Origin of the sequence: Streptomyces sp. NPDC007907 (genome assembly GCF_042959365.1) — a bacterium.
Lineage (GTDB): Bacteria > Actinomycetota > Actinomycetes > Streptomycetales > Streptomycetaceae > Streptomyces > Streptomyces indiaensis.
In genome coordinates this window covers 447,067-495,407 of sequence record NZ_JBIBKR010000008.1, presented here as the reverse complement: position 1 = coordinate 495,407, position 48,341 = coordinate 447,067, and the positions used below count along the sequence as shown (strand labels likewise).

Below are 48,341 nucleotides of genomic sequence, written 5' to 3'. Positions count from 1 at the left end.
CAGGGTGGTGGCGCCGGTGGCGTGGAGGGTGACGTGGTTCCAGGTGGAGGTGGTGCGTGCCTGCTCGTGGGGGGTGAGGGGCAGGGCGTGCAGGGCGGCGTCCAGGAGTGCGGGGTGCAGTCCGAAGCCGTCGGTGGAGGTGCCTTCGGGGAGGGCGACCTCGGCGTAGATGTCGTCACCGAGCCGCCAGGCGGCACGCAGGCCCTGGAAGACCGGGCCGTAGGACAGTTCGGCCTGGGCGAGACGCTCGTAGACCGCATCTGTATCGAGGGAGGCGGCGCCCTGCGGCGGCCACACCGACAGGTCGAAGTCGGCATCCTGGGCCACTCCGGTGACGCGGCCCGTGGCGTGGCACACCCACGGCTCGTCGATCGAGGCCTCTTCGGCGCGCGAGTAGATCGCGACGGCCCGGTGCCCGTCTTCGTCGGTGTTGTCCACGGTCACCCGGAGGGCGACGGCACCCTGTGCGGGCAGTACGAGCGGAGCCTGGAGCGTCAGCTCCGCCAGCGCACCGCAACCGGCTTCGTCACCCGCCTGGGTCGCCAGCTCCACCAGGACCGACGAGGGCACCATCGGGACGCCCATCACCACGTGCTCCGCGAGCCAGTCGTGGGATTGCAGCGAGAGACGGCCGGTCAGCAGGATGGTTCCCGTCGCGGGAAGCGCGACCGCCGCGCCGAGCAGCGGGTGCGTGACCGACGCCAGGCCGGCAGGGGCAAGGCTGCCGGTGGGGGCAGCCTGCTCCAGCCAGTAGTGCTGGTGCTGGAAGGCGTAGGTGGGCAGGTCGACGCGGCGCGCGCCCCGGCCTGCGAAGACGCCGTCCCAGTCGAGTTCGGCGCCGTGGATGTGGGCGGTGCCGATGGCCTGGGTGAGGGTTTCCGCTTCCGGGCGGTTCTTGCGGAGTACGGGACTGAAGGCCGCGGTGTCGGTGTCGGTGAGGGTCTCCTGGGCCAGGGCGGACAGGGTGCCGTCCGGGCCCAGCTCGATGAAGGACGTGACGCCTTGTTCGGCGAGGTGGGTGATGCCGTCGGCGAAGCGGACGGCTTGGCGGACGTGGCGGACCCAGTAGTCGGGTGAGCCGATGTCGTCGGGGGTGGCGAGCCGGCCGGTGAGGTTGGAGACGACCGGGATGTTCGGAGTGCTGTAGGTCAAGCCCGCCGCGATGGTGCGGAACTCGTCCAGCATGGGTTCCATGCGGGGGGAGTGGAAGGCGTGGCTGACGCGGAGCTGGTGGACCTTGCGGCCCTGCTCCCGCCAGTGCTCCAGCACCTCGCCTACGGCGGTCTCGTCGCCGGAGACCACGACCGAGGTGGGTCCGTTGATGGCGGCGATGGCGATCTCGTGCTCGCGGCCTTCGAGCGTCTCCAGAACCTCAGCTTCGGTGGCCTGGATCGCGGCCATGGCCCCACCGGCCGGGAGAGCCTGCATGAGGCGTCCACGAGCGGCGACGAGCTTCGCCGCGTCTTCCAGGGTGAAGACCCCGGCCACATGGGCGGCGGCCAGTTCACCCACGGAGTGCCCGACGAGGAAGTCAGGGGTCAGACCCCAGGCCTCCACCAGGCGGAACAGCGCGACCTCGATGGCGAAGAGCGCGGCCTGCGTGTACACGGTCTGGTCGATCAGACCGGCGTCCGTCCCGTCCGTACCGAAGACGACATCCTTCAGCGGACGCTCCAGCTGCCCATCGAAGCGGGCACACACCTCATCAAAGGCAGCAGCGAACACCGGATACGTGTCATAAAGTTCGCGGCCCATTCCGGCCCGCTGGCTGCCCTGCCCCGTGAACAGGAACGCCAGCTTGCCGCGCCGCACGCTCCCCGAGGCCACCGCACCCGACGCATCCCCGGCGGCCAACGCCTGCACACCTGTCAGGAGTTCGTCCACATCGGAGCCGGTGATGACGGCCCGGTGCTCGAAGCGGGCCCGCGTCACGGCGAGGGAGTACCCCACGTCCGCCGGACGCAGCTCGGGGTTCTCCCGTACGAAGGAGTGCAGCCGCTCGGCCTGCGCCCGCAGCGCCCCCTCCGTCTTACCGGACAGCACCCACGGCACGACCCCACCAGCAACAGGAGCCTCGGGGGCCGCTTCGGTGTCGGCGGCGTCGACGGCAGCCGGCGCCTGCTCCAGAATCACATGCGCATTGGTACCGCTGATACCGAAGGACGAGACGCCCACTCGGCGCGGACGCCCGGTGTCCGGCCACTCCCGCGCCTCGGTCAGCAGCCGGACGTCACCCGCCGACCAGTCGATCTCGGGCGACGGCTGGTCCACATGCAGGGTCTGCGGGAGGACACCCTCCCGCATCGCGACGACCATCTTGATGATGCCCGCGGCGCCGGCTGCCGCCTGGGTGTGACCGATGTTGGACTTGATGGAGCCGAGCCAGAGCGGTTCGGCGCCCTCGCGGCCCTGGCCGTACGTGGCCAGCAGCGCCTGCGCCTCGATCGGGTCACCCAGTCGCGTGCCCGTGCCGTGCGCCTCCACCGCGTCCACGTCCGCGGCGGTCAGGCCCGCGCCCGTGAGGGCCTGGCGGATGACGCGCTGCTGCGAGGGGCCGTTCGGAGCGGTCAGGCCGTTCGACGCACCGTCCTGGTTCACGGCCGTGCCGCGGACGACGGCGAGCACCTTGCGGCCGTTGCGCTCGGCGTCCGAGAGCCGCTCGACGAGCAGCATGCCCACGCCCTCGGCCCAGATCGTGCCGTCGGCGGCACCGGCGAAGGCCTTGCAACGGCCGTCGGGGGCGAGGCCGCGCTGGCGCGAGAAGTCCACGAAGGTGTCCGGCGTCGACATGACCGTGACACCACCGGCAAGCGCCAGCGAGCACTCTCCCCGGCGCAGCGACTGCACGGCCAGGTGCAGGGCGACGAGCGAGGACGAGCACGCGGTGTCCACGGAGACGGCCGGGCCTTCGAGGCCGAGCACGTACGAGACGCGGCCCGAGGCGACGCTGCCGGACGTGCCGGTGCTGAGGTAGCCCTCCAGGTCCTCGGGGACCGACTGGAGGCTTGGGAAGTAGTCGGTGTTCATGACGCCGGCGAAGACGCCGGTCTGGCTGCCGCGTACAGACGCCGGGTCGATCCCCGCGGCCTCCAGCGACTCCCAGGACGCTTCGAGGAGCAGCCGCTGCTGCGGGTCCATCGCCAGCGCCTCACGCGGCGAGATCCCGAAGAACTCGGCGTCGAATTCCGCCGCGGAGACGAATCCCCCCTGGCGGACGTACGTCGTGCCGACACGCGCCGGGTCCGGGTCGTACACGCCCTCGATGTCCCAGCCGCGGTCGGTGGGGAACGCGGAGAGACCTTCGCCCTTCCCGACCACCATGCGCCAGAGGTCGTCCGGCGAGGCGACGTCACCCGGGAAGCGGCAGGCCATGCCGACGATGGCGATCGGCTCGTCGTCGTGGCGCGGCCCGGCGGCCGGGGTCACGGGGCCGGCGATGGCGGACTGGTCGGCGAACGTCTCGGCGAGGAGGTGCTCCACCAGCGCCGACGGGGTCGGGTAGTCGAACGTGAGGGTCGCAGGGAGGCGGAGACCGGTGAGGGTGTTCAGGCGGTTGCGCAGCTCGACCGCGGTCAGCGAGTCGAACCCCACCTCCTTGAAGGCCCGCCCCGGCTCGATCGCCCGCCCGTCGCCGTGACCGAGCACGGACGCGACGTGACCGCGTACGAGTTCCAGCAAGGTACTCGTCCGCTCGGCGGGCGCGAGCCCGGCCAGCCTGCGGGCCAAGGCGGACGTTCCGCCCGCCGCCCCGCTCGCCGCGACCCGGCGCGCCGGCATGCCGACCAGCCCGCGCAACAGGGCGGGGACCGTGGCCGAAGGCGCACGGAACGCGGCGAGGTCCAGGCTCATGGGCGACGCGACAGCGGCGCCCGATGTGCGTGCTGTGTCGAGGAGTTGGAGGGCGTGGGTGGTGGGGAGGGGGGTCATGCCGGAGCGGTGGATGCGCTCGATGTCGGCGGTGGTGAGGTGTCCGGTGATGCCGCTGCGCTGTTCCCACAGGCCCCATTGGAGTGAGGTGGCGGGGAGGCCGAGTGCGTGGCGGTGGTGGGCGAGTGCGTCGAGGAAGGTGTTGGCGGCGGCGTAGTTGCCCTGGCCCGGGTCGCCGAAGAGGCCGGCGGAGGAGGAGAAGAGGACGAAGGCGGAGAGGTTCAGGTCCTTCGTCAGCTCGTGCAGATGGACGGCGGCGTCGGCCTTGGGGCGGAGAACCGCGTCGAGGCGCTCGGGGGTGAGGGCGTTGATGACGCCGTCGTCCAGGACACCGGCGGTGTGGATCACGGCGGTCAGCGGACGCCCGCTGTCGACCGAGTTGAGCAGCGTTTCGAGGGAGCCGCGGTCGGCGGCGTCGCAGGCGGCGATCTCCACGGTGTCGGCGCCGAGTTCGGCCAGTTCGGCGGCGAGCTGCGGGGCGCCTTCGGCGTCGAGTCCTCGGCGGCTGGTGAGGATGAGGTGGCGTACGCCGTGCTCGGTGACGAGGTGGCGGGCGACGAGGGAGCCCAGAGCGCCCGTGCCGCCGGTGACGAGGACGGTCCCGGCCGGGTCCAGGCGGAAGTCCGTCGGATCGCCGTCGGCGACAGGCACCCGGACCAGGCGCGGCACGCGCGCCGAACCGTCGCGGAGTGCGGCTTGGGGCTCGTCGGAGGCCAGGAGCGGCCAGAGAGTGGCGAGTTCGGGCGACTCGGTGTCGGTGTCGAGGAGGACGAACCGGTCGGGGTTCTCGGCCTGCGCGGAGCGTACGAGCCCCCAGACGGGCGCGTTGGCCAGATCGGCCACGTCTTCACCGGGCCGGGCGGCGACCGCACCACGGGTGACGAGGACCAGGCGGGAGTCGGCGAACCGGTCCTCGGCCAGCCATTCCTGAATGAGCGTCAGAGCATGCTGGGTGGCCTGGTGGGCTGCGGTGGCCGTGTCGGTGTCGTCGTAGGCGGTCAGCGGGGCGAATACGACCTGGGGGATGGTGTCGGCGGCGGCCAGTTCAGCCAGGCTGGGGAACGCCGGTCCCTCGGTGAGGAGACCCGGCTCGTCGCCCAGTACGGCCCACGTCTGGGGTTCGGCGGGTGCCGGGTTCAGTTCGGGCCAGTCCAGGCGGTACAGGGAGTTGTGGAATCCGCTGTGTCCGGTGGTGAGTTCGTCGGGGGTGGTGTGGCGCCAGGTGATGGTTTGTGCGGTGAGGACGGGTGCGCCGGTGTTGTCGGCGGCGGTGAGGGTGCCGTTGGTGGTGGAGAGTTTGACGCGCAGGGTGGTGGCGCCGGTGGCGTGGAGGGTGACGTGGTTCCAGGTGGAGGTGGTGCGTGCCTGCTCGTGGGGGGTGAGGGGCAGGGCGTGCAGGGCGGCGTCCAGGAGTGCGGGGTGCAGTCCGAAGCCGTCGGTGGAGGTGCCTTCGGGGAGGGCGACCTCGGCGTAGATGTCGTCACCGAGCCGCCAGGCGGCACGCAGGCCCTGGAAGACCGGGCCGTAGGACAGTTCGGCCTGGGCGAGACGCTCGTAGACCGCATCTGTATCGAGGGAGGCGGCGCCCTGCGGCGGCCACACCGACAAGTCGAACGCCGCGGGCTCCGCGGCCCCCGACAGCGTGCCGGTGGCATGCAGTGTCCACTGGCTCCCGGGCGCCGCCTCGTCCGAGCGGGAGAAGAAGCGGACCGGGCGGCGGCCCGCGGCGTCGGCGGCGTCCACGGCCAGCCGCAGCGCCACCGCGCCCTGCTCGGGCAGGACCAGCGGGGTCTGGAGCGTCAGCTCCTGCAGGGACCCGCAGTCGACCTGGTCACCGGCGTGGATGGCCAGCTCGACCAGGGTCGAGCCCGATACGACGGCCGAACCCAGCACCGCGTGATCCGCGAGCCACCCGTGCGACTGGAGAGACAGGCGTCCCGTCAGCAGTATCCCGTCCGACTCCGGCAGCGCGACCGCCGCGTTCAGGAGCGGATGTCCCGTCGCCGACTGCCCGAAGCCCGTGGCGTCCCCGGAGAGGGTGGGCGCCTCCAGCCAGTAGTGCCGGCGCTGGAAGGCGTACGTCGGCAGGTCCACGCGCTGTCCGCCGCGGCCCGCGAAGACCCCGTCCCAGTCCAGCTCCGCGCCGTTCACGTGCAGACGGACCATGGCGGAGGTGAAGGCCTGGGCCTCGGGGCGGCCCCTGCGCAGGGCCGGGGCGAAGACCACGCCCTCGGCATCGGGCAGGGACTCCTGGCCCATCGCCGAGAGGATGCCGTCGGGGCCCAGCTCCACGAAGGAGGTGACGCCCCGCTCGGCGAGGCAGGTGACGCCGTCCCGGAAACGCACGGCCTGACGCACGTGCCGCACCCAGTACTCCGGTGAGCACAGTTCTTCCGCGGTGGCCTGCTCACCGGTCACGTTGGAGACGATCGGGATCCGCGGTGCGGAGTAGGTCATCACCCGGGCGTGCCAGCGGAATTCCTCCAGCATGGGTTCCATGCGGGGGGAGTGGAAGGCGTGGCTGACGCGGAGCGGGTGGACCTTGCGGCCTTGCTCGCGCCAGTGCTCCAGCACTTCGGTCACGGCGGCCTCGTCGCCGGAAATCACCACGGAGGTGGGCCCGTTGATGGCGGCGATGGCGATCTCGTGCTCGCGGCCCTCGATCGTCTCCAGAACCTCGGCCTCGGTGGCCTGGATCGCGGCCATGGCCCCACCGGCCGGGAGCGCCTGCATGAGCCGGCCCCGCGCGGTAACCAAGATCGCCGCGTCCTCGAGATCGAAGACACCGGCTACGTGCGCGGCGGCCAGCTCACCCACCGAGTGGCCGATGAGGAAGTCAGGGGTCAGCCCCCACGCTTCGACCAGCCGGAACAGCGCGACCTCGATGGCGAAGAGCGCGGCCTGCGTGAACACCGTCTCATCGATCAGACCGGCAGCCGCCTCGTCCGTGCCGAAGACGATCTCCTTCAGCGGACGTTCCAGATGCAGGTCGAGGTAGGAGCACACCTCGTCGAAGGCCGCGGCGAACACCGGATACGTGTCATACAGCTCGCGGCCCATCCCGGCCCGCTGGCTCCCCTGCCCCGTGAACAGGAACGCGACCCGACCGCGGCGCGCGCTCCCCGAGATCACCGCACCGCCCGGTACCTCCCCGGCAGCGAGAGCCTCAAGGCCGGCCAGCAGCTCCTCGCGGCTCGCGCCCGCCACCACGGCCCGGTGTTCGAACCGGGCCCGCGTGACGGCGAGGGAGTAGCCCACGTCCTCCGGACGCAGGTCGGAGTTCTCCTGTACGAAGGAGTGCAGCCGCTCGGCCTGCGCCCGCAGCGCGTCCTCCGTCTTACCGGAGAGCACCCACGGCACGACCCCGTCGACGACCGGCGCCTCGGAGAGCGGGGTCTCGGAGACCGGCTCGGAAAGTTCGGCCGGCGCCTCCTCCAGCACCACGTGCGCGTTCGTGCCGCTCATGCCGAACGACGAGACACCGGCCCGGCGCGGACGCCCGGTCCGCGGCCACTCGCGCGCCTCGGTCAGCAGCGCCACGTTCCCCGCCGACCAGTCCACGTGCGGGGACGGCTCGTCGGCATGCAGCGTCCGCGGCAGCACACCCTCCCGCATCGCGAGGACCATCTTGATGACACCGGCGATACCGGCCGCGGCCTGCGTGTGGCCGACGTTCGACTTCAGCGAGCCGAGCCACAGCGGCTCCCCGCCCTCGCGCCCCTGCCCGTACGTGGCAAGCAGCGCCTGCGCCTCGATCGGATCGCCGAGACGCGTACCGGTGCCATGGCCCTCGACCGCGTCGACGTCCGTCGCGGCGAGGCCGGTGTCCGCGAGGGCGCGACGGATGACGCGCTGCTGGGCGAGACCGCTGGGGGCGGTCAGGCCGTTGGACGCGCCGTCGGAGTTGACGGCGGTGCCGCGCACCACCGCGAGGACCTGGTGGCCGTTGCGCCGGGCCTCCGAGAGCCTCTCCAGGACGACGATGCCGACGCCCTCGCCCCACCCGGTGCCGTCGGCGTCCGCGGAGTACGCCTTGCAGCGCCCGTCGGCGGAGAGGCCGCGCTGCCGGCTGAAGGCGAGGAACCCGCCGGGGCTCGACATGACCGCCGCGCCGCCCGCCACAGCGAGAGGGCAGTCGCCGCGCCGCAGGGCCTGCACGGCGAGGTGGAGCGCGACGAGCGAGCCGGAGCAGGCGGTGTCGACCGTGATGGTGGGACCCTCGAAGGCGAAGGTGTAGGCGAGACGGCCCGAGGCCACGCTGGCGGCGTTGCCGGTCAGCAAGTAGCCCTCGAAACCCTCGGCCGCATCCTGTAGACGCGGGCCGTACTCCTGGTTCTCGACGCCGACGAACACACCGGTCTGGCTGCCGCGGACGGACTTGGGATCGATGCCCGCGCGTTCGAGGGCCTCCCAGGTGCTCTCCAGCAGGAGCCGCTGCTGCGGGTCCATGCCGAGCGCCTCGCGCGGGCTGATGCCGAAGAAGTCCGCGTCGAACTCACCGGCGTCGTGCAGGAATCCGCCCCGGCGGGTGTAGCTCTTGCCCGCGTCGTCGGGGTCGGGAGAGTACAAGCCGTCGAGGTCCCAGCCGCGGCGGGTGGGGAAGTCGGAGATCGCGTCGCCGCCCTCGGAGAGGAACCGCCATAGCCCCTCGGGGGTGCTGACGCCGCCGGGCAGCCGCACCGCCATGCCGACGACGGCGATCGGCTCGTCGTCGGCCGCGGCGGAGCCCGGCTGCTCGCCCAGGGCGCCCGCGTCCGCGGCGGAGCCGTACAGGAGGCGCTGGAGTTCGCGCGCGAGCGCCCGCGGGGTGGGATGGTCGAAGGGCAGAGTCACGGGCAGGCGCAGCCCGGTGGCCGCGACGAGCCGGCTGTGGAAGTCGACGGCGGCGAGCGAGTGGAAGCCCAGTTCGAGGAAGGAACTCTCGGGGTCGATCCCGTTCGGTGCCTCTCGGTCCGCGCTCTTGAGCACGTCCTCGGTCAGACCGGTGACGAAGGCGAGCAGGTGGTGTTCCTGCTCCGGCCCGGTCAGTTCAGCCTGCGAACGGAATTCTCCGGACTGGCCTACCATCGCTCGCTCCACAACTCTGCCGACATGGCTGTTCAAAGAAACCGGACTTCACGCGAGAGTATGTGGACGCCGAGTGGCGTTCACACCCCTACGCACCCCTTGGTGCATTGCCGGTACGGGGATCGGTGATGCGGTGGCATTCGATGCCGCGAGGACGGCGGACAGGGAATTGAGCACCGCAGCGCATCAGTTTTTCGCGGGCCGCAGAGTGGACCGGAGAACACTTTTCGGATCGACGGCCACGACGTCGAAGTTCCGGGTGGTGCACTTCACCCGCCGGAACAGATTGTCGGGACCGGTGATGTAGAGCTTCCGCACACCGAGGCCGAGCAGTGAATCGACGACCTCGGGCCAGTTGATGGCCTTGTCGAACGTGTCGAGCAGCATGGTCCGCATGGCGTCCGCGGTGCGCACGACACTGCCGTCCTGGTCGGCGACGACGGTGAGCTTCGGGTCCCGGATCTCGTACCGGGACAAGACCTCCTCGTCGGCCTTGCGGCGCAGCCCGCCGAACGCCTCGGCGTGCACGGGCGGGCGCATCGTGTACATGGAGTAGCCGCCTACGGCGCCGACGGCCTTCTTCAGGCCGTCCAGGAGGTGCTCCCGCACCGACACCATGAGGAAGCCCTCGTCGAGCCGGCCGGAGATGTCGTACCAGTCGCCGTTCGCGGTGAGCCCGTCCAGATACTCCTGGAAGGGTTCCGCCGGGACCCGCACACAGGAGTGGGTCACCACGTCCTGGTGCTCGGAAGCGAAGAACTCCTGCTCGCATCGGGCCAGTTCAGCCGTCATGCGGACGGTGTCCGCGAAGTCGAGCGCCCCTGTCCAGGCGGCCGCGGCCTTCTGCCCGAAGCTCGGCCCGACACAGTAGTCGGGGCGCATCCCGAGGAGGTCCTCGGCGCGGTCGGCCAGCGCGAGGGAGTTCGCCAGGAAGGCCACCTGCGTGTACTCCGAGTAGTCGTCCTCGGCTCCGTGGAACCGGTCGAGGAGCGAGTACCCGAGCGCCTTGTCGGCGGCCGATATGCGGCGCCTCGCGTACCTGTCGAGAACCATGAATTTGCCGACCGCGGAAAAGCTTGACGGTCCCATCCCCGGAAATACGACAGCTGTCTTCTCTTCCATCAGATTTCACCCACAGTCAGCCAGCGGACAGCATGGCCGACGCTATGGGGGCGGGCAGGCCCCCGGCCACCCCATAGGCCCCCTAAGACAACCCCGTAGACACCCCTTGACGTTCACGGCACGGCCCGCGGTCACCGCGCCGACCCGTCCCGCATGTCACACAGGCAGGGGGGATAGGGGTTGCCTGTGCCGCCCGGCGAAAAATAGCGTGTGCCTGCCGGAGCAGGCGGTCCTCGGCCGGCAGTTCCCCATTTCGATCCGGCCGGGCCACACCGACGGCATCGACATGCGGCTCGCGCGGCGTGAGCGGGCGGAGCCTCCCGGAATTCCATTGATTCCCCGACCAGCATCGCCGAAACGGCCCGAAGGGTATTCCTGATGACGTCACCCAGCCCGGCTTCAATGAGCATGCTTGTTCCGGACTTCCCCTTCTCCTACGACGACTGGCTGCGCCACCCCGCCGGTCTCGGGGAATTGCCCCCCGATCGCGCCGGCACGCCGGTGGCCGTGATCGGTGGTGGCATCTCCGGGCTGACGGCCGCGTACGAACTGATGCGGCTCGGCCTGCGGCCCGTCGTGTACGAGGCCGGCGAGCTGGGCGGCCGCATGCGGGCCGTCCCCTTCGCGAGCCGCCCCGAATACGTCGCCGAACTCGGGGCGATGCGCTTCCCGAAGTCGGCGCGGGCCCTGTTCCACTACATCGACCTGCTCGGCCTGGACACCCGGCCGTTCCCCAACCCGCTGGCACCGGACACCCCCGGCACGCTCATCGACGTCAATGGCCGCCAGCACTGGGCCCGTTCGCAGGACGACCTGCCGCCGCTCTACCAAGAGGTCGCCGAGGCCTGGGAGAAGACGCTCCAGGAGCTGGCCGAACTGTCGACGGTGCGCGGCGCGATCCAGCAGCGCGACGTCGTGACCCTCAAGGCCGTCTGGAACCGCCTGGTCCGCGACCTCGACGACCAGTCCTTCTACGGCTTCCTGGCGTCCTCGTCCTCGTTCCACTCCTTCCGGCACCGTGAGGTCTTCGGCCAGGTCGGCTTCGGCACGGGCGGCTGGGACACCGACTTCCCCAACTCCGTCCTGGAGATCCTGCGGGTCGTCTTCACGGAGGCCGACGACGACCAGCTCTCCATCGTCGGCGGTGTGCAGCAATTGCCCCGTGGCCTGTGGGAGCGGCGGCCCGCGTCACCGGTCCACTGGCCCGAGGGCACCTCCCTCTCCACACTGCACGGCGGCGGCCCGCGACCCGGCGTCGTGGGACTGCGGCGCAAGGGATCCGACTACGTGGTCGAGGACGCGTCCGGGGACGTCAGCGCCTACCCGGCGGTGGTGTTCACGCCGCATCTGTGGACGTTGCTGAACCGGATCGACTGCGAACCGGGGCTGCTGCCGACCGAACACTGGACGGCGGTGGAGCGCACGCACTACATGAGCTCCTCCAAGGTCTTCGTCCTCACGGACCGCCCGTTCTGGCGCGACATCGACCCGCGCACCGGCCGGGAGACGATGGGCATGACCCTCACCGACCGGATCGCCCGCGGCGTGTACCTCTTCGACAACGGAGCGGACCGACCTGGCGTGATGTGCCTGTCGTACACCTGGAACGACGACTCGCTGAAGTTCTCCACCCTCTCCCCGGGCCGGCGCCTGGACGTACTCCTCGACCGGCTCGGCGAGATCTACCCGGGGGTGGACATCCGGTCGCACATCATCGATGAGCCGATCACCGTCACCTGGGAGAACGAGCCCCATTTCATGGGCGCGTTCAAGGCGAACCTGCCGGGCCAGTACCGGTACCAGCGGCGGCTGTTCACCCACTTCATGCAGGACCGGATGGACGCGTCGCACCGCGGGTTCTTCCTCAGCGGCGACGACGTCTCCTGGACCGCGGGCTTCGCCGAGGGCGCGGTGACCACCGCGCTGAACGCGGTGTGGGGCGTGGTCAACCATCTGGGCGGCCGCACCCCGGCGGCCAACCCCGGCCCCGGCGACCTCTTCGACCGGCTCGCCCCGGTGGAACTGCCCTACGCCTGAGCCGGTTGTGTTTGTCCATCAATCCCCATGCTCCTCGCGGAACGAGGTATCACCATCATGACCAGGACCGGACCGGATGTGCGGGCGGGCAACGTCTCGACTCTGCCTCGGGCGCTCCGTCTGCGCTGCGAGAAGCAGCCCGACGAAGCCGCCTACGTATTCCTGCGCGACGGTGAGGAGCCCGACGGGTCCCTCACCTACAGGCAGCTGGAGGCCGACGCGGGCTCCCGCGCCGCCGCCCTGGAGCGGGCCGGGCTGAGCGGCGGCAACGCCGTGCTGCTCTACCCCTCGGGTCTGGAGTTCGTACGAGCGCTGCTCGGCTGCATGTACGCGCGAGTGGCCGGCGCCCCGGCCCAGGTCCCCACCCGGCGGCGCGGCGTGGAGCGGCTGCGCCGCATCGCGGACGACGCGGGTACCAGCACCGTTCTGACCACCGGCGCCGTCAAGCGGGACCTGGAGGAACGGTTCGGCGATCTGCCCGAGCTGGCCGGGCTCACGCTCATCGACACCGAGGCGCTGCCGGACGCCCCGTGGACGGGCGAGGGCCCGGGCCCCGAGGACATCGCGCTGCTCCAGTACACCTCGGGCTCCACCGGCGACCCGAAGGGCGTGATGGTCACCCACGCCAACTTCCTGAGCAACGTCGCTGAGACCGAGGAGCTGTGGCCGGCCGGACCCGACGGCGTGGTCGTCTCCTGGCTGCCGCTCTTCCACGACATGGGCATGCTCTTCGGCGTGCTGATGCCGCTGTGCTCGGGCATCCCCGCCTATCTGATGGCGCCCGAGGCCTTCATCCGCAGGCCCGGCCGCTGGCTGGAGGCGATAGCGCGGTTCCGCGGCACGCACGCCGCCGCGCCGAGCTTCGCGTACGAACTCTGCGTACGGGCCCAGCAGGACGGCAAGGTCGCCGCGGACATCGACCTGTCGAGCTGGCGGGTGGCGGCCAACGGCGCCGAACCCGTGCGCTGGCGAGCCGTGCGCACGTTCGCGGAGACGTTCGCACCGGCCGGCTTCGACCCCGCCGCCATGAGCCCAGGCTACGGCCTCGCCGAGAACACCCTCAAGGCCACCGGCAGCCGCCTCGGCGAGGAGCCGACCGTCCTCTGGGTGGCCGCGGAGGCCCTGCTGGCCGGCCGGGCGGACTTGCGCGCCCCGGGCGCCGTGGGAGCACAGCCCCTGGTGGGGTCGGGCTTCCCCGTGTCCGGCACCCGGGTGCGGATCGTCGACCCCGTGGCGCTGACCGAGTGCCCCGAGGGCCGGGTCGGCGAGATCTGGGTGAACGGGCCCTGCGTCGCCGCCGGTTACCTCGGGCGGGAGCGCGAGAGCGAGGAGACCTTCCGAGCGGTCATCGCCGGGCAGGACGGCCCCGGCGACGCGACGTATCTGCGCACCGGCGACCTGGGCTTCCTGCTCGACGGGGAGCTGTATGTGACCGGCCGGTTCAAGGACGTCATCATCCGCAACGGCCGGAACTTCTACCCGCAGGACATCGAGCTGTCCGCCGAGAACGCGGCAGCGGGCCTGCACCCGAACGCCGCCGCGGCGTTCTCCGTGGACGACGGCGAGAGAGAGCGCCTGATCGTCGTCGTCGAGGCCGACGGCAGGGCCCTGCGCGGCACAGGACCGCAGGAACTGAAGGACCTGGTCCACCGGGCCGTCTACGAACGCCAACGGCTGGAGACGGACGAGGTCGTCGTCGTACGGCGCGGCCTCCTGCCCCGTACCACCAGCGGCAAGGTGCAGCGCCGAGCCTGCCGCGAGCGATACCTGAACAACGAACTGAAGCCTGCCGTGGCAGCGGAGCGGAGCGCCTGATGGCCTCGGAAGAGACGTCCGACAACCCTTCCCGCAACGGGACGGCCGCGCGCCTGGCGGAGTTGCGGCGCCGCCGCGACGAACTCGCCGCGCATGCCGACTCCGACGCGGTCAGGCGTCAGCACGACAAGGGCAAGATGACGGCCAGGGAGCGCATCGACGCGCTGCTCGACCCCGGGACGTTCGTCGAGCTGGACGCCTTCGCCCGCCACCGCAGCCACGACTTCGGCATGGAGCGCAACCGTCCGCTGGGCGACGGTGTGATCACCGGCTACGGCAAGGTGGACGGCCGCAAGGTGTGCGTGTTCGCCCAGGACTTCACGGTCTTCGGCGGCAGCCTCGGTGAGAAGTACGGCGAGAAGATCGTCAAGGTGATGGACCTGGCCCTCAGCACCGGCTGCCCCATCATCGGCATCAACGACTCCGGCGGCGCCCGCATCCAGGAGGGCGTGGTCTCGCTCGCGTACTACGCCGAGCTGGTCAAGCGGCACGTCGAGGGCTCGGGCGTCATCCCGCAGATCTCGCTGATGATGGGCCCCTGCGCGGGCGGCGCGGTGTACGCGCCGGCGATCACCGACTTCGTGGTGATGGTGGAGGAGACCTCACACATGTTCGTCACCGGTCCCGAGGTGCTGCGCACCGTCATGGGGCAGACGGTGCACCGGGAGGAACTGGGCGGGGCGCTCAGCCACAACACCGTCTCCGGAAACGCCCATTACCTGGCGCAGGACGAGAAGGACGCGTTCGAGTACGTCCGGCTGCTGCTCAGCCATCTGCCCTCCAACAACATGGAGGACCCGCCGGACTACGACGTGACCGAGCCCGAGGGCCTCACCGAGGCGGACCTGGCCCTGGACACGCTGATCCCCGACAGCCCCAACCAGCCGTACGACATGCGCAGGGTCATCCGTACCGTGCTCGACTCCGGTGAACTCCTGGAGGTGCAGCCGCTGTTCGCGCAGAACGTCGTCTGTGGCCTGGGGCGGGTCAACGGCCAGAGCGTGGGCATCGTCGCCAACCAGCCGATCGTCCAGGCGGGCGCCCTGGACATCGACGCCAGCGAGAAGGCGGCGCGCTTCATCCGCATGTGCGACTCCTTCCACGTGCCGATCCTCAGCTTCGTCGACGTGCCGGGCTTCCTGCCGGGCCTCGAACAGGAGCAGGGCGGCATCATCCGCAGGGGCGCCAAGCTCATCTACGCCTACGCCGAGGCCACCGTGCCGATGGTCACCGTGGTCACGCGCAAGGCGTACGGCGGCGGGTACGGGGTCATGGGCTCCAAGCACCTGGGCATCGACGTCAACCTGGCCTGGCCGACCGCCGAGATCGCGGTCATGGGAGGCGAGAGCGCGGTGAGCGTGCTGCACCGCCGCGCGGTGGCAGAGGCCGAGGACCCGGCCGCCGAGCGGACCCGGCTGCGCGAGGAGTACGAGCAGGCGCTGTGCAACCCGTACACGGCCGCCGAGCGCGGCTACGTGGACGCGGTGATCATGCCTCACGAGACCCGGGCGAGCATCGCGGGCGCACTGGAGACACTGCGCGGCAAGCGAGCCCACCGGCTGCCGCGCAAGCACGGCAACATCCCCCTGTGAGCGCTCGGGACGAGGGGGTCACCACCCCCCACGAGGCAGCCGGGCTGCGGGTGGAGCGAGGCCGTCCGACGGGAGAGGAACTCGCCGCGGTGGTGGTCGCGGTGACGGCGCTGCTGACGGAGCGGACGGCGAGCCGGGACACCGCGGGCCCGCGGCCGCGCCGCCGCTGGGGCGCGCCCGCGCAGCGCATGACACGCCCGCCCGAGCGAGGCGGGTTCGGAAGCTGACCGGGACACGGCCGGGCGGGCCGCCCGGCGCCGCGCGGCGGTCGCCGCCATCAACGACCACATGGGACGTAGGAGTTCATCGTGCACAAGATCCTGATCGCCAACCGTGGCGAAATCGCTGTCCGTGTTGCCCGGGCGTGCCGGGATGCGGGGATCGCGAGCGTAGCCGTCTACGCAGATCCCGACCGGGACGCTCTGCATGTGCGGGCGGCCGATGAGGCGTTCGCGCTGGGCGGTGACACCCCGGCCACCAGCTATCTGGACGTCTCCAAGGTGCTGGCGGCGGCCAAGGATTCGGGGGCGGACGCGATCCATCCCGGTTACGGCTTCCTTTCGGAGAACGCCGACTTCGCGCAGGCCGTCATCGACGCGGGCCTGATCTGGATCGGTCCGCCGCCGCAGGCCATCCGCGACCTGGGGGACAAGGTCGCCGCGCGGCACATCGCGCAGCGTGCCGGTGCCCCGCTGGTCGCGGGTACTGCTGACCCGGTCTCGGGTGCGGAGGAGGTCGTGGCCTTCGCCGAGGAGCACGGCCTGCCCATCGCGATCAAGGCCGCCTTCGGTGGTGGCGGGCGCGGCCTGAAGGTCGCCCGCACCCTGGAAGAGGTCCCGGAGCTGTACGACTCGGCGGTGCGCGAGGCGGTGGCCGCCTTCGGGCGGGGCGAGTGCTTCGTGGAGCGCTACCTCGACAAGCCCCGGCATGTGGAGACCCAGTGCCTGGCCGACAAGCACGGCAATGTGGTCGTGGTCTCCACCCGTGACTGCTCGCTCCAGCGCCGCCACCAGAAGCTGGTGGAGGAGGCCCCGGCGCCCTTCCTCTCCGAGACGCAGGTCGAGGAGTTGTACGCCTCGTCCAAGGGGATCCTCAAGGAGGCCGGCTACGTCGGCGCAGGCACCGTGGAGTTCCTCGTCGGTGTGGACGGCACGATCTCCTTCCTGGAGGTCAACACCCGCCTCCAGGTCGAGCACCCGGTCACCGAGGAGGTCGCCGGCATCGACCTGGTGCGTGAGATGTTCCGCATCGCCGACGGCGAGGAGCTGGGCTACGGCGATCCGGAACTGCGCGGGCACTCCTTCGAGTTCCGTATCAACGGCGAGGACCCGGGCCGCAACTTCCTGCCCGCGCCTGGCACGGTCACCAGGTTCGAGGCTCCCTCGGGCCCGGGTGTGCGTCTGGACGCGGGTGTGGAGTCCGGCTCGGTCATCGGCCCGGCCTGGGACTCGCTGCTGGCCAAGCTGATCGTCACCGGCGCCACCCGTGAGCAGGCGTTGCAGCGTGCCGCGCGTGCTCTGGCGGAGTTCAATGTGGAGGGCATGGCCACCGCCATCCCCTTCCACCGTGCCGTCGTCAAGGACCCGGCGTTCGCCCCCGAACTGACCGGCTCCAGCGACCCCTTCACGGTCCACACCCGCTGGATCGAGACCGAGTTCGTCAACGACATCCCGGCCTTCACCGCACCCGCCACCGACACCGGGACGGACACCGTGGACGCGGCCCGCAGGACTGTGGTGGTCGAGGTCGCGGGCAAGCGCCTGGAGGTCTCCCTCCCCGAGTCCCTGGGCGCCGCGGTCGCCGGCGCCGCCTCCGGTGGCGGCAGGAAGGCCCCGCGGCGCAAGAGCGGCTCCAATGCGTCGGCGGCGGCCTCCGGTGAGTCGCTGACCTCCCCGATGCAGGGAACCATAGTGAAGCTCGCCGTCGCGGACGGCAGCCAGGTGGAGGAGGGCGACCTCGTCGTGGTCCTGGAGGCGATGAAGATGGAACAGCCGCTCACCGCCCACCGTGCCGGGACCGTCAAGGACCTGTCTGCCGTCGTGGGCGCGACGGTCTCGGCCGGGGCGGTCATCTGCGAGATCAAGGACTGACCCGCTGCCGCGGCGCGTGTGACGGAGCCGGGCCCCCCCCCCCCCCCCCCCGGGGGGGGGGGGGGGGGCCGGGCCCCCCCCCCCCCCCCCCCGGGGGGGGGGGGGGGGGGCCCCGGCTCCGTCACACGCGCGGCACCCGGCCGGGTGCCGCAGGGGCCTCAACCCTGTTCGCGGTTCATGGTCCGCATGCCCCAGGCGCCGAAGATGACCACCAAAGAGAGGGCGGCCAGGGCACCGGTCAGGGTGGTCGAGGAGGCGTACTCCCCGGCGGTGATCGCACGCAGCGCGTCGACCACGTGGGACAGCGGATTGACCCGTGACAGGTCGTACAGCCAGTCCGGCGCCGCACTCATCGGGAGCAGCACGCCGGAGAGCAGCATGAGCGGCACCAGCACCATGCTGAGCAGCGGGGCGAAGCGATTCTCCTGCTTGAGGATGAGGGCCAGCGCGTACGAGGCCGAGCTGATCCCGGCGGCGAGCACGGAGGACAGCGCCAGCAGCAGCACGACCGCGGGGAGCGGGGCGCGAAAACCGAAGGCCGTGGCCGCGGCGAGCAGCATGACGCCCTGGATGCCCAGTTGGGCCAGGTCGCTCAGGACGCGGCCGGAGAGCAGCGCGGCGCGGCTGACGGGGGCGACGCGCAGCCGCTCCATGACCCCGGAGCGCAGCTCGGGAGTGAGGGAGAACCCGGCGTAGGCGGCACCGAACAGGGTGAGCTGCATCAGCATGCCGGGCACGAACCACTGCCAGGCGTCCACGTCGCTGGGCAGCGTGTTCTTCAGCAGGGGGCCGAAGAGCACGAGATAGACCAGCGGGCCGGATATCCCGACGAGGAGCTGGAGCGGACTGCGGGCCCACGGGCGGGTGGAGCGGATGAAGATGAGGCGCGTCTGCTTCAGGTAGTGCACCGTCACTCTCCCTGTTCGTCGGTGGAGTCGGCATCCGTGTCGCGCAGACTGCGGCCCGTGAGGGTGAGGAACACGTCGTCCAGGGTCGGGCGGTGGGTCTGTACGGACATGACGGAGATCTGGTTCCGGTCGAGTTCCCGCAGGAGGCCGGGGAGGACCGAGCCGCCGAGCGGCACCCGGAACCGTACGGTCGAGCCGTCGACGGTGAACTCGCGGGCGCCCGGGAGGCGTTCCGCGGTCGCGGCCGTGCTCGACGGGTCCGAGGTCTCCAGGACGAGCAGATCACCGGAGACCTCGCTCTTGAGGCCGTCGGGGGTGCCCTCGGTGATGATCCGCCCGCCGTCGATCACCAGGATGCGTTCGCAGAGGGCGTCCACCTCGTCGAGGTAGTGCGTGGTGAGGAACACCGTGGTGGAGTGCAGATCGCGCAGCGACCTGATGTGGTCCCACAGGTTGCTGCGGCTCTGCGGGTCGAGGGCGGTGGACGGCTCGTCCAGGAAGACCAGTTGGGGCCGGTGCAGCACGCCCATCACGATGTCGAGACGCCGCCGCTGGCCCCCGGAGAGGGTGGACACGGTCCGGGTCTCCATGCCCGTGAGGTCGTACTGGCCGAGGAGTTCCTCGACCCGCAGGCGGGCCTGCCTGCGGTCGATGCCGTACAGCTGGGCCTGTGTCATCAGCTCCTCGCCGACGCGCTGGTCGCCTCCGGCGCCGTTGCCCTGCCCCACGTAACCGATGCGGCGGCGCACTCCGGCGGGGTCGTCGAGCAGATCGCAGCCGGCCACCATCGCCACGCCCGAGGTGGGGCGCAGCAGCGTGGAGAGCATCCGCAGCGTGGTGGACTTTCCCGCGCCATTGGGGCCGAGGAATCCGACCAGTTCGCCTTCCGCGACGTCGATGTCCACGCCCCGGACGGCCTCTACGGTGTTTTTTCGGCTGCGGAACGTTTTGGCAAGGTCTCGTACCTTGATCATCGGCGGTGCCTCATCCGGTCTCGCATGATGCGCTGAGCGCAGGGAGAAAAGAATGTATTGCGCGCGGAATTCGGCGGACAACCCCTAGTATCCCCTGCGGGACTCAACTGGGGTCAGGGGGTGGGGTGCAGGGGTCGGGACCCCGGCCGGCCGGTAGTGGCCGAAATTGGTCCTGAGCTGCCAGTATCTCCACCCGGACCTCAACCATAGGGTCCAGGTTGCCGGTTTCACTCCGTCGTAATGTCGCGCTAATCGATGTATGTGACAAGTAAGTATCGATTCGAAAGGGGAAGGTTATTGGTGTCACGTGTGTGTGCCGATCTGGATTTGATATGCATCCGGCATGCCTCGATCGCCGGCAAGTTCAGGCTGGCCGCCTTTCCGCACGGTGTCGAATCGACGTCCTCGTTCCTCTGTCTGGCGGAACTCCTGCTGCCGTCCGTCGAGATGCTGGTGGTCCAGCATTCCTACGCCTTCGACAGCAGCGCGCCCCCGCGGATCGGGGATCTCCCGGACCTGGCCGACGACGCCTTCGAGACCCTCGCGGAGTGGACGGACCGGCCGCTGGCGCTCTTCGGGCACGGCAGGGGCGCCGACCTGGCGTACCGGGTGGCGCGCAGGCTGGAGCGGGAGGCGGGCGTCGTCCCCGCGACCCTGTTCGTCTCGGGCGCCGTGGGTGCCGCGCGGAGCGAAGTCCGCGACGGCGGACCGGAGTTACGGTGCCCGGTCGTGGCGCTCACCGGCGAGAGGGACCGAAAGGCGCCGGTGTCGGCGGTGGGGAACTGGCGGCACCGCACCAGCGGAACCTTCGACCTGGAGGTGTTCCCGGGGGCTCGGGGCTACCTCGACATCAGCCGCCGGCAGGTCGCCAACCTCGTCCACGATCAGCTTCTCGTCGCGGAGAACAAGGGAGCCTAGGGGGAGGTTAAGGGTTCCCGAGTGGGGGCATACTGCCTAACTTCCTTGGTGGGGCCCGTGTTACGCATCAGTAGCGGCACGGTTCCCTCACCGTCCCGGACGATGGACCGCCCTTGTGGACGGTCGCCTTCCCGGTCCGCGGCTCTGCGCACCGGTCATGTCCGAGCCCGAGGAAGGAACCTCCCGACAGTGACCTCGAAGATATTTGCCCACGACTCGGTTCAAACCCTCTCCGCAACGGAGGAGGGAGCCCTGCGCATCGCCGACGCGCTCCGCGACCGCGGTGTCGGCCCGGGCCAGCGCGTCCTGCTCAAAGCAGGCAACTCGGCGGGTTGGGTCGGGACGCTGCTGGGGCTCATGCACCTCGGCGCCTCCATCGTCCTCGTCGACCAGCAGGAGCACGCGGAGGAGACCCGGCGCATCATCCGGCGCACCGGCGCCAAGGTCCTCCTCGTCGACGACGACGCGCCGATCGACGACGATCTGGACGCCATCCACCTCTACGAGATCCTGGTGACCGCGGCGGGCCGCGAACTCACCGAACAGCGGCTGTCGTTCGACGAGTGGGGCGAGCGGCCCGACGGCCTGATCATGTGGACCTCGGGCTCGACCGGTTCCCCCAAGGGCGTCGTCAAGTCGGGCGCCAAGTTCCTCACGAACCTGCGGCGCAACGCCGACCAGGTCGGGCATGTCGCGGACGACGTGCTGATGCCGCTGCTGCCCTTCTCCCACCAGTACGGGCTCTCCATGGTGCTGATCGCCTGGATCACCGGGTCCTCGTTGGTGATCGCACCGTACAAGCGGCTTGACCGGGCCCTGCGGATGGCGGGCGAGACCGGGGTCACGGTGATCGACGCGACGCCCTCCAGCTACCGCAGCATGCTCAACCTGATCGGCCGCAAGCCCGTGCTGCGCGCCGACGTCGAGCAGGTGCGCATGTTCTGTGTCGGCGCCGCGCCCCTGGACGGGCCGCTCGTCGACCGGTACGTCGCGGAGTTCGGCCGCCCTCTGCTGGACAGCTACGGCAGCACCGAGCTGGGCAACATCGCCTTCGCCACCATCGAGAACCCGGTCGCCTGCGGCCGCACGATGGAGGGCATCCGCCTGCGGGTGGTCGACGAGGACGGCCACGAGGTGGCACCGGGCGTGGCGGGCGAGATCGAGGTGGACACCCCGGACGGCATGGAGGGCCACCTCGACGAGGACGGAGCCCTGATCCCCGCGGCCGACGGCTGGCAGCGCACCGGCGACCTCGGCCAGTTGGACGAGCACGGCAACGTGTACCCGCTCGGCCGCAAGTTCGCCGTGCACCGGATGGGTTACACGCTCTATCCGGAGCTGATCGAACGCAAGGTGGCCGCCCTGGACTGCTCCGCCCGGATCGTCCCGCTGCCCGATGAGCGGCGCGGGTCGCGCCTGGTGTTCTTCGTCGAGGACGAGCGGGGGCAGACGGCCGCGTACTGGCGCGACCGGCTCTGTGAAATGCTTGCCCCCTTTGAGCACCCCGACCGGGTCGTCGTCCTGGACCGGTTCCCGCTCAACCGCAACGGCAAGCCGGACAAGCGGCAGTTGGAGCGGCTCGCGCGGGAATCGCAGGCCGGGCCCAGTGATTCCCCCGGAGGAAACACTCAGTGAGGATCGCTTGTCTACAGGCGGCTTGTGGCGCGACCGATGTGCGTCAGCTTCTGGAGAAGCTGCGGACAGCGGCGCGCCGCGCTGCCGATGAGGGGGCCAAGCTGCTCGTCACTCCCGAGATCTCGATCGGCGGCTACCCCCTTCAGGCAGGCAATCTCGCCCAGGCCGCGGGTCCCGTGGATGGAGAGCGGTGCGCGGAGGTGTCCGCCATCGCCCGGGAGTTCGGCATCGGCATCGTCCACGGCTGGCCGGAGACGGACGGCCCCGCCCTGTACAACTCCGCGCGCCTCGTCGCGCCGGGGGGTGAGACGCTCGCGGTCTACCGCAAGGCGCATCTGTATGGGCGGGCCGAGCGGGCCCGGTTCACCCCCGGGGAAGAAGGGGTGGTGCAGGTGTCCTTCGGCGCCCTGACGCTCGGCATGCTGATCTGTTACGACGTGGAGTTCCCGGAGACGGTGCGGGCCCACGCTCTGGCCGGCACTGATCTGCTGCTCGTGCCCACCGGACTGATGCGGCCCTGGGAGTTCGTGGCCCGCACGCTGGTGCCGGCCCGCGCCTTCGAGAGCCAGCTCTACATCGCGTACGCGAACTGGACCGGGGACAATGGCGGCCTCAGTTTCTGTGGCCACACCACGGTCGCGGCGCCGGACGGCACGACGCACGCCGTCACCGGGGACCGCGAGGACCTGCTCGTGGTCGACATCGACCCGCTGGTCCTCAAGCGCGCCCGCGCCTCCACGACGTACCTGCGCGACCGGCGCCCGGAGCTGTACGCGTGAAGCCGTCATGCCCGGACCGCCTCCTGCGGGCATGACGACATGACGAGACGAGGGGCCGGGAGACAGTCACTGTCTCCCGGCCCCTCGTCTCGCCGTCGTGGCGGGCGGCCGTCAGATGCGCGGCCGCTCGAAACGCCGCGGCTTCTCGGGGGCGAAGGGAACCCCCGTGGACAGCCCGCGGGCGCCGACGACCAGCGCCTCGCCCAGGAATCCGACGCCGATGGAGAGGTTGATCGGCCGCGCCTCCGCCTGCATCCCCATGTGTACCGCGAGGAAGCCGAAGGCGGCCATCACCAGCAGGGAACCGATGATCACGAGGAACGTCTTGCCGGTGTAGCGCTGGTAGAGGATCCCTTCCTTGGGATAGACTTGGATGGTGGCGCCGCGCACCGCGCCGAGCCCGACACCCAGCACCGAACCGGCGATGACCCAGCCGAGGTCCGTACCGGTCAGTCCCTTCACCTCGGTCAGGGCCCAGATCCCGAGGCCGGTGAGGACCAGCGGTGGCGCGAACAGGTCCCGGGCGTTGAGCGGTTCGCCCAGCAGACGCTTGATCACCACCGCGACCGCGGCTATGGCGATGATCGTTACGAGCATCCACGTGTCCACCACTGCACCCCTTTATTCCTGGCCTGTCCGTGCCCCAGCAGGGACGCGCCGGATTAATTTAGCAAGCCCGTGCTATAACAACAACATGCCAAGAGTCGTCGTAGCCGAAACCCGGCGCCAGGATGTCGCCCAAGCCGTTCTTCGCATCGTGGGCAGGGAGGGCCTCGAAAGCGCCTCCCTGCGGAACGTCGCCCAGGAGGCCGGGCTCGTCATCGGCTCCGTGCGGCACTACTTCGCCAGCCACACCGAGCTGATGATCTTCACCATGGAAGAGCTGCGGCGCCGCATCGACGGCCGCATCCGCAGCCACGCCGAGCAGCTCCTCGACCCGGACGCGGGCATCGACCGCCGCGCCCGCACCGAGGAGTTGTTCGCCGAGTTCCTCCCCCTCGACGAGACCCGCCGCGAGGAGGCGGTGGTCTGGCTGGCGTTCGTCACCGCCGCGCGCACCCGCCCGGAATTCCGGCCCTGCGCGCGCCGGATGCACGAGGAGGCACGCGAGCTGATCGGTCGGGTCCTGCTGGAGGCCCAGCGCTCCGGTGGCATCCCCGGCGACCTCGACATCGCGCTGGAGACCCAGCGGCTGGCCGCCCTCCTGGACGGCCTCACCCTCGGCGGGGTGCTCCACCCCGATCTGATGCCGCCCGAGGACGCGCGCGCGATCCTTCACCGGCATCTGCGTGCCCTGGCCGCTGGCCAGGAGCCCGCGTGAGCCCAGGTCGGGGCCGCCAAGGGCGATGCCTCGGCTTACCTCGGAATGATTGTTCCGCTCACTTCGGCCAGGCAGGAAGGACAGGAATCGAAGTTTTTGATCTTGAGTATGGGCGGGGGAAAGCGGCGTGAGGCTCACCGCGGGCGGGCGCAGGCTCGCCGCCGCCGCTCTCGTCCAGTCGCTTGGCCTCGCCGGCGTCGTGGCCCTCGGGGTATCCCTGCTCGGCGGGGCATTCGCCGACCGGTACGGGCTCGGCGGGTGCTCGCCTCGGTGTATTCGGAGTGAGGGCTGTGCTGCGCGGCGTACGTCTTCGTCACGGACTTCTGGCAGTTCATGGCGGTGACGCTGTGCGCGGTGGCGTGCGCCCGTCCGGGGCTGCCGGGGCGGCGCTCACCGACGACATCCCGGCCGCCCACCGGGTCACGCTGGTCACCATCGGGCTGGCTTCCTCGGCGGTGCGGTACTCGTGCTGCGGGTGTCCGAACTCACCGCGCCGACAACCGAGGCGGCCCGGAGGGCGCGGCGCGGCCGATTGGTCGGACACCAGCCGGATGTTGCCCGACGCGCGCTATCTGACGCTGACCGGGCTCAACTTCCTGCTGTTCTCCTTCGACACGAGGCTGCTGGTCGTCGTGTTACAGATCCCGGTCAGCGAACTGGCGACCGGCCGACGGCGCACCACCCGGATGCTGACGTGGACGGGCGCTATGCCCGCGGTGAGCAGTCTGTGCTTCGCCGCGTCCGGCTCCCTCGCGGGCGGGCCCGCGAGGGCATGGCTGACCGCCGCCTTGGTGACGCTGTCCCTGGCGGAGTTGACGGCCAACTCCGCGGTGTGGGGCCTGTCCATCGCCCTGGCGCCCGAGGAGCGACGCGGATGCTGTCTGGCCGTCTTCGATCTGAGCGTGGCCGGACAGGGCGTCCTCGGCGGTGCTCGTCCTTTGCCTGTCTCTTCTCAAGGCGCCGCTGGGCAGCGGAAATGTCCACACGTATTTGCTCCACATGTTTCGCGATGACGCATCACGTGGAGTGCGTGGCGATCCTCGAACCTGCGGGCAAGGGGTCCTGACCTGAGCTTTTGTTGCCCTGTGTGCTGCGGGAGCTGGGTGTGCCGAAGCGCTGGACCGGCCCCCTCGGGGGGAGGGGGCCGGTCCGGTGCTTCGGCTCGTCACTGCTCAGGGTGTCTGCCAGCTGTGCGGGGCGTGGAAGGGGTGGGGGCGCCAGGAGGTGGTGCCGGGGGTGGACGCCTGCGCGTCGACGCCGGCCCGGGCGGCACGGCTGAGCAGCAGGGCCGCGAGGGCGGCCAGTTCCTCGTCCGTGGCTTGGCCCTTCTCGATGCGGATGGGGGGCGGGGGAGTGAGCATGGGACCTCCGTCACTGTGGGGCGGCCGTGCCGTCACTGAGGGGGGTTGCCGTGCTTGCGGGCGGGGTGGTCGGCGTGCTTGGTGCGCAGCATCGCCAGTGAGCCGATGAGGACCTCGCGGGTCTCGGCGGGGTCGATGACGTCGTCGACCAGGCCCCGCTCGGCCGCGTAGTAGGGGTGCATGAGTTCCGCCTTGTACTCCTTGACCAGCTCGGCCCGCATGGCTTCGGGGTCCTCGGCCTCGGCGATCCGGCGGCGGAAGATGACGTTGGCCGCGCCCTCGGCGCCCATGACGGCGATCTCGTTGGTCGGCCAGGCGTAGGTGAGGTCGGCGCCGATGGACTGGCTGTCCATGACGATGTAGGCGCCGCCGTAGGCCTTGCGCAGGATCAGGGAGATCCGCGGCACCGTGGCGTTGCAGTACGCGTACAGCAGTTTGGCGCCGTGGCGGATGATGCCGCCGTGCTCCTGGTCGACGCCGGGCAGGAACCCGGGGACGTCCAGGAGGGTGACGATCGGGATGCTGAAGGCGTCGCACATCTGCACGAAGCGGGCGGCCTTCTCGCTGGCCTCGATGTCCAGGACACCGGCGAGCACCCGGGGCTGGTTGGCGACGACGCCCACGACCTGTCCGCCGAGACGGGCCAGCGCGCAGATGATGTTGCGCGCCCAGCGCTCATGGACCTCCAGGTACTCGCCGTCGTCGACGATCTCCTCGATGACCTCCGCCATGTCGTAGGGCCGGTTGCCGTCCGCCGGGACCAGGTCGGCGAGGGTGTCGCAGCGACGGTCGTGCGGGTCGTCGCACGGCACCGCGGGCGGGTTCTCGCGGTTGTTCTGCGGGAGCAGGGACAGGAGGTAGCGGACCTCGGCGATGCAGGTCTCTTCGTCGTCGTAGGCGAAGTGGCAGACGCCGCTGGTCTCGGCGTGCACGTCCGCGCCGCCGAGGCCGTTCTGGGTGATCTCCTCGCCGGTGACCGCCTTGACGACGTCCGGTCCGGTGATGAACATCTGCGACGTCTCGCGGACCATGAACACGAAGTCGGTGAGTGCGGGGGAGTAGGCGGCACCTCCGGCGCACGGGCCGAGCATCACCGAGATCTGCGGGATGACACCCGAGGCCTTGGTGTTGCGCTGGAAGATGCCGCCGTAGCCGGCGAGCGCGGTGACGCCCTCCTGGATGCGGGCGCCGGCGCCGTCGTTGAGGGAGACCAGTGGTGCGCCCGCCGCGATGGCCATGTCCATGATCTTGTGGATCTTGGTGGCGTGGGCCTCGCCCAGTGCACCGCCGAAGATGCGGAAGTCGTGGGCGTAGACGAACACCGTGCGGCCCTCCACCGTGCCCCAGCCGGTGATCACACCGTCCGTGTACGGCCTCCTGGCCTCCAGGCCGAATCCGGTCGCCCGGTGCCGGCGCAGCTGCTCGACCTCGCGGAACGAGCCCTCGTCCAACAGCAGGCCGATGCGCTCGCGCGCGGTCAGCTTGCCCTTGGCGTGCTGCGCCCGCGTCGCCTTCTCACTGGGGCCGGCCAGCACCTGGCGGCGTATCCCGGCCAGCTCCGCGACGTGGGACCTCATGTCTCCCCCTGATGGGACGGGATGTCAGTTGCCGAGCCGGCGCAGGCCGTTCATCTGGAGCACGGCGAACACCGCGACGACGGCCGCTTGGAGCGGGGTCCACACCGTGCCGACGGTGTTCGGGTCCAGCCAGCCGAAGACCACGGCGGCCACGCTCGCGACCGCCCACAGCAGGTTCGCCTCGATGACCACCTTGGTGGCCGCGGTGGACGGCACCGGACGGCCGGCCAGCACGGCGACCAGCGCGCCGTAGACGGTGAGGAACACGCCGATGCCGCGGAGGAAGCCGCTGTCGAGGCCGAGCAGGTCCCCCACCGGGCCGGCGGCGAACAGGTAGATGAGGCCGTTGCCCCCGGTCACGACGGCGTCGAGGCCGAGGAAGAGACGTAACGGACGCGCGGCCTCCGCGCGCCCCTGGGTCGTCACGGCGCGGGCCGGCGACTGGCTCGTGGTCATGTGGTTCTCCAAAGGTCGGGGGGCGGTTTCCACTTCCGATCCGGATCGTTCCAGGCAGTGCTGACCAGCGGCTGACGTGCCGCTTACGCGGCGTCGGGACCGGTGGCGTCAGGTGAGTTGGAGGAGGGGAGCGCGCAGGTCACCGGACAGGGCCGGGTCGTGCGACAGGATGGCGCTCTCGACCTGCCGCAGCGCGGGGGAGGGCTCGATGCCGAGTTCGTCGGCGAGGTGGCGGCGCATACGGCGGAACACGTCCAGGGCGTCGGCCTGGCGGCCCGCGCAGTAGAGGGCGATCATCAGCTGCTCGCAGAAGCGTTCCCTGAGCGGGTGGCTCGTGTGGGTCTCGGCGAGTTCGGCCAGGACGGCGGCGTGCCGGCCGAGCCGCAGTTCGGCGTCGAAGCGGAGCTCCATGGCCCGCATGCGGTACTCCTCGTAGCGGGCGCCGGCGAGCTGGCACAAGGTCCCGCCGGTGAAGCCGCCGAAGACCGGCCCCCGCCACATGGCAAGGGCCTGCCTCAGTAACCGCGCCGCCTCCTCCGGTGAGCCGGAGCCGAGGGTCTCGGCCTGGCGGACCGTCCTGACGAACTCGGCGGCATCCAGCTCCCCCTCGTTGACCGTCAGGCGGTAGCCGGAGGGGTGGATGGTGACGCGCGAGGTGGTGCGGTCGGGCTCCAGGCCGCGCAGCTTACGGCGCAGCCGGCTGACGTGGGCCTGCAGGGCGTTGGCCTGGTTGTCCGGGGCGCCCTCGCCCCACATCTCCTCGACCAGCGCCTCACCGGAGACCGATTGGCCCTCGCTGACCAGCAGCGTCTGGACCAGGGTCCGTTGCAGATCGCCGGAGATCTCGGCCGGCCCCGACGCGGTGCGGATCTGCAGTGCCCCGAGGATCGAGAACCTCAGCATGTTTCCCCCTTGGCGATCAGTGCGGCAGAGAGTGGTCGGGGGCCCGGTCGCGGCGGTCCGTCTCTGCGGCCGAGGCCGCGTGGCGGTCTCCCGGCCGGCTTCCGTCCCGGGGTTTCCTCCCGACCTCATCGTGGCACAGAATAATTCCTTTGGGAAGGTATTTTTCTGCTGAACGAGTCCGAGTGAGGCCGACAAGGGTTCTGACCTGCGGGGTTGCCGGACAGTAGAGGTTAAGCGGAAGGGGTGGTGGTGGATGCGGACGTGTCTGCGCCCCGGCGCACCGCCTGGTGTCGGGCGGTGCGCCGGGGCGCGTGTGTCCGCCGGCGAGGGGGTCACCGACGGTGCGTGCGGCACCGGGGCCGCGCGGCCGGGTGGGGCGGGGCCGCGCCGGAAGCCGGGTGCCGGAGTGTGTACGACGAGCGGAGAGGGCAGGATTCGAACCTGCGTGGGCTTGTGGGCCCGACCGTGAGAATTGCTCTCTGGTCCCCGTTGAGCCGCTCCGGGCACCTCTCCTTGTGTGGCCGGTGGTGCGTGGCCTTTTTTCGCGGAGAGGGCAGGATTCGAACCTGCGTGGGCTTGTGGGCCCGACCGTGAGAATTGTTCTCTGGTCCCCGTTGAGCCGCTCCGGGCACCTCTCCTTGGTGTGGCCGGTGGTGCGTGGCCTTTTTCGCGGAGAGGGCAGGATTCGAACCTGCGTGGGCTTGTGGGCCCGACCGTGAGAATTGCTCTCCGGTCCCCGATGAGCCGCTCCGGGCACCTCTCCTCGTTCCCGGCTTCCGGTCTCCCGTGCCGTTCACGAGAACAACAGTGGCAGGGAGGTCTGACAATGTGCTGACGTTTCTCTGACGCGATCTGATAATTCCCGTCCGGTCTTTTCCCACGCCTGTCCTCGATGCTCTACTCGGGACGACGGAAAACGCTCCCGAAAGGGGAAAACAATGACTGTGACCGCCATGGACAACCCGGTTCTCGAGGCGATACGCACCCATACGTCAAGCGAGAATCCCAGCGCGTTCCTGGCCCTCAACAGCGGAAATGACGTCTTCACCCTGCCCGGTGCCGACGGCGTCGTCGTGTACCGCCGCACGGGCCGGTTCGCCGTCCAGTTCGGCGGCCCCTTCGCCGCCCCCGACGACTACGGCCCTCTCCTGGAGGCCTTCCGCCGGCACGTCCGCGACGAGGGCCGCACCCTGGTCGGCATCCAGCTCCAGCGTGCCGACGCCGAGCACTACGCCCGCAACGGTTTCACCGTCAACCAGGTCGGCGCCTCCTGGGCCGTCGGCCTGCCGGACTTCACACTGCGCGGCACCCGCTTCATGCAGCTGCGCAACAAGATCTCCCGGGCCCGCCGCAACGGCCTGGTCGTCCAGGAGGTCCCCGCCGACGACTGGCAGGACGCGATCGCCGCCATCGACCGGGCCTGGCTCGGCTCCAAGGGCGGCGCCCAGCAACTGGAGTTCCTGGTCGGCCAGATCGGCGGCCCGGCCCAGGCACACCGCCGGCTGTTCACCGGCACCATCGACGGCAGCCCCGTGGCGTACATCTCCTACTCGCCGGTGTACGGCGGCCGGGCCGGCTGGATGCACGACCTGAGCCGGCGCGTCCCGGACGGCTCCCCGGGACTGATGGAGGCCATCAACGCGACCGCCATCGAGGTGTTCCGTTCGGAGGGCGTCGAGTGGCTGCACTTCGGCTTCACTCCGTTCACCGGCCTCGACGCCGGCCACGAGATCGACGGCCACAGCCCGGCGTTCCAGTGGCTGATGCACGCCCTGTGGGCCGAGGGGGCCGCGCTGTACCCCGCGCAGACCCAGCTGTCGTACAAGCAGAAGTGGGCTCCGGGCGTGGTCATCCCGGAGTACGTCGCCTTCGACGGCCCGCAGGCCTCGCTGGCGTCCTTCGCCCACGTCTTCCGTGCCTGCAAGGCCTTCTGACGACCCGGGTCACCCTCCCCGCACCGCCCTCACGCGCCACCTTCACGCACCACCCGTCTTACAGAACAGGAGAACCAGCGATGAGCGACAACGAACCCGACACCAGCACCGAAGTCCTCCAGCACACCGTGGTCGAGCGGCTGATGGCCGTCATCGGCGCGCCCGACGACGAGGACGTGGCGCGCGACGCGGACGCCGCCGTCCTGGCGCTCGACGAACGTCTTCGCGCCGAGTCCGCCGCCTGACGGCCGCCGCCGATCAGACCGGCATCAGTGGCACATCAGCGCGGCGCAGCACGCTGGACACGTGTTCGTCCGGTGGTCCCCCGGCGGAGTACCGCACTGTGCTCCGGCGTCCCCGGACCGCCGGGCGGGCACGCCCGCGCGTTCCCGACCGCCCGCGGGAGCACTGTCGACTCGCGGCGCCCGCAGGTCCGCGGGGCAGCGGCGCCGCCGCCCGAACCGGGCACTTCTCCCAAGGAGAGCAACGCATGCAGCGTCCGCACACACAAGAAGCCGGGGCAGCAGCCGCCTCCGCGGCCGGCCCGCGCACCGGCGCCTCGGCGACGTTCGCCGAGCTCCTCAAACGCGTCAAGGCGGAAGGTCTCCTCGACCTCGACCCGCGCTACTACGTGGGCCGTCTCGCGCTCAACACCACCTTGCTGCTGATCGGATTCGCCGCGTTCTTCGCCCTGGGCGACTCCTGGTGGCAGCTGCTGACGGCCCTGTGGATGGGGCTGTGCGGCGGCCAGTCGGCGTTCATGTGGCACGACGCCGGACACAAGGCCATGTTCCGCAGCAAGAAGGCCGCCTCCGCCGTCGGCTACATCCACGCCAACCTCGTCAACGGGGTCAGCTACGGCTGGTGGGTCAACCACCACAACCGGCACCACAGCAACCCCAACCACCTGGACAAGGACCCGGACATCGGTCGGCGCACCGTCATCTTCGACGTCAAGCAGTACCCCAGCCGGCGGGGCACGCAGAAGTTCGTCGTGCGCCACCAGAGCGTGCTGTTCTTCGTGCTGCTCGTCCTGGAGGGCTTCAAGATGCTCCGGACGGCCGTGGTGTCCATCGCGCAGGGCAAGACCAAGCGGCCCGTGCTGGAGTCGTTCCTGCTCGTGCTGCGCGCCGCGGTCTACTGCGCGCTGGTCTTCACGGTGCTCTCGCCGGTCCTCGCCGTCGCGTTCATCCTCGTGCAGCACGCCGCCCTGGGCGTCTACTTCGGCATGATCTTCGCCCCGAACCACAAGGGCATGGACGTCCGCGACGGCGAGGAGGAGACCCTGGACTGGCTGGAGCGCCAGGTCCTCACCTCCCGCAACATCCGCCCGAACCCGGTGGTCGACTTCCTCTACGGCGGCCTCAACTACCAGGTCGAGCACCATCTGTTCCCGGCCATGCCGCAGAAGCACCTGCCGCGCGCCCGGGAACTGACCCGCGCCTACTGCGCCGAGCGCGGGGTGCCGTACCACGAGGTCGGCTTCTGGGCGTCCTACCGGGAGGTCGCCTCCTACCTGCACGAGGTCAGTGAGCCGGTCCGGGCCGGGACCGTGGAGGAGGAGATCAGGCGCCGGGCAGCCCAGGCGGCCTGACCCGACCCGCGCCCCTCGGTCGCCGCCGGTCCGGGACCCCCCACGCTCCGGTCCCGCACGGCCCCCGCACCCCCCACACGCGTCCACAGCCCCGGCCCCCGGGCCGCACGCCCGGGCCCGCCGTCGGCCCGGGCGGTTCCCTCACCGGAGTCCCTGAGAACCAGGAGTCCAAGGAGAGCCTCCCCATGTCCCAGACCACCACGGTGGCGGGCGATGTCACCGCTCCCGCCGCGATCGGGGTCCGCCTGGACCGCATGCCGATCACCCCGATGCACCGAAGACTCACCATGGTCGTCGGCATCGGCCTGCTCTTCGACACGTTCGAGAACAACCTCTCGGGCACCATCGCCAAGGTGCTCCAGAGCGACTTCGCCTTCGGGGCGACCGAGCTCAAACTCGTCCTGGCCTCGGTGTTCATCGGCCAGTTCATCGGCTCGCTGGTGCTCGGCCGGATCGCCGACCGGTTCGGCCGGCGCCGGGCCTTCCTGATCAACCTCGCCCTCTACTCGGGCTTCTCCCTGCTGGGCGCCTTCTCGCCGAACGCCGTCTGGCTGATCGTCACCCGCTTCATGGCCGGCATCGGCATCGGTGCCGAACAGGTGCTGTCCGACTGCTACCTGGCCGACGTGCTGCCCGCCAAGCGGCGCGGCCGGTACATCGCCTGGGCCTACACCGTCGCCTTCTGCGGAGTGCCCGCCGTCGGCTTCGCAGCGCTGTGGCTGGTGCCCCTGTCCCCGCTGGGCATCGACGGCTGGCGCTGGCTGTTCGTGATCGGGTCGCTGGGCTCCGCCGTGGTGTGGGTGCTGCGCCGCCGGCTGATCGAGTCGCCGAGGTGGCTGGCCGCCCAGGGCCGCACCGAGGAGGCCGAGCTGCTGGTGGCCGAGATGGAGAAGCAGGCCTACCCGGACCGTCCCGCGACGGTTCGCCCGGTGGCCGCGGACACCGCCGGACCGGTGGAGCCGGCCGCGGTGCGCCACCGTGTGCGCGACGTGTTCGGCCGCGGCATGCGGCGCCGCACGGTGGTGCTGTGGATCTTCTGCGTGCTGTCCGTGGTCGGCTACTACGGTTTCGGCACGCTGGCCCCCCAGATCGTCGCGGCCAAGGGCTACGGCATCGTCGCGGGCATCGGCTTCACCGCGCTGTCCTTCCTGGGCTACCCGGTCGGTTCCGCGCTGGCCCTGCCGATCGTCGACCGGTTCGAGCGCCGGACGCTGGTCGCGGCCTCCGCGGCGGCGATGATGGTGGCCGGCCTCGGCTTCGCCTACGCCGGATCCCCCGCGCTCATCGTGGCGTTCGGCTTCGTCTACACCCTCTGCAGCAACGTCTTCTCCAGCGTCTCGCACGTGTACCTCTCCGAGCAGTATCCGACCGCGATCCGCGCCACCGCGTCCGGCGCCGCCTACTCGCTGTCCAAACTCAGCGCTGCCGCACTGCCGTTCGTCCTGCTGCCGGTCCTGGACTCGCACGGCCCCGGTGCCCTGTTCGGAGTCATCGCCGCGGCGATGGCGGCCCTGGCGGCGACCGTTCTGCTGCTGGGCGAGCGCACCACCGGGGCTCCGGTCGACGGCGTCCCCGGCCCCCCGACCACCCCTGTGACGAAGAGGAGCTGACGATGGCCTACGTCATCGCGCTGCCCTGCGTCGACGTCAAGGACCGCTCCTGCGTCGACGAGTGCCCCGTGGACTGCATCTACGAGGGCCGCCGGGCCCTGTACATCCACCCCGACGAGTGCGTCGACTGCGGCGCCTGCGAACCCGTGTGCCCGGTCGAGGCGATCCGCTTCGAGGACGACGTGCCCGCCGAGTGGGGCGACCACACCGCCTCCAACGCCGACTTCTTCACCGCCATCGGCTCGCCCGGCGGCGCCGCCGCACTCGGCGCCCTCGGCCACGACTCCCCGCTGGTGCGGGCCCTGCCCGAGGCGGTGAACCGGACATGAGCGGACTCCTCGCCGGCAAGCGGATCCTGGTGACCGGGGTCGTCACGGACGCGTCCATCGCCTTCCACACGGCCCGCATCGCCCAGGAGGAGGGTGCCGAGGTCGTCCTCACCGGCTTCGGGCGCCTCTCCCTGATCGAGCGCGTCGCCGGGCGGCTGCCGAAGCCGGCCCCGGTGCTCGAACTCGACGTCACCGACCAGCGGCAACTGGACGGCCTCGGCGACCGGATCCGCGAACACACCGACACCCTGGACGGACTGGTGCACTCCATCGCCTACGGGCCGCGGGGCGCCTTCTCCTTCCTGGACGGCGACTGGAACGACGTGTCGACCGCCGTGCACGTGTCGGCGTACTCGCTGAAGTCGCTGACCACGGCCTGCCTGCCGCTGATGGAGCGGCGCGGCGGCTCGGTGGTCGGGCTGACCTTCGACGCCGCGGTCGCCTGGCCGCGCTACGACTGGATGGGCGTCGCCAAGGCCGCCCTGGAGTCGACCAGCCGCTACCTCGCCCGGGACCTGGGCGGTCGCGGCGTCCGCTGCAACCTCGTCGCGGCGGGACCGCTGCGCTCCATGGCGGCCAAGTCCATCCCCGGGTTCGCCGACCTCGCCGGGGTCTGGGAGCACCGGGCCCCGGCGGGCTGGGACCCCACCGACCCGGACCCGGCGGCCCGCGGGGTCGTCGCCCTCCTGTCGGACTTCTTCCCGCGTACCACGGGGGAGATCGTGCACGTCGACGGAGGGGTGCACATGATGGGCGCCTGAGCCCCGGGGCCGGGCGCGGCGAAAGGGGCGGGAGCGGGTCGCGGACCCGGCTCCCGCCCCTTCGCGGTGGCGCCCGCCGGTGCCTACGCGGTGTCCCCGCCCGGCAGGATCCGGCGGAAGCCGGTGTACGGGACGAGGGCCTCGGGCAGCACCACCGAGCCGTCCTCCCGCACGCCCTGCTCCAGCAGCGCGGCGACCGTGCGGCCGATCGGCAGCGCCGAGCCGTTCAGCGTGACCGCAGGCGTCCTGCTCCCGTCGGGCCGCTTGACGCGGATGTCCGCGCGACGCGCCTGGAAGGTGCCGCAGTCGGAGACCGAGGAGATCTCCCGGTAGGAGCCGCTGCCCGGCAGCCACACCTCGACGTCGAACGTCATCCGGGCGGAGAACCCGAGGTCGCCGGCCGGCAGCAGCACCACGCGGTGCGCCAGTTCCAGGCGCTTCAGGCACTCCTCGGCGTGGTTCACCATGAGTTCGAGCTGCGCCGGGGCGTCCTCGGGGGCGCAGACGCGCACCAGCTCCACCTTCTCGAACTGGTGCAGCCGCAGGATGCCGCGGGTGTCCCGGCCGTACGCCCCGGCCTCCGCCCGGAAGCACGGCGTGCAGGCGGTGAAGGCCAGCGGCAGCGAGCGGGAGTCCAGGAGCCGGCCGGCCACCAGGTTGGTCAGCGGGACCTCGGCGGTGGGGATCAGGAACAACTCCCGCTCACCGACCTGGGTGCGGAACAGGTCGTCCTCGAACTTGGGCAGCTGCCCGGTCCCGGTCATGGTGTCGCGGTCGACCAGAAACGGCACCGACTGCTCGGTGTAGCCGTGCTCGCGGGTGTGCAGGTCGAGGAGGAAGTCGCGCAGGGCCCGCTCCAGTCGTGCCCCGGCCCCGCGGGCGACGGCGAAGCGGGCACCGGACAGCCGGGCCGCGGCCGGACCGTCGAGGATGCCGAGGGACTCCCCGATGTCGGCGTGGTGGCGGGCGCCGTCCGCCGGACGAGGAGCGGGACCGCCCCGGCGTATCTCCACGGCCTCCTTCTCCGAGTCGCCGTCCGGGACCGCGTCCAGGGGGATGTTGGGGACGGAGAGCAGCAGTTCGGTCAGGCGCGCTGCGGCCGTGCGGGCGGCGGCCTCGGCCCGCTGCACCTCGGTCCGCAGCGCCCGGGCGGACGCCTTCTCCTCCTCGGTCGGCGGGCCGGAGCGGCGGGCCCTGGACGTGCGGTTCAGCTCGGTGCGCAGCCGGGTCACCTCCGCCTGCGCGCCGTTGCGCTCGCGCAGGGCGTCGGCCAGCGCGGCCGGATCGAAGTCGTGGCGGCGGCGGGCCAGCCGCCGTACGGCCTGCGGCCCGTCCTTCAGCAGTTCTTGGGGATCGTGCACGGTGGACTCCTGACGTGGGGCGGGGTGGGCGCCGTGCGGCCGGGCGCCGCACGGGAACAGCCGCCCGGCGGAGGTGCTCCGCGGGCGGCTGCCGTTACGTGTCCGGGCCGTTCAGGCCGGGGCGATGGCCAGGGCCGTGTTCTGGCCGCCGAAGCCCAGGGAGTTGCTCAGGGCGAGATCGATGGGCATGTAGGTGGCGGTCTGGGCGAGTTTGATGTCGATCCTGGAGTCGGGCATGACGAGGTTGGCGGTGGGGGGCACGAGTTCGTGCTCGACGCTCAGCACGGTGAAGGCGGCCTCGACCGCCCCGGCCGCGCCGAGCAGATGTCCGGTGACTCCCTTCGTGGACGTGACCAGCGGGTCCCCGCGCAGTGTCCGGCCGATCATGCGGGCTTCCGCCAGGTCGTTCAGCGGTGTCGACGTGCCGTGGGCGTTGACGTGCTGGACGTCGTCCGGGTCCGCGCCCGCGTCGGCGAGCGCGGCGCGGACGGCGGCCTCGATGCCCGCGCCGTCGGGGTGCGGCGACGTCATGTGGTGGGCGTCGGCGGTGGCGCCGTAGCCGATGATCCGGCCGTGCACATGGGCGCCGCGGGCGCGGGCGTCCGCCACCCGTTCCATGACGAGGATGCCGGCGCCCTCCCCGGCGACGAAGCCGTCCCGGTCGGCGTCGAACGGCCGGGACGCGGAGGCCGGGTCGTCGTGCCGTTTCGACAGCGCCCCCATCTGGGCGAAGCCGGCCATGACCAGGGGGGTGACCATGGCCTCGCTGCCGCCCGCGAGGACGATGTCGCAGCGGCCGAGAGCGAGCAGGTCCCGGGCCGTGCCGATGGCGGTCGCGCCCGAGGCGCAGGCGGTGGCCACCACCAGGTTGGGCCCGGTCGCCCCGAACTCGATGGCAGTCTGCCCGGCCAGCATGTTCGGCAGCTGCATGGGCAGCAGCAGCGGCGAGACCCGGTCGGCGCCCTGCTCGCGCAGCACGTGGTGCTGTTCCTCGACGGTGCCCGGGCCGCCGTCCGCGCAGCCCAGCACCACACCCACCCGCGCCCCGTCCCACGTCTGCGGATCGAGGCCCGCGTCGGCCACCGCCTCGTGCGCGGCGACCAGCGCGAACTGGACGAACCGGTCCAGGCGGTGGGCCCGCCGCGCGCTCAGCAGGCGCTCGGGGTCGAAGCCGGGCACCCGGCAGGAGATACGTACGGGGTTATCCGTCAGCAGCGGATCGAGGGCGGCGGCCGGCCTGCCGTCGCAGACCGCCGCCCAGCTCGGCCCGACCCCGATACCACCCGGGGTGACCAGGCCGAGCCCGGTGACGGCGATGTCCATGCCCGCCATCAGACCTTCGCACTCCGCTCCTCCATCAGCCGGACCATGTCGGCCACGGTTTCCGCCTCCAGCAGGTCGTCGTCGCTGACGTCCAGGCCGAGCTCGGACTTCAGCAGCAGCGACAGCTCCACCACGGCCAGCGAGTCCAGCTCGATGTCCTCCCGGGTGGCCTCCGGGGTGATGGCCTCGGGCGACACCTTGAGCTTGTTGGACAGGATTTCCTTGAGCTGCTCCAGCATGTCGGTTCCTTTCGACAGTTCTCTCGAAGGCGCAAGCGCCCGTTCTCCGCTGTGTCGGACAGCGCTTGTTGGAGGGGCCGGCCCGGGCCCCGCTTGTGACGGGACGTCAGAGGGCCTGCACCTCGGGCCAGACCAGCGTGGTCGCGCCCCAGGACAGCCCGCCGCCGAACGCGGTCAGCAGCAGCCGGTGCCCGGCGGTGAGCCGTCCGTCCGCCGCGCTCTCGGCCAGCAGCAGCGGCAGTGAGGCGGCGCCGGTGTTGCCGACCTGTTCGATGTTGCTCAGCCGCCGTTCGCCGGGGATGCCGAGCCGCTCCGAGACCGCCTCCAGGATGCGGGCGTTGGCCTGGTGCGCGGCGAACCGGTCGACGTCGCACGGCCGCCAGCCGGCCCGCTCGGCCGCCTCGGTGGAGGTGGCGGTCATCCGCTCCACCGCGTGCCGGTAGGTGTCGCGGCCCACCATCCGGAAGAAACGGTCCTCCGGTGCGGGCTCCCGGCCGGACGACCGCTGCCGCGACCCTCCGGCCGGCACCTCGATCAGATGGCTCAGCCCGCCGTCGCTGCCCAGCACGAGCGGGCCCACCGCGCCCGGCTCCCCGGGGGAGCCGGCCCGCAGCAGCACCGCGCCCGCGCCGTCCGCGAAGATCACCGCCGTGGTGCGGTCCTCGGGGTTGATGATCGTCGTGAACGCGTCCGCGGCGATCAGCAGCACCCGGTCCGTCACCCCGGCGGCGATCAGGCCCGCCGAGCTGGCCAGGCCGTACAGGAAGCCGGAGCAGACGGCGGCCACGTCGAAGGCGGGCACCTCGCCCAGTCCGAGCCGCGCCGCGACCTGCGGGGCGGTGGCCGGGCACGGCTGGTCCGGGGTGGTGGTGGCCAGCACCACCGCGCCCGCGCGCCCGTCTCCCGCCGACTTCAGCGCCCGCAGGCCCGCCTCGACCGCCAGGTCGCTGGTCGCCGTGCCCGGGGCGACCACACAGCGCCGGGCGATCCCGGTGCGCGAGCGGATCCAGTCGTCCGAGGTGTCCAGGCGCCGGGCCAGATCCTCGTTGGTGACCACGTCGGGCGGGACGTACGACCCGATCCCGCAGATCACGGCGGCCCGTCGGGTGCTCACGCGCCCGGCCCCGGACTGCTGAGGATCTCCAGGGGCAGGCCCATGTAGGCCATCCGGGCCTCGGCCATCTCGTCGGTCCACCGCTCGGCCATGTCGTAGCGCTGCTCGGGAGTGGTGTCGAGCATCCGCACGCCGGGCCAGATCTCGTAGTCGCCGATCCGGTCGGCGTGCCGGAGCATGCCCTCCTGGAACAGCTCCTCGCGGTGGATCACGAACTCCCGGTCGGGGATCTCGTCCCACAGCCGCACGCCGGCCCGCAGGATCTCCAGCAGGCGCGGACGGTACTCGGGGTGCGCTGCCACGTGGTCGCGCAGGATGGTGCTGGCCACCGTCAGATGGCGGATCTCGTCGATCGCGGTGCCGCGGGAGATCTCGCCGGTGGCCGGGGACAGGGGAGTCCACTTGCGTTCGCTCAGCTCGGCGGCCGGCGCCAGCACGCCCTCGATGACGATGGCGAAGACGGCGACACCACCGGGGAAGTCGGCCTGGTCCCGGACGATGTCGAGGGTGAAGTCGACCACCGGGTCCAGCACCCGGGCGCGGTAGTCCCGGGCCATCTCGTCGATGCTCTTCAGAAGCGTGTCGGCCGGGATGCCCAGCTCCACCAGGTGGTTGCGGAACACCCGGGCGTGCCGTGCCTCGTCGAGCAGCTGAGTGGCGTAGAACTCCATCTCGGGGATGCCGGGCGCGATCGACACGTAGTGGCCGAGCAGCCGGGTGGCCAGCTCCTCGGACAGCCCGCGCAGACCGAACTCCAGCACCAGCGCCTCGCGCAGCGGGCCCGGCTCCTTCAGGAAGTCCGGGACGACCGCGTCGTCGTGGTGGCCGGTCACGCCGCGATCGCGCAGCGTGCCCTGGGCAACCGAGGTGATCCAGTAGGCGAGGTTGCACTCCTCGGGACCGAGGGTGAGTTCCTTCGCCCCGTCCAGCAGACCGGGCGCCTTGTCCCAGTCGGCCTCGGGGGCCACGAGTACCTTGGACTGCGTCATGACGCGGCGGCCTCCTTCGCCGGGTGCAGGGTGCCGGCGTGCAGGCGGCCGGCGTAACTGAGCAGGGGGAGCCCTTCGTCCGCCCTGGCGCGCACGACGTGGCCGAGCAGCAGCTCGCTGTCGCCCGCGGCGTGGGCGGAGTGGAAGCGGCAGGTGTAGTGGGCGAGCGCGCCCGCGATGAGCGGGGCCTGCGCGTACGGATCCGCCGTCCAGGCCAGGCCCGCGAACTGGGCGCTGCCGTCGGGGCGCCCGCTGTCGGCGAACCGGCGGGCCACCTCCGCCTGGTCACCGCCCAGCACGTTGATCGCGAACCGGCCCTCGGCGGCGGCCCGCCGCGCGAAGGACGACCCGGCCCGCAGCACGACGCCGACGAGCAACGGCTCGCGCGAGACCAGGGTGACCGTGCTCGCGGTGGTGCCGTGCATCCGGCTCTCCGGGCCGGTGGTCAGCACCGACACCGGGGACGCCAGGTGGTAGAGCGCCCGGCGCCGTTCGGCCGGGTCCTGGCGGACGGGCCGGCGCGTGCGCGGGCCGGTCACGGTCGCGGTGCTCATCGCAGCGCCTCCGCTTGCCTGGCCGCGGACTCTCCGGCCACGGCGGCCTGCGCCGGGGTCTCCTGCGCCGCGGCGGCGTCCGCCCGCGGTGCCAGCACGGGCTTGCGGACCGGGACGTGCCCGACCGGCACCGGGTCCGTCACATGCCCGACCGGCTTGGGGTGCGGCAGGCCCAGGTCGTCCAGGAGCCGCAGGTAGCCGGGCTGGCGGACCGGCTCGAAGGGCAGCGCGAAGGACTTCATGAAGTTGCCGAACAGCCCGCGGTCGCCGAAGAGGTGGAAGGGCAGCACCAGCAGCGCCCACTCCGGCTTCACCAGCCAGCACCACAGCGCGGCCACGGCGGCCTGGGTGATGAGGCTGTGCATCACGTTGTACAGGACGTAGTACGCCTTGTGGATCGGCCGCCCGCCACTGCGCCGGAACGCGATCGCGCCCGGGATGTAGCCGATCAGGTCGATGTAGAGGAAGAGGGCGATCGCCGGCAGCCAGCGGATCTCGTCGAAGTGGGCGATCATCAGGCCGGTGGTGACGGCGAAGCCCACCAGGTACTCGGCGCGGTGCAGCGAGTACGTGCGCGGTGTCTCGAACGGGTTTGCCTGGTCCATGGTCAGCAGCTCCCTGATGCGCTAGGCGCCGACCGCGGCGGGCGGGGTGAGTTCGATGCCGCCGCTGATGCGCACGGCGGGGAACAGACCGGTCAGCGCCCAGGCCACGGTCTCCTTGATGACCCGCTCGGCGATCGGGTCGAGGATGCCCTCCAGACTCGGGATGCCGAAGTCGAAGTCGGCGTCGAAGCGGACCGCGACGTCGTCGCCGTCCTGCGTCACCGACCAGGTCCCGGAGAAGGAGTCGAAATCCCCGTCGGACTGCTCGAAGCGGATCTCGCCCTGCTCCGGCAGCACCGTGTCGTCCTCGGTCCAGCGCAGCAGGCCGCTGCGGAAGTGCAGCTCCCAGCTGGAGGAGGCGGCGGGGTCGGGGTAGGCGGCGTGCACCGTGGTCGCGTTGACGTGGGGCGCCAGGTCCGGGTACCGCTCCCAGCGCCGTACGGCGTGCAGGACCGTCTCGGCCTGCTCCCCGGGTATCAGGGCATCGAGTTCGACGTGCCTCACGATCAGTTACCGCCTTCCGGCATCTTGGCCGCGCCCCGTACGAGGTCGCGGGTGGCCAGGTCGAAGGAGTTGAGGAGGAAGTCCACGTCGGTGTCGCCGAGCACGGCGGGCGGGGTGAACCGCACCACCGAGCTGCCGTTCATCGAATGGTTGGCGACCACGCCGTGGTTGAACAGTTCGATCAGCAGCTCGCCGGCGAGCCCGGCCTCGACGAGCTCGACGCCGATCAGCAGGCCCCGGCCGCGCACGTCCACCACGAGGTCGGGGATGTTGCGGCGCGCGATCTCGGTGATCGCCGGCAGCAGCCGGGCGCCGAGGTCCAGCGCCCTGGTGACCAGGCGCTCCTCCTTCACGGCCCGGATGGCGCCCTGGACCGCGGCCATCAGCACCGGCTGGCCGGAGAACGTGGCGGTGTGGACGTAGGGGTCCTTGTCGAAGGGACGGAAGGCCTTGCGGGTGGCGACGGCCGCCGAGACCGGCATCACCCCGCCGCCGAGCGCCTTGCCGGCGAGCAGGACGTCCGGGACGACGCCCTCGATGTCGGCGCCCCACCACTCGCCGAGCCGGCCGAAGCCGGACTGCACCTCGTCGAGGATCAGGAAGCCGTCGTACTCGCGCACCAGCTCCTCGACGCGCTTGAGGTAGCCCTTCGGCGGGATGATCACACCGCCCTCGCCCTGGACCGGTTCGAGGATGACGCACACCTCGCCCGGGTGGGCGGCGAGTTCGGCCTCCAGGGCGTCGGCGTCACCGAAGGGCAGGTGCAGGAAGTCGGGCACCAGCGGGCGGAACGGCCGCTGGTAGACCTCCTTGGCGGTGGCCGACAGTGCGCCGAGGGTCTTGCCGTGGTAGCCGCCGCGCATGGAGACCGTGCGCTTGAAACCGCCCGCGCGGGCCAGCTTCAGGCCGGTCTCCACCGCCTCCGCCCCCGAGAGCGCGAAGTGCACCCGGTCCAGACCGGACGGCAGCACCGAGACCAGTGCCTCGGCCGCGCGGGCCACGGTGGGCTCCAGCAGGATGCGGGTCGCGGTGGGGTGGGTGCGCAGCTGGCGCTCCACCTCCTCCATCACGATCGGGTGGCGGGCGCCCATCACGAACACGCCGTAGCCGCCGGCGTTGAGGAAGCGCTCACCGTCGCTGGTGGTGAGCCAGGCGCCCTCGGACGCCACTTCCATGTGGCTGCCGAACAGCTCGGCGAGCGTGGCCCGGCCCTTGCTCAGATGCGCGCGGTACAGGCCGAGGACCTCTGCCTCGGCGTCGGCGGACGAAGCCGCCGGGGATTCCTGGACGACGGTCACGTGTGGCTCACTCCAAGAGGTCGTGGGGTCGTGCGGACAGGACCGGGCCCGTGCCGCGGCCGGGGTCCTGTCCGGCCGCGGCAGTGGTGCCGTGACCGGGTTCTCACCGGCCGGCGAACCGTCCCGGCCGCGGCCCTAGGCGAGGACGAGCTGGCCGCCGTCGAACCAGCGCAGCAGCGGCTCGGCGGCGGCGGTGCGCGACGGCGGGTGGAAGGCGAGGGCCCGCAGCGCCGCCGCGGCCTGTGCCGGACCGGAGCCGCGGATGAAGTCCAGGCCGCCCAGCAGCTCCAGGGCGCGGGAGGCGATGTCGGGCAGGGCGTTCTGCACGGCGTACCGGGCCACCAGTACGCGGGCCACCGACTCCTCGTCACCGGGCTCCGGGCCGGTCGCCCGCGCGACGCCCTCCAGCAGCGCGACCGCGGTCTCCATGTCCACGGCGAGGGAGGCCCGCTCCGCCACGCTGCCGCGCTCGCGCTCCAGCACCTGCTCCACCAGCGCCAGCGCACCGCCCGCGTACCCGGCGGAGATCAGCATCTCGAACCAGACGAACCCGGCCGACTGGAGGTCGTCGAGGCGGTGCGGGTCGTCGGCGCCGGCCCGCACGACCATGCCGGCCGGCACGAACACGTCCTCCAGCCGCACCTCGTCGCTCTCCGCGCCCGCCAGCAGGTCGTTACCCCAGTACGGGTGCACGGTCAGGCCGGGCGCGTCGGCCGGCACCAGGGCGAGCGCCAGCTCCGGCTCGCCGTCGTCGCCGTGGATGGCGACGCTCGCCGTGAGCAGGCTCATCGAACGGGACAGGCTGCACGGCTTCTTGGCGCCGGTGAGCAGGAACCCGTCGCGCACCGGGCGGGCGGTCACGGCCGGCTTGAGGATGTTCTGCGCCGTCCGGCCCTCGGCCCAGCCGGACGCCACCACCTGCTGGTCGGGCACGATCCGGCGCAGCAGGGCCGTCTGCTCGTCGGTCAGCCGGCCTGCCTTGACGGCCAGCGAGTACAGCATCGCGACGGTGAAGTGGTGCATCGACACGGCCGCCACCAGCGACGGGGACACGGCGCCCAGGGCCAGCTGGACCCGCAGCGCGTCCAGCGCGTCGGCGCCGTGGCCGCCGTACTCCTCGGGGATCAGCAGACCGACCCCGCCGTGGATGCGGAACAGGTCGATCACCGGGCTGCCGGGCCGTTCGCGGTCGGTGTACGGGATCTGGTCCAGCTCCTTGAGCAGACCGGGGTGGAAGCGCTCGCAGACGGAGCGGGCGAGGTCGAGGGAACGCAACGGAAGCCTCCAGCAAAGACGGCGGAGTTCGGGGGCGGAGGGCGGTCAGGCGCCGAACACGGCGTCGTACGGGCTGACGCCGTGGGCGATGCTGACGCCCTGCACGTGGGAGGTCTTGAGCATCGGGTAGTTGGCCTCGCCGAAGGCGCCGCCGGTGCGGCCGGTGCCGCCGTGGCTGGGCAGGTAGGGCAGGAAGCCGATGTGGGAGTCGTTGACCTTCAGCAGGCCGCCGTTGACGACCCGCCGCACGAAGGTCTCGATGACGTGATCGGAACGCGACCACAGGGAGTTGCGCAGCCCGTAGTCGTTGCTGTTGACGAAGCGCAGGAACGCCTCCAGGAGGGCGTCGTCGTCCTCCCGCTCGGGGACCACGATCGGCACCAGCGGGAAGAACGTCTCCTCGCGCACCACGTCGTAGGTGCGCGCCCGGTCCAGGCCGTCCACGCGCACCACCGTCGGCTGGAGGAAGACCCCCGTCTCCGAGGGCGTGCCGTCCAGTTCGGTGCGGTGGCCGCCGGTGACCAGCTCGGCGCCGTTGTCCAGCGCCTGCCGCAGCAGCCGGAAGAACCGCTCGCTGCGCCGCACCGGCGACAGCAGCACGTCCTCCTCCTCGGGCAGGCCCGGCCGGATGCCCTTGACCTGCTCCTTCACCTCGGCGATCAGGCTGTCCGCGACGTCCGGGTGCACCAGCACGTAGTTGGGCACCATGCAGATCTGGCCGGAGCCGTAGAAGGCCTCGGTGATGGCCTCGGCCGCCCACTTGACGTCGGCGTCCTTCCACACCACGATGCCGTCGTTGCCCGCCAGTTCGAGGATCGGCTTCTTGCCGTGCGCCACGCACTGCTGCTCGAAGCGCAGGCCCTCCTGGCTGCCGCCGATGTAGAAGATGTCGTTGATCAGCGGGTCCGCGATCCAGCGGTCCATGGTCTGCTTGGGGTTGCTGCACACCGCGTTGAGCACCCCGGCCGGCGCGTCCATCTCCTCCAGCAGCGGCGCCACCACGTCCCGCAGCAGCCACATGGTGCTCAGCGCGATGCTGCGCGGCGCCCGCACCACCACCGCGTTACCGGCCATCAGCGCCAGCACGCACAGGGCGGCGCTCGGCAGGGGTGCGTTCTGCGGCGGGTTGAAGGCCACCACACCGTCGGGCTGGCGGTGCAGCACCAGCGTGCGGCCGGCGTACTCCTTCTCCACCCGCATCTGCTTGGTGTACCAGCGCAGGGAGCCCGGGGAGTAGATCTGCAGCAGGCAGCTCAGTTCCCAGCGGGCCAGCTTGACCGGGTGGGATTCGGCGACCAGCATGCGCAGGAACTCGTCCTGGTGCTTGATGAGTTCCTCGCGGAACCGGGTGCCCAGCCGCATCCGCCGCTCCAGCGGCACGGCCGCCCAGTCGGGTGCGGCGGCGGCCGCGGCCTGCGTGGCCAGGTCGATGGACGCGTCGTCCGCGACCGCGCAGCGCCCGACGACGTACGGGTGCCTGGCCGCCTCCGATTCCGGGTCCTGCTCCAGGGCGCGCTTCAGGCTCACGCTGGTGAACACGTCTTCCAGCAGGGACCGGCCGCTGACGGTGTACACCCACCCGTCACCCGCGACGTCCTTGCCCGCGATGTAGAGGTCGTAGCTCTTGATATCGGAAGGTGCCTCGGCACTCTCCTCCTGCGCGGCTTCGCGAAGCATCTTCAGCCTTTCACCTTTGGCGAGCGGATTTTTCGAAGCAGTGCGAGCGTGGCAGCGGAATCTGACCCGGCGCTGACAGGGGGCTGATTCAGCCAAGCCGGCCCCGCCGTCCGTCAGTGGGGCGTCAGCCTGCGCTGCTTGCATGACCGCATGCCACCCGTCGACAGCACTGTTCAGCGCCTGCGTGATCTGCCGCGCGCCGAACTCGCCGAAGAAATCGAGTCGATCGTCCTGAAGAAATTCAGGGCGGTTCTCCTCATGGACGAATCCGAGGACCTCCCGCTCGACATCAGCTATTTCGATCTCGGACTCACCTCACTGCGGCTGACCGAGATACGCCAGAGCCTGGAGCGGCTCCTTGATCTCTCCATCAACGTCAACGTGCTCTTCAACGAGCCGACGGTCGCCCATCTCGTGGACCACCTGACCCAGGCCGTCCAGGACAGTTCCTCTCAGGAAAGCTAAGGAGTCCCTCCATGCCGCGTGCGGAATCCCAGCAGCCGCCCGAGCCGGTCGCGATCGTCGGAATCGGTCTGCGATTCCCCGGCGGCAGCACCTCGCCAGACGAGTTCGACGCCTTCCTGCGGGAGGGGCGCAGCGGGATCGGCCCGATCCCGCAGGACCGGTGGGACGTGGCCGCGTTCACCCCCGAGACCCCCGAGGACAAGGGGAAGATCCACACCACCGCGGGGGGCTTCCTCGACCGCGTGGACCTCTTCGACGCCGCCTTCTTCAACATCTCCCCGAAGGAGGCGCGGTACATGGACCCCCAGCAGCGCCTGCTGCTGGAGACCGCCTGGCAGGCCCTGGAGCACGCCAACATCGACCCGGCACCGCTGCGCCGCGGCAACGGCGGCGTCTACGTCGGCGCCAGTTCCATCGACTACGCGCTGGAGCTGGAGTCCCTGCCGTACGAGGAGATGGACGGCCACCTGGCCTCCGGCATCACGATGTTCCCGCTGTCGGGCCGGCTGTCGTACTTCCTGGGGTGGCGCGGACCCAGCATGAGCGTCGACACCGCCTGCTCGTCCTCCCTGGTCGCCCTGCACCTGGCGGTGCAGGCCCTGCGCTCCGGCGAGACCGACATCGCGCTGTGCGGCGGCGTCAACGCCCTGCATCACCCGCGCATCCCGGTGATGTTCTCCAACGCGCAGATGCTCGCCCCGGACGGGCAGTGCAAGACCTTCGACGAGTCGGCCGACGGCTACGCGCGCGCCGAGGGCTGCGGCGTCCTGGTCCTCAAGCTGCTCTCCGACGCCGAGCGTGACGGCGACCGGGTGCTCGCCCTGGTGCGCGGCACCGCCGTCGGCCAGGACGGCGACAGCGCCGGACTGACCGTGCCCAACGGTCCCGCGCAGGAGAAGGTGATCCGCGCCGCGCTGGCCACGGCCCGCCTCGCCCCCGAGGACATCCAGTACGTGGAGGCGCACGGAACCGGCACCCCGCTCGGCGACCCGATCGAGTTCGGCGCCATCGGCGACGTGTTCGCCGAGTCGCACACCGCCGACAACCCCGTGCTCACCGCGTCGGTGAAGACCAACCTGGGCCACATGGAGCCGGCCTCCGGCATCGTCGGTGTCATCAAGACGGTGCTGCAGCTGCGCTCCGGCACCATCTACCCGCACCTGAACCTCACCACTCCGTCCGGGCGCATCCCCTGGGACCTCTACCCGCTGCGCGTGCCGACCGCCTGCGAGCCATGGCGGGCCGAGGTGCGCCGCGCGGTCGTGAACAGCTTCGGCTTCGCCGGCACCATCGGCGCGGTGGTCCTGGAACAGGCACCGCAGGCGAGCCCCGCGCCGCGTTCCTCCGGCACGCCCGCCGCCCCGCTGTTCACCCTCTCCGCCAAGAGCTCCGCGGCCCTGCGCGAGCAGGCCGCGAACCACCGGCGGCTGCTCGACGAGCGGCCCGACCTCCCCCTCGACGCCCTCTGCCACACCGCCAACGTCGCCCGCACCCACCACCCCTACCGCGTCGCCGCCCCGGTCGCCGACCGCGCCGCCCTGGCCCGGCTCCTGGAGCGGGCGGCCGGCCAGGACCACGAGGGCCCCAGCGGCATCCGCAAGACAGCCTTCATGTTCACCGGCCAGGGCTCCCAGTACGCCGGCATGGGCGCCGCCCTCTACGAGGCCCTTCCGGAGTTCCGGTCCCATGTCGACGCGTGCGACCGGCTGTTCGCGGAGCACCTGGACCGCTCCGTGCGCGACCTGCTGCTCGGCACCGCCGAAGACCCCGGGGCGATCGATCGCACCGAGTACACCCAGCCCGCCCTGTTCACCCTCGAGTACGCCCTCGCCCGGCAGTGGATGGCCTGGGGCGTGCGCCCCAACGTGCTCCTCGGGCACAGCATCGGCGAGGTCGTCGCCGCCGCGGTCGCCGGCCTGTTCAGCCTCCCCGACGCCGTGCGGCTGGTCGCCGCGCGGGCCCGGCTGATGCAGGCGGTGCGCGCCGAGGGCGGCATGGCCGCGGTTGCCGCCCCCGCCGAGGACGTCGAGCCGCTCCTGGAGAGCCGCCCCGACCTCGCCCTGGCCGCGGTCAACGCCCCCGACCAGTGCGTCGTCTCCGGCGCCCTCCCCGCCCTGGAGGAGGTCTGCGGCCTCCTCAAGGAGCGCGGTGTGCGCGTCGACCGGCTCACGGTCTCGCACGCCTTCCACTCCCCGCAGATGGCCGAGGTCTACGACGACTTCCGCGC

General features: G+C 71.2%; 37 protein-coding genes and 4 pseudogenes (1 of these 41 running past the window's edge). 18 read left to right on the top strand and 23 right to left on the bottom strand.

Features of this window, described 5'->3' with window-relative positions; genetic code table 11:
- Together ACFZDI_RS31670 and ACFZDI_RS31665 are read right to left on the bottom strand one after the other, a co-directional pair.
- Positions 1 to 8,994, bottom strand: a pseudogene (locus tag ACFZDI_RS31670) (SDR family NAD(P)-dependent oxidoreductase); the annotation flags it as partial.
- Between the two features lie 186 nt (positions 8,995 to 9,180).
- Positions 9,181 to 10,047 carry an ACP S-malonyltransferase gene (locus ACFZDI_RS31665; RefSeq protein WP_391255257.1) on the bottom strand — a complete coding sequence of 289 codons (867 nt, stop codon included), beginning with the start codon at positions 10,045 to 10,047 and terminating at the stop codon, positions 9,181 to 9,183.
- 471 nt (positions 10,048 to 10,518) lie between these two features.
- Here ACFZDI_RS31665 and ACFZDI_RS31660 point away from each other — a divergent pair, with 471 nt between their 5' ends.
- The 5 genes from ACFZDI_RS31660 (at position 10,519) to ACFZDI_RS31640 (ending at position 17,650) form a co-directional block, all read left to right on the top strand.
- Positions 10,519 to 12,153 (top strand): FAD-dependent oxidoreductase, encoded by a 1,635-nt coding sequence (locus tag ACFZDI_RS31660; RefSeq protein WP_391255254.1) that lies wholly within the window; start codon positions 10,519 to 10,521, stop codon positions 12,151 to 12,153.
- A 57-nt stretch (positions 12,154 to 12,210) separates the two neighbouring features.
- Positions 12,211 to 13,968, top strand: a complete 1,758-nt coding sequence (locus tag ACFZDI_RS31655) for an AMP-binding protein (RefSeq protein ID WP_391255251.1) — start codon at positions 12,211 to 12,213, stop codon at positions 13,966 to 13,968.
- Entirely contained in the window at positions 13,968 to 15,560 is a 1,593-nt protein-coding gene (locus ACFZDI_RS31650; RefSeq protein WP_391255249.1) for a carboxyl transferase domain-containing protein, read from the top strand. Before ACFZDI_RS31655 ends, ACFZDI_RS31650 begins: the two co-directional genes overlap by 1 nt.
- Positions 15,557 to 15,787, top strand: a complete 231-nt coding sequence (locus ACFZDI_RS31645) for an acyl-CoA carboxylase epsilon subunit (RefSeq protein WP_391255245.1) — start codon at positions 15,557 to 15,559, stop codon at positions 15,785 to 15,787. Before ACFZDI_RS31650 ends, ACFZDI_RS31645 begins: the two co-directional genes overlap by 4 nt.
- A gap of 81 nt (positions 15,788 to 15,868) precedes the next feature.
- Positions 15,869 to 17,650 carry a biotin carboxylase N-terminal domain-containing protein gene (locus ACFZDI_RS31640; RefSeq protein ID WP_391255242.1) on the top strand — a complete coding sequence of 594 codons (1,782 nt, stop codon included), beginning with the start codon at positions 15,869 to 15,871 and terminating at the stop codon, positions 17,648 to 17,650.
- A 158-nt stretch (positions 17,651 to 17,808) separates the two neighbouring features.
- On the opposite strand, the gene ACFZDI_RS31635 is transcribed toward ACFZDI_RS31640, so the two are convergent.
- Both ACFZDI_RS31635 and ACFZDI_RS31630 read right to left on the bottom strand, forming a co-directional pair.
- Positions 17,809 to 18,558 (bottom strand): ABC transporter permease, encoded by a 750-nt coding sequence (locus tag ACFZDI_RS31635; RefSeq protein WP_391255239.1) that lies wholly within the window; start codon positions 18,556 to 18,558, stop codon positions 17,809 to 17,811.
- Positions 18,559 to 18,560: 2 nt separating this feature from the next.
- On the bottom strand, positions 18,561 to 19,463 hold the full coding sequence (locus tag ACFZDI_RS31630; protein WP_391255237.1) for an ATP-binding cassette domain-containing protein: 903 nt from the start codon (positions 19,461 to 19,463) through the stop codon (positions 18,561 to 18,563).
- A gap of 378 nt (positions 19,464 to 19,841) precedes the next feature.
- On the opposite strand from ACFZDI_RS31630, the gene ACFZDI_RS31625 reads away from it, so the two are divergent.
- The 3 genes from ACFZDI_RS31625 to ACFZDI_RS31615 all read left to right on the top strand — a co-directional run bounded on the left by ACFZDI_RS31625 (position 19,842) and on the right by ACFZDI_RS31615 (position 22,864).
- Complete coding sequence (locus ACFZDI_RS31625) at positions 19,842 to 20,450, top strand: thioesterase domain-containing protein (RefSeq protein WP_391255234.1); 609 nt, start codon at positions 19,842 to 19,844, stop codon at positions 20,448 to 20,450.
- 189 nt (positions 20,451 to 20,639) lie between these two features.
- Entirely contained in the window at positions 20,640 to 22,085 is a 1,446-nt protein-coding gene (locus tag ACFZDI_RS31620; RefSeq protein ID WP_391255231.1) for an AMP-binding protein, read from the top strand.
- Positions 22,082 to 22,864 carry a nitrilase-related carbon-nitrogen hydrolase gene (locus ACFZDI_RS31615; RefSeq protein WP_391255228.1) on the top strand — a complete coding sequence of 261 codons (783 nt, stop codon included), beginning with the start codon at positions 22,082 to 22,084 and terminating at the stop codon, positions 22,862 to 22,864. Before ACFZDI_RS31620 ends, ACFZDI_RS31615 begins: the two co-directional genes overlap by 4 nt.
- A gap of 111 nt (positions 22,865 to 22,975) precedes the next feature.
- On the opposite strand, the gene ACFZDI_RS31610 is transcribed toward ACFZDI_RS31615, so the two are convergent.
- On the bottom strand, positions 22,976 to 23,461 hold the full coding sequence (locus ACFZDI_RS31610) for a DUF1453 domain-containing protein (RefSeq protein WP_391255225.1): 486 nt from the start codon (positions 23,459 to 23,461) through the stop codon (positions 22,976 to 22,978).
- Positions 23,462 to 23,558: 97 nt separating this feature from the next.
- Between ACFZDI_RS31610 and ACFZDI_RS31605 the strand changes: the two genes are divergently transcribed.
- Together ACFZDI_RS31605 and ACFZDI_RS31600 are read left to right on the top strand one after the other, a co-directional pair.
- The gene (locus tag ACFZDI_RS31605) at positions 23,559 to 24,185 is read left to right on the top strand and encodes a TetR/AcrR family transcriptional regulator (RefSeq protein WP_234846507.1); all 627 of its coding nucleotides are present in this window, start codon (positions 23,559 to 23,561) and stop codon (positions 24,183 to 24,185) included.
- Positions 24,186 to 24,532: 347 nt separating this feature from the next.
- Positions 24,533 to 25,198 carry a hypothetical protein gene (locus ACFZDI_RS31600; RefSeq protein ID WP_391255222.1) on the top strand — a complete coding sequence of 222 codons (666 nt, stop codon included), beginning with the start codon at positions 24,533 to 24,535 and terminating at the stop codon, positions 25,196 to 25,198.
- Between the two features lie 159 nt (positions 25,199 to 25,357).
- Here the strand turns inward: ACFZDI_RS31600 and ACFZDI_RS31595 are convergent, their stop codons facing one another.
- From ACFZDI_RS31595 to ACFZDI_RS31565, 7 genes and pseudogenes are all read right to left on the bottom strand, one after another.
- The gene (locus tag ACFZDI_RS31595) at positions 25,358 to 25,546 is read right to left on the bottom strand and encodes an acyl-CoA carboxylase epsilon subunit (RefSeq protein WP_030234973.1); all 189 of its coding nucleotides are present in this window, start codon (positions 25,544 to 25,546) and stop codon (positions 25,358 to 25,360) included.
- Positions 25,547 to 25,578: 32 nt separating this feature from the next.
- Positions 25,579 to 27,123 (bottom strand): carboxyl transferase domain-containing protein, encoded by a 1,545-nt coding sequence (locus tag ACFZDI_RS31590; RefSeq protein ID WP_391255219.1) that lies wholly within the window; start codon positions 27,121 to 27,123, stop codon positions 25,579 to 25,581.
- Positions 27,124 to 27,147: 24 nt separating this feature from the next.
- On the bottom strand, positions 27,148 to 27,579 hold the full coding sequence (locus tag ACFZDI_RS31585; RefSeq protein ID WP_234846504.1) for a hypothetical protein: 432 nt from the start codon (positions 27,577 to 27,579) through the stop codon (positions 27,148 to 27,150).
- A 108-nt stretch (positions 27,580 to 27,687) separates the two neighbouring features.
- A complete protein-coding gene (locus ACFZDI_RS31580) occupies positions 27,688 to 28,482 on the bottom strand; it encodes an AfsR/SARP family transcriptional regulator (protein ID WP_234846503.1) in 795 nt (264 codons plus the stop codon).
- 420 nt (positions 28,483 to 28,902) lie between these two features.
- A pseudogene (locus ACFZDI_RS31575) lies at positions 28,903 to 28,995 on the bottom strand.
- A 32-nt stretch (positions 28,996 to 29,027) separates the two neighbouring features.
- Positions 29,028 to 29,120 (bottom strand): annotated as a pseudogene (locus ACFZDI_RS31570).
- Between the two features lie 32 nt (positions 29,121 to 29,152).
- Positions 29,153 to 29,245 (bottom strand): annotated as a pseudogene (locus tag ACFZDI_RS31565).
- 175 nt (positions 29,246 to 29,420) lie between these two features.
- Between ACFZDI_RS31565 and ACFZDI_RS31560 the strand changes: the two are divergent.
- The 6 genes from ACFZDI_RS31560 to fabI all read left to right on the top strand — a co-directional run bounded on the left by ACFZDI_RS31560 (position 29,421) and on the right by fabI (position 34,710).
- Positions 29,421 to 30,416: a phosphatidylglycerol lysyltransferase domain-containing protein gene (locus ACFZDI_RS31560; protein ID WP_391255215.1), complete on the top strand. Its 996-nt coding sequence runs from the start codon at positions 29,421 to 29,423 to the stop codon at positions 30,414 to 30,416.
- Positions 30,417 to 30,496: 80 nt separating this feature from the next.
- Complete coding sequence (locus tag ACFZDI_RS31555) at positions 30,497 to 30,661, top strand: hypothetical protein (protein WP_234846501.1); 165 nt, start codon at positions 30,497 to 30,499, stop codon at positions 30,659 to 30,661.
- A gap of 245 nt (positions 30,662 to 30,906) precedes the next feature.
- Positions 30,907 to 32,010, top strand: coding sequence for an acyl-CoA desaturase (locus tag ACFZDI_RS31550; protein WP_234846500.1), 1,104 nt, complete (start codon positions 30,907 to 30,909; stop codon positions 32,008 to 32,010).
- Positions 32,011 to 32,195: 185 nt separating this feature from the next.
- Complete coding sequence (locus tag ACFZDI_RS31545) at positions 32,196 to 33,620, top strand: MFS transporter (RefSeq protein ID WP_234849137.1); 1,425 nt, start codon at positions 32,196 to 32,198, stop codon at positions 33,618 to 33,620.
- A gap of 2 nt (positions 33,621 to 33,622) precedes the next feature.
- The gene (gene fdxA, locus ACFZDI_RS31540; RefSeq protein ID WP_234849134.1) at positions 33,623 to 33,949 is read left to right on the top strand and encodes a ferredoxin; all 327 of its coding nucleotides are present in this window, start codon (positions 33,623 to 33,625) and stop codon (positions 33,947 to 33,949) included.
- Positions 33,946 to 34,710 (top strand): enoyl-ACP reductase FabI, encoded by a 765-nt coding sequence (gene fabI, locus ACFZDI_RS31535; protein WP_030234948.1) that lies wholly within the window; start codon positions 33,946 to 33,948, stop codon positions 34,708 to 34,710. Before fdxA ends, fabI begins: the two co-directional genes overlap by 4 nt.
- An 83-nt stretch (positions 34,711 to 34,793) precedes the next feature.
- Here fabI and serS read toward each other — a convergent pair whose 3' ends face one another.
- The 11 genes from serS to ACFZDI_RS31480 form a co-directional block, all read right to left on the bottom strand.
- Positions 34,794 to 36,071 carry a serine--tRNA ligase gene (gene serS / locus ACFZDI_RS31530; RefSeq protein ID WP_391255209.1) on the bottom strand — a complete coding sequence of 426 codons (1,278 nt, stop codon included), beginning with the start codon at positions 36,069 to 36,071 and terminating at the stop codon, positions 34,794 to 34,796.
- A gap of 111 nt (positions 36,072 to 36,182) precedes the next feature.
- Positions 36,183 to 37,403, bottom strand: a complete 1,221-nt coding sequence (locus ACFZDI_RS31525) for a beta-ketoacyl synthase (protein WP_030234941.1) — start codon at positions 37,401 to 37,403, stop codon at positions 36,183 to 36,185.
- Positions 37,403 to 37,633 (bottom strand): acyl carrier protein, encoded by a 231-nt coding sequence (locus ACFZDI_RS31520; RefSeq protein ID WP_018888444.1) that lies wholly within the window; start codon positions 37,631 to 37,633, stop codon positions 37,403 to 37,405. Before ACFZDI_RS31520 ends, ACFZDI_RS31525 begins: the two co-directional genes overlap by 1 nt.
- 106 nt (positions 37,634 to 37,739) lie before the next feature.
- The gene (locus ACFZDI_RS31515) at positions 37,740 to 38,747 is read right to left on the bottom strand and encodes a beta-ketoacyl-ACP synthase III (RefSeq protein ID WP_234849132.1); all 1,008 of its coding nucleotides are present in this window, start codon (positions 38,745 to 38,747) and stop codon (positions 37,740 to 37,742) included.
- Positions 38,744 to 39,736 carry a VlmB-like protein gene (locus ACFZDI_RS31510; RefSeq protein ID WP_234849131.1) on the bottom strand — a complete coding sequence of 331 codons (993 nt, stop codon included), beginning with the start codon at positions 39,734 to 39,736 and terminating at the stop codon, positions 38,744 to 38,746. The genes ACFZDI_RS31515 and ACFZDI_RS31510 overlap by 4 nt, the downstream gene beginning before the upstream one ends.
- A complete protein-coding gene (locus ACFZDI_RS31505) occupies positions 39,733 to 40,290 on the bottom strand; it encodes a flavin reductase family protein (protein WP_030234929.1) in 558 nt (185 codons plus the stop codon). The genes ACFZDI_RS31510 and ACFZDI_RS31505 overlap by 4 nt, the downstream gene beginning before the upstream one ends.
- On the bottom strand, positions 40,287 to 40,895 hold the full coding sequence (locus tag ACFZDI_RS31500) for a hypothetical protein (RefSeq protein ID WP_391255203.1): 609 nt from the start codon (positions 40,893 to 40,895) through the stop codon (positions 40,287 to 40,289). The genes ACFZDI_RS31505 and ACFZDI_RS31500 overlap by 4 nt, the downstream gene beginning before the upstream one ends.
- A 21-nt stretch (positions 40,896 to 40,916) precedes the next feature.
- Positions 40,917 to 41,399 (bottom strand): type II toxin-antitoxin system RatA family toxin, encoded by a 483-nt coding sequence (locus ACFZDI_RS31495; RefSeq protein ID WP_043378878.1) that lies wholly within the window; start codon positions 41,397 to 41,399, stop codon positions 40,917 to 40,919.
- Positions 41,400 to 41,401: 2 nt separating this feature from the next.
- Positions 41,402 to 42,697 carry an aminotransferase class III-fold pyridoxal phosphate-dependent enzyme gene (locus tag ACFZDI_RS31490; protein WP_391255201.1) on the bottom strand — a complete coding sequence of 432 codons (1,296 nt, stop codon included), beginning with the start codon at positions 42,695 to 42,697 and terminating at the stop codon, positions 41,402 to 41,404.
- 135 nt (positions 42,698 to 42,832) lie between these two features.
- A complete protein-coding gene (locus ACFZDI_RS31485) occupies positions 42,833 to 43,972 on the bottom strand; it encodes an acyl-CoA dehydrogenase family protein (RefSeq protein WP_234849128.1) in 1,140 nt (379 codons plus the stop codon).
- Positions 43,973 to 44,017: 45 nt separating this feature from the next.
- The gene (locus ACFZDI_RS31480) at positions 44,018 to 45,649 is read right to left on the bottom strand and encodes an aldehyde dehydrogenase (RefSeq protein WP_234849127.1); all 1,632 of its coding nucleotides are present in this window, start codon (positions 45,647 to 45,649) and stop codon (positions 44,018 to 44,020) included.
- A 150-nt stretch (positions 45,650 to 45,799) separates the two neighbouring features.
- On the opposite strand from ACFZDI_RS31480, the gene ACFZDI_RS31475 reads away from it, so the two are divergent.
- The gene (locus ACFZDI_RS31475; protein WP_030234905.1) at positions 45,800 to 46,114 is read left to right on the top strand and encodes an acyl carrier protein; all 315 of its coding nucleotides are present in this window, start codon (positions 45,800 to 45,802) and stop codon (positions 46,112 to 46,114) included.
- 11 nt (positions 46,115 to 46,125) lie between these two features.
- A protein-coding gene (locus ACFZDI_RS31470; RefSeq protein WP_391255196.1) for an SDR family NAD(P)-dependent oxidoreductase crosses the window boundary here: on the top strand, positions 46,126 to 48,341 show its 5' end (the start). Its footprint extends 3,493 nt past the window's final position; the window shows 2,216 of its 5,709 coding nt (coding positions 1–2,216); it begins with the start codon at positions 46,126 to 46,128; its stop codon lies off the right edge, out of view.

Excerpts from the sequence above, each read along its gene's own strand:
- ACFZDI_RS31525 (WP_030234941.1), bottom strand. The coding sequence starts at position 37,403 with ATGGCGGGCATGGACATCGCCGTCACCGGGCTCGGCCTGGTCACCCCG.
- ACFZDI_RS31520 (WP_018888444.1), bottom strand. The coding sequence starts at position 37,633 with ATGCTGGAGCAGCTCAAGGAAATCCTGTCCAACAAGCTCAAGGTGTCG.
- ACFZDI_RS31545 (WP_234849137.1), top strand. The coding sequence starts at position 32,196 with ATGTCCCAGACCACCACGGTGGCGGGCGATGTCACCGCTCCCGCCGCG.
- ACFZDI_RS31595 (WP_030234973.1), bottom strand. The coding sequence starts at position 25,546 with ATGCTCACTCCCCCGCCCCCCATCCGCATCGAGAAGGGCCAAGCCACG.
- ACFZDI_RS31650 (WP_391255249.1), top strand. The coding sequence starts at position 13,968 with ATGGCCTCGGAAGAGACGTCCGACAACCCTTCCCGCAACGGGACGGCC.
- ACFZDI_RS31610 (WP_391255225.1), bottom strand. The coding sequence starts at position 23,461 with ATGCTCGTAACGATCATCGCCATAGCCGCGGTCGCGGTGGTGATCAAG.
- ACFZDI_RS31580 (WP_234846503.1), bottom strand. The coding sequence starts at position 28,482 with ATGCTGAGGTTCTCGATCCTCGGGGCACTGCAGATCCGCACCGCGTCG.
- ACFZDI_RS31660 (WP_391255254.1), top strand. The coding sequence starts at position 10,519 with ATGAGCATGCTTGTTCCGGACTTCCCCTTCTCCTACGACGACTGGCTG.
- ACFZDI_RS31500 (WP_391255203.1), bottom strand. The coding sequence starts at position 40,895 with ATGGACCAGGCAAACCCGTTCGAGACACCGCGCACGTACTCGCTGCAC.
- ACFZDI_RS31510 (WP_234849131.1), bottom strand. The coding sequence starts at position 39,736 with ATGACGCAGTCCAAGGTACTCGTGGCCCCCGAGGCCGACTGGGACAAG.
- ACFZDI_RS31560 (WP_391255215.1), top strand. The coding sequence starts at position 29,421 with ATGACTGTGACCGCCATGGACAACCCGGTTCTCGAGGCGATACGCACC.
- ACFZDI_RS31555 (WP_234846501.1), top strand. The coding sequence starts at position 30,497 with ATGAGCGACAACGAACCCGACACCAGCACCGAAGTCCTCCAGCACACC.
- ACFZDI_RS31475 (WP_030234905.1), top strand. The coding sequence starts at position 45,800 with ATGCCACCCGTCGACAGCACTGTTCAGCGCCTGCGTGATCTGCCGCGC.
- ACFZDI_RS31585 (WP_234846504.1), bottom strand. The coding sequence starts at position 27,579 with ATGACCACGAGCCAGTCGCCGGCCCGCGCCGTGACGACCCAGGGGCGC.
- ACFZDI_RS31655 (WP_391255251.1), top strand. The coding sequence starts at position 12,211 with ATGACCAGGACCGGACCGGATGTGCGGGCGGGCAACGTCTCGACTCTG.
- fabI (WP_030234948.1), top strand. The coding sequence starts at position 33,946 with ATGAGCGGACTCCTCGCCGGCAAGCGGATCCTGGTGACCGGGGTCGTC.
- ACFZDI_RS31480 (WP_234849127.1), bottom strand. The coding sequence starts at position 45,649 with ATGCTTCGCGAAGCCGCGCAGGAGGAGAGTGCCGAGGCACCTTCCGAT.
- ACFZDI_RS31505 (WP_030234929.1), bottom strand. The coding sequence starts at position 40,290 with ATGAGCACCGCGACCGTGACCGGCCCGCGCACGCGCCGGCCCGTCCGC.
- ACFZDI_RS31550 (WP_234846500.1), top strand. The coding sequence starts at position 30,907 with ATGCAGCGTCCGCACACACAAGAAGCCGGGGCAGCAGCCGCCTCCGCG.
- ACFZDI_RS31605 (WP_234846507.1), top strand. The coding sequence starts at position 23,559 with ATGCCAAGAGTCGTCGTAGCCGAAACCCGGCGCCAGGATGTCGCCCAA.
- fdxA (WP_234849134.1), top strand. The coding sequence starts at position 33,623 with ATGGCCTACGTCATCGCGCTGCCCTGCGTCGACGTCAAGGACCGCTCC.
- ACFZDI_RS31590 (WP_391255219.1), bottom strand. The coding sequence starts at position 27,123 with ATGAGGTCCCACGTCGCGGAGCTGGCCGGGATACGCCGCCAGGTGCTG.
- ACFZDI_RS31665 (WP_391255257.1), bottom strand. The coding sequence starts at position 10,047 with ATGGTTCTCGACAGGTACGCGAGGCGCCGCATATCGGCCGCCGACAAG.